The sequence below is a fragment of the Erwinia pyrifoliae DSM 12163 genome, from assembly GCF_000026985.1.
GTDB classification, from domain to species: Bacteria; Pseudomonadota; Gammaproteobacteria; order Enterobacterales; family Enterobacteriaceae; genus Erwinia; species Erwinia pyrifoliae.
Genome location: NC_017390.1, coordinates 3,747,594 through 3,805,264, shown reverse-complemented (window position 1 = coordinate 3,805,264; position 57,671 = coordinate 3,747,594). Strand labels below are relative to the sequence as shown.

49 protein-coding genes and 9 pseudogenes (2 of these 58 cut by a window edge) are annotated in these 57,671 nt (G+C 53.5%); 43 read left to right on the top strand and 15 right to left on the bottom strand.

Annotated elements, in window-relative coordinates; translation table 11 throughout:
- Nucleotides 1–301, top strand: partial view of a sugar phosphate isomerase/epimerase family protein gene (locus EPYR_RS17415; RefSeq protein WP_015899139.1) — the end only. 584 nt of this gene lie to the left of the window's left edge; the window shows 301 of its 885 coding nt (coding positions 585–885); its start codon lies beyond the left edge, outside the window; it ends in the stop codon at nt 299–301.
- Nucleotides 302–345: 44 nt separating this feature from the next.
- A complete protein-coding gene (gene iolE, locus EPYR_RS17410; protein WP_015899138.1) occupies nt 346–1,242 on the top strand; it encodes a myo-inosose-2 dehydratase in 897 nt (298 codons plus the stop codon).
- Between the two features lie 57 nt (nt 1,243–1,299).
- On the opposite strand, the gene EPYR_RS17405 is transcribed toward iolE, so the two are convergent.
- Together EPYR_RS17405 and EPYR_RS17400 are read right to left on the bottom strand one after the other, a co-directional pair.
- Nucleotides 1,300–1,854 carry a DcrB family lipoprotein gene (locus EPYR_RS17405; protein WP_015899137.1) on the bottom strand — a complete coding sequence of 185 codons (555 nt, stop codon included), beginning with the start codon at nt 1,852–1,854 and terminating at the stop codon, nt 1,300–1,302.
- Between the two features lie 140 nt (nt 1,855–1,994).
- The gene (locus tag EPYR_RS17400; RefSeq protein WP_014539768.1) at nt 1,995–2,660 is read right to left on the bottom strand and encodes a 7-cyano-7-deazaguanine/7-aminomethyl-7-deazaguanine transporter; all 666 of its coding nucleotides are present in this window, start codon (nt 2,658–2,660) and stop codon (nt 1,995–1,997) included.
- Nucleotides 2,661–2,906: 246 nt separating this feature from the next.
- On the opposite strand from EPYR_RS17400, the gene tusA reads away from it, so the two are divergent.
- On the top strand, nt 2,907–3,152 hold the full coding sequence (gene tusA, locus EPYR_RS17395; protein WP_014539767.1) for a sulfurtransferase TusA: 246 nt from the start codon (nt 2,907–2,909) through the stop codon (nt 3,150–3,152).
- A 21-nt stretch (nt 3,153–3,173) separates the two neighbouring features.
- Here the strand turns inward: tusA and EPYR_RS17390 are convergent, their stop codons facing one another.
- Together EPYR_RS17390 and EPYR_RS17385 are read right to left on the bottom strand one after the other, a co-directional pair.
- The gene (locus EPYR_RS17390) at nt 3,174–5,429 is read right to left on the bottom strand and encodes a zinc/cadmium/mercury/lead-transporting ATPase (protein ID WP_014539766.1); all 2,256 of its coding nucleotides are present in this window, start codon (nt 5,427–5,429) and stop codon (nt 3,174–3,176) included.
- Nucleotides 5,430–5,521: 92 nt separating this feature from the next.
- Nucleotides 5,522–6,148: a lysoplasmalogenase gene (locus tag EPYR_RS17385; protein ID WP_014539765.1), complete on the bottom strand. Its 627-nt coding sequence runs from the start codon at nt 6,146–6,148 to the stop codon at nt 5,522–5,524.
- A gap of 146 nt (nt 6,149–6,294) precedes the next feature.
- On the opposite strand from EPYR_RS17385, the gene EPYR_RS17380 reads away from it, so the two are divergent.
- Nucleotides 6,295–6,663 carry a DUF2500 domain-containing protein gene (locus EPYR_RS17380; RefSeq protein ID WP_041474066.1) on the top strand — a complete coding sequence of 123 codons (369 nt, stop codon included), beginning with the start codon at nt 6,295–6,297 and terminating at the stop codon, nt 6,661–6,663.
- Here the strand turns inward: EPYR_RS17380 and EPYR_RS17375 are convergent, their stop codons facing one another.
- Both EPYR_RS17375 and rsmD read right to left on the bottom strand, forming a co-directional pair.
- The gene (locus tag EPYR_RS17375) at nt 6,664–6,933 is read right to left on the bottom strand and encodes a DUF1145 family protein (protein ID WP_014539762.1); all 270 of its coding nucleotides are present in this window, start codon (nt 6,931–6,933) and stop codon (nt 6,664–6,666) included.
- The gene (gene rsmD / locus EPYR_RS17370; protein ID WP_014539761.1) at nt 6,923–7,528 is read right to left on the bottom strand and encodes a 16S rRNA (guanine(966)-N(2))-methyltransferase; all 606 of its coding nucleotides are present in this window, start codon (nt 7,526–7,528) and stop codon (nt 6,923–6,925) included. Before rsmD ends, EPYR_RS17375 begins: the two co-directional genes overlap by 11 nt.
- A gap of 162 nt (nt 7,529–7,690) precedes the next feature.
- Here rsmD and ftsY point away from each other — a divergent pair, with 162 nt between their 5' ends.
- The 4 genes from ftsY (at nt 7,691) to rpoH (ending at nt 11,955) form a co-directional block, all read left to right on the top strand.
- Entirely contained in the window at nt 7,691–9,157 is a 1,467-nt protein-coding gene (ftsY, locus tag EPYR_RS17365; RefSeq protein ID WP_014539760.1) for a signal recognition particle-docking protein FtsY, read from the top strand.
- A 5-nt stretch (nt 9,158–9,162) separates the two neighbouring features.
- Nucleotides 9,163–9,831 (top strand): cell division ATP-binding protein FtsE, encoded by a 669-nt coding sequence (gene ftsE, locus EPYR_RS17360; RefSeq protein WP_014539759.1) that lies wholly within the window; start codon nt 9,163–9,165, stop codon nt 9,829–9,831.
- Complete coding sequence (gene ftsX, locus EPYR_RS17355; RefSeq protein WP_014539758.1) at nt 9,821–10,813, top strand: permease-like cell division protein FtsX; 993 nt, start codon at nt 9,821–9,823, stop codon at nt 10,811–10,813. The genes ftsE and ftsX overlap by 11 nt, the downstream gene beginning before the upstream one ends.
- A gap of 287 nt (nt 10,814–11,100) precedes the next feature.
- A complete protein-coding gene (rpoH, locus tag EPYR_RS17350) occupies nt 11,101–11,955 on the top strand; it encodes an RNA polymerase sigma factor RpoH (protein WP_014539757.1) in 855 nt (284 codons plus the stop codon).
- A gap of 262 nt (nt 11,956–12,217) precedes the next feature.
- On the opposite strand, the gene panM is transcribed toward rpoH, so the two are convergent.
- Complete coding sequence (gene panM / locus EPYR_RS17345) at nt 12,218–12,622, bottom strand: aspartate 1-decarboxylase autocleavage activator PanM (RefSeq protein ID WP_014539755.1); 405 nt, start codon at nt 12,620–12,622, stop codon at nt 12,218–12,220.
- 493 nt (nt 12,623–13,115) lie between these two features.
- On the opposite strand from panM, the gene EPYR_RS17340 reads away from it, so the two are divergent.
- The 9 genes and pseudogenes from EPYR_RS17340 (at nt 13,116) to ugpQ (ending at nt 20,331) form a co-directional block, all read left to right on the top strand.
- Entirely contained in the window at nt 13,116–14,231 is a 1,116-nt protein-coding gene (locus EPYR_RS17340; protein WP_015899134.1) for a branched-chain amino acid ABC transporter substrate-binding protein, read from the top strand.
- A gap of 87 nt (nt 14,232–14,318) precedes the next feature.
- Entirely contained in the window at nt 14,319–15,245 is a 927-nt protein-coding gene (livH, locus tag EPYR_RS17335) for a high-affinity branched-chain amino acid ABC transporter permease LivH (RefSeq protein WP_014539753.1), read from the top strand.
- A complete protein-coding gene (locus tag EPYR_RS17330; protein WP_014539752.1) occupies nt 15,242–16,516 on the top strand; it encodes a high-affinity branched-chain amino acid ABC transporter permease LivM in 1,275 nt (424 codons plus the stop codon). The genes livH and EPYR_RS17330 overlap by 4 nt, the downstream gene beginning before the upstream one ends.
- Nucleotides 16,513–17,280 (top strand): high-affinity branched-chain amino acid ABC transporter ATP-binding protein LivG, encoded by a 768-nt coding sequence (gene livG, locus EPYR_RS17325; protein ID WP_014539751.1) that lies wholly within the window; start codon nt 16,513–16,515, stop codon nt 17,278–17,280. The genes EPYR_RS17330 and livG overlap by 4 nt, the downstream gene beginning before the upstream one ends.
- A 1-nt stretch (nt 17,281) precedes the next feature.
- Entirely contained in the window at nt 17,282–17,995 is a 714-nt protein-coding gene (livF, locus tag EPYR_RS17320) for a high-affinity branched-chain amino acid ABC transporter ATP-binding protein LivF (RefSeq protein WP_014539750.1), read from the top strand.
- Nucleotides 17,996–18,378: 383 nt separating this feature from the next.
- Nucleotides 18,379–18,567 carry a hypothetical protein gene (locus tag EPYR_RS17315; RefSeq protein WP_041474065.1) on the top strand — a complete coding sequence of 63 codons (189 nt, stop codon included), beginning with the start codon at nt 18,379–18,381 and terminating at the stop codon, nt 18,565–18,567.
- A gap of 589 nt (nt 18,568–19,156) precedes the next feature.
- Nucleotides 19,157–19,333: pseudogene (locus EPYR_RS21245) on the top strand (sn-glycerol-3-phosphate ABC transporter substrate-binding protein UgpB); the annotation flags it as partial.
- A 12-nt stretch (nt 19,334–19,345) separates the two neighbouring features.
- Nucleotides 19,346–19,591, top strand: a pseudogene (locus tag EPYR_RS17305) (TOBE domain-containing protein); the annotation flags it as partial.
- A complete protein-coding gene (gene ugpQ / locus EPYR_RS17300; protein WP_014539747.1) occupies nt 19,591–20,331 on the top strand; it encodes a glycerophosphodiester phosphodiesterase in 741 nt (246 codons plus the stop codon). The pseudogene EPYR_RS17305 and the gene ugpQ, both read left to right, overlap by 1 nt.
- A 39-nt stretch (nt 20,332–20,370) precedes the next feature.
- On the opposite strand, the gene EPYR_RS17295 is transcribed toward ugpQ, so the two are convergent.
- Nucleotides 20,371–20,658 (bottom strand): DUF2756 domain-containing protein, encoded by a 288-nt coding sequence (locus EPYR_RS17295; RefSeq protein WP_014539746.1) that lies wholly within the window; start codon nt 20,656–20,658, stop codon nt 20,371–20,373.
- A gap of 218 nt (nt 20,659–20,876) precedes the next feature.
- Here EPYR_RS17295 and ggt point away from each other — a divergent pair.
- A pseudogene (gene ggt, locus EPYR_RS17290) lies at nt 20,877–22,144 on the top strand (gamma-glutamyltransferase); the annotation flags it as partial.
- A gap of 113 nt (nt 22,145–22,257) precedes the next feature.
- Nucleotides 22,258–22,488 carry a ParD-like family protein gene (locus tag EPYR_RS17280; RefSeq protein WP_014539743.1) on the top strand — a complete coding sequence of 77 codons (231 nt, stop codon included), beginning with the start codon at nt 22,258–22,260 and terminating at the stop codon, nt 22,486–22,488.
- Between the two features lie 324 nt (nt 22,489–22,812).
- Here EPYR_RS17280 and EPYR_RS19740 read toward each other — a convergent pair whose 3' ends face one another.
- The 3 genes from EPYR_RS19740 to EPYR_RS17265 all read right to left on the bottom strand — a co-directional run bounded on the left by EPYR_RS19740 (nt 22,813) and on the right by EPYR_RS17265 (nt 23,863).
- Nucleotides 22,813–22,995 (bottom strand): hypothetical protein, encoded by a 183-nt coding sequence (locus tag EPYR_RS19740; protein ID WP_071819202.1) that lies wholly within the window; start codon nt 22,993–22,995, stop codon nt 22,813–22,815.
- 84 nt (nt 22,996–23,079) lie between these two features.
- Nucleotides 23,080–23,685, bottom strand: coding sequence for a hypothetical protein (locus EPYR_RS17270; protein WP_015899131.1), 606 nt, complete (start codon nt 23,683–23,685; stop codon nt 23,080–23,082).
- 4 nt (nt 23,686–23,689) lie between these two features.
- Nucleotides 23,690–23,863, bottom strand: coding sequence for a type II toxin-antitoxin system RelB/DinJ family antitoxin (locus EPYR_RS17265; RefSeq protein WP_015899130.1), 174 nt, complete (start codon nt 23,861–23,863; stop codon nt 23,690–23,692).
- Nucleotides 23,864–24,010: 147 nt separating this feature from the next.
- Between EPYR_RS17265 and EPYR_RS17260 the strand changes: the two are divergent.
- Nucleotides 24,011–24,391 (top strand): annotated as a pseudogene (locus EPYR_RS17260) (gamma-glutamyltransferase); the annotation flags it as partial.
- A gap of 62 nt (nt 24,392–24,453) precedes the next feature.
- Here the strand turns inward: EPYR_RS17260 and EPYR_RS17255 are convergent.
- Nucleotides 24,454–24,939 (bottom strand): annotated as a pseudogene (locus tag EPYR_RS17255) (GNAT family N-acetyltransferase).
- Nucleotides 24,940–25,305: 366 nt separating this feature from the next.
- Between EPYR_RS17255 and EPYR_RS17245 the strand changes: the two are divergent.
- The 18 genes and pseudogenes from EPYR_RS17245 to EPYR_RS17140 all read left to right on the top strand — a co-directional run bounded on the left by EPYR_RS17245 (nt 25,306) and on the right by EPYR_RS17140 (nt 47,566).
- Nucleotides 25,306–26,001 carry a pirin family protein gene (locus EPYR_RS17245; protein ID WP_014539738.1) on the top strand — a complete coding sequence of 232 codons (696 nt, stop codon included), beginning with the start codon at nt 25,306–25,308 and terminating at the stop codon, nt 25,999–26,001.
- A gap of 200 nt (nt 26,002–26,201) precedes the next feature.
- On the top strand, nt 26,202–27,197 hold the full coding sequence (gene gntR / locus EPYR_RS17240; protein WP_015899128.1) for a gluconate operon transcriptional repressor GntR: 996 nt from the start codon (nt 26,202–26,204) through the stop codon (nt 27,195–27,197).
- A gap of 236 nt (nt 27,198–27,433) precedes the next feature.
- Nucleotides 27,434–27,982, top strand: coding sequence for a gluconokinase (gntK, locus tag EPYR_RS17235; RefSeq protein WP_015899127.1), 549 nt, complete (start codon nt 27,434–27,436; stop codon nt 27,980–27,982).
- Nucleotides 27,979–29,319, top strand: a complete 1,341-nt coding sequence (gntU, locus tag EPYR_RS17230; RefSeq protein ID WP_014539735.1) for a gluconate transporter — start codon at nt 27,979–27,981, stop codon at nt 29,317–29,319. The genes gntK and gntU overlap by 4 nt, the downstream gene beginning before the upstream one ends.
- Nucleotides 29,320–29,504: 185 nt before the next feature.
- Nucleotides 29,505–30,614, top strand: coding sequence for an aspartate-semialdehyde dehydrogenase (gene asd, locus EPYR_RS17225; protein WP_014539734.1), 1,110 nt, complete (start codon nt 29,505–29,507; stop codon nt 30,612–30,614).
- Between the two features lie 412 nt (nt 30,615–31,026).
- Nucleotides 31,027–33,213 carry a 1,4-alpha-glucan branching enzyme gene (gene glgB, locus EPYR_RS17220; RefSeq protein ID WP_015899125.1) on the top strand — a complete coding sequence of 729 codons (2,187 nt, stop codon included), beginning with the start codon at nt 31,027–31,029 and terminating at the stop codon, nt 33,211–33,213.
- Entirely contained in the window at nt 33,210–35,186 is a 1,977-nt protein-coding gene (glgX, locus tag EPYR_RS20475) for a glycogen debranching protein GlgX (RefSeq protein ID WP_041474063.1), read from the top strand. Before glgB ends, glgX begins: the two co-directional genes overlap by 4 nt.
- Before the next feature lie 12 nt (nt 35,187–35,198).
- Nucleotides 35,199–36,485: a glucose-1-phosphate adenylyltransferase gene (gene glgC / locus EPYR_RS20470; RefSeq protein ID WP_014539731.1), complete on the top strand. Its 1,287-nt coding sequence runs from the start codon at nt 35,199–35,201 to the stop codon at nt 36,483–36,485.
- A gap of 56 nt (nt 36,486–36,541) precedes the next feature.
- Nucleotides 36,542–37,975 carry a glycogen synthase GlgA gene (gene glgA, locus EPYR_RS17205; protein WP_014539730.1) on the top strand — a complete coding sequence of 478 codons (1,434 nt, stop codon included), beginning with the start codon at nt 36,542–36,544 and terminating at the stop codon, nt 37,973–37,975.
- A gap of 19 nt (nt 37,976–37,994) precedes the next feature.
- A pseudogene (gene glgP / locus EPYR_RS17200) lies at nt 37,995–40,419 on the top strand (glycogen phosphorylase); the annotation flags it as partial.
- Between the two features lie 205 nt (nt 40,420–40,624).
- Nucleotides 40,625–41,395 carry a hypothetical protein gene (locus EPYR_RS17195; RefSeq protein ID WP_015899122.1) on the top strand — a complete coding sequence of 257 codons (771 nt, stop codon included), beginning with the start codon at nt 40,625–40,627 and terminating at the stop codon, nt 41,393–41,395.
- Between the two features lie 296 nt (nt 41,396–41,691).
- Nucleotides 41,692–42,106: pseudogene (locus EPYR_RS17190) on the top strand (glycogen/starch/alpha-glucan phosphorylase); the annotation flags it as partial.
- 180 nt (nt 42,107–42,286) lie between these two features.
- Nucleotides 42,287–42,487 (top strand): hypothetical protein, encoded by a 201-nt coding sequence (locus tag EPYR_RS17185; RefSeq protein ID WP_041474196.1) that lies wholly within the window; start codon nt 42,287–42,289, stop codon nt 42,485–42,487.
- A 1,452-nt stretch (nt 42,488–43,939) separates the two neighbouring features.
- Nucleotides 43,940–44,122, top strand: a pseudogene (locus tag EPYR_RS17170) (glycogen/starch/alpha-glucan phosphorylase); the annotation flags it as partial.
- Between the two features lie 229 nt (nt 44,123–44,351).
- Entirely contained in the window at nt 44,352–45,095 is a 744-nt protein-coding gene (locus EPYR_RS17165; RefSeq protein WP_014539725.1) for a hypothetical protein, read from the top strand.
- Nucleotides 45,096–45,593: 498 nt separating this feature from the next.
- Nucleotides 45,594–45,776 (top strand): annotated as a pseudogene (locus EPYR_RS17155) (glycogen/starch/alpha-glucan phosphorylase); the annotation flags it as partial.
- Nucleotides 45,777–46,005: 229 nt separating this feature from the next.
- Complete coding sequence (locus EPYR_RS17150; RefSeq protein ID WP_041474061.1) at nt 46,006–46,314, top strand: hypothetical protein; 309 nt, start codon at nt 46,006–46,008, stop codon at nt 46,312–46,314.
- 367 nt (nt 46,315–46,681) lie between these two features.
- Nucleotides 46,682–47,566: a hypothetical protein gene (locus tag EPYR_RS17140; RefSeq protein WP_014539723.1), complete on the top strand. Its 885-nt coding sequence runs from the start codon at nt 46,682–46,684 to the stop codon at nt 47,564–47,566.
- 657 nt (nt 47,567–48,223) lie between these two features.
- On the opposite strand, the gene glpD is transcribed toward EPYR_RS17140, so the two are convergent.
- On the bottom strand, nt 48,224–49,729 hold the full coding sequence (glpD, locus tag EPYR_RS17130; RefSeq protein WP_014539721.1) for a glycerol-3-phosphate dehydrogenase: 1,506 nt from the start codon (nt 49,727–49,729) through the stop codon (nt 48,224–48,226).
- Nucleotides 49,730–49,967: 238 nt separating this feature from the next.
- Here glpD and glpE point away from each other — a divergent pair, with 238 nt between their 5' ends.
- The 5 genes from glpE (at nt 49,968) to malQ (ending at nt 56,748) form a co-directional block, all read left to right on the top strand.
- Nucleotides 49,968–50,291 (top strand): thiosulfate sulfurtransferase GlpE, encoded by a 324-nt coding sequence (gene glpE, locus EPYR_RS17125; protein ID WP_014539720.1) that lies wholly within the window; start codon nt 49,968–49,970, stop codon nt 50,289–50,291.
- Between the two features lie 114 nt (nt 50,292–50,405).
- On the top strand, nt 50,406–51,218 hold the full coding sequence (gene glpG / locus EPYR_RS17120) for a rhomboid family intramembrane serine protease GlpG (protein ID WP_014539719.1): 813 nt from the start codon (nt 50,406–50,408) through the stop codon (nt 51,216–51,218).
- Nucleotides 51,219–51,279: 61 nt separating this feature from the next.
- Nucleotides 51,280–52,038: a DeoR/GlpR family transcriptional regulator gene (locus EPYR_RS17115; RefSeq protein WP_014539718.1), complete on the top strand. Its 759-nt coding sequence runs from the start codon at nt 51,280–51,282 to the stop codon at nt 52,036–52,038.
- Between the two features lie 225 nt (nt 52,039–52,263).
- Nucleotides 52,264–54,666, top strand: a complete 2,403-nt coding sequence (malP, locus tag EPYR_RS17110) for a maltodextrin phosphorylase (protein ID WP_014539716.1) — start codon at nt 52,264–52,266, stop codon at nt 54,664–54,666.
- A gap of 12 nt (nt 54,667–54,678) precedes the next feature.
- Nucleotides 54,679–56,748 (top strand): 4-alpha-glucanotransferase, encoded by a 2,070-nt coding sequence (gene malQ / locus EPYR_RS17105; RefSeq protein WP_014539715.1) that lies wholly within the window; start codon nt 54,679–54,681, stop codon nt 56,746–56,748.
- 174 nt (nt 56,749–56,922) lie between these two features.
- On the opposite strand, the gene nfuA is transcribed toward malQ, so the two are convergent.
- Both nfuA and gntX read right to left on the bottom strand, forming a co-directional pair.
- Nucleotides 56,923–57,498: a Fe-S biogenesis protein NfuA gene (gene nfuA / locus EPYR_RS17100; protein WP_012442903.1), complete on the bottom strand. Its 576-nt coding sequence runs from the start codon at nt 57,496–57,498 to the stop codon at nt 56,923–56,925.
- Between the two features lie 58 nt (nt 57,499–57,556).
- A protein-coding gene (gene gntX, locus EPYR_RS17095; RefSeq protein ID WP_014539714.1) for a DNA utilization protein GntX crosses the window boundary here: on the bottom strand, nt 57,557–57,671 show its end. It continues 569 nt past the right edge of the window; 115 of the gene's 684 nt are visible here — the last part of the coding sequence; its start codon lies beyond the right edge, outside the window; its stop codon occupies nt 57,557–57,559.

The window sequence follows — 57,671 nt, the reverse complement described above, 5'->3', positions numbered from 1 at the left end:
CGGTGCAGATCTGTCGCATGTGCTGATCGCTGACACCATGAACCACACCAAACACTGCCGCTATATTGTTAATCCGCCGGGCGTTGACGCCGTGGTTCACCAGCATGTCGGGGTGGGCGAAGGGGAAGTCGACTTCCCGACGCTGTTCCAGACGCTGCGTGAGATGGATTTTGCCAACCGCACTTATCCGGTCGGTGGCGAATCGATTATCGCCTCTTCGCTGTTCGGTTATCCGGAAAAAATGAAATATCAGGCGGTGGAAACGCGCGAATTGATCGAACGCGAGCTGCTGTGCAAATAACTGCGCGGCAGCCTGTGCCGCACGCTCAATCCTGGGGAACACGTATGGACAAAAATAAGGTCAAACTGGCTATTGCGCCGATCGGCTGGACTAACGATGACATGCCGGAGCTAGGCAAAGAGAACAGCTTCCAGCAGATTATCAGTGAGATGGCGCTGGCGGGCTTTACCGGCAGTGAGGTGGGCAGCAAATATCCGCGTGACCCGGTGGTTCTGAAGCCGATGCTGGATATCCGTGGGCTTGAGATCGTCAATGCCTGGTTCAGTACCTTTTTTGCTAAAGGCGACAGGGAAAAAACGCTTGATGAGTTTATCAATCATCGGGATTTTCTGCATGCGATGGGGGCGAAAGTCATCGGCTGTTCTGAGCAGAGTTTCAGTATTCAGGGAACGTCAAAAGCGGTACTGGAAGAGAAGCCGCACTTTAGCGATGAACAGTGGCGGCTGACGGTGGAAGGCTACAACGAGCTGGCAAAACTGGCGGCCGAGAAGGGTATGACCGTTGGTCTGCATCATCATATGGGCACTGCGATCCAAACCCGTGATGAGGTGGATCGCTTTATGGCGCAGACCAATGATGACGTGTACCTGCTATTTGATACCGGCCATGCTTACTACTCGGAAGGCTCGCAGCAAGCCATGCTGGCCATGCTGGAACAACACCTGGCGCGTATTAATCATGTGCATCTGAAGGACGTGCGTGACGAGATAGTGGCAGAGGTGAAGGCGCAACGGCTGTCATTCCTGGATGGTGTAAAGAGAGGAACCTTCACCGTGCCGGGCGACGGCGTGATTAATTTCGACCCGGTATTCAAAATCCTCGACGATGCCGGCTACCGGGGCTGGATGGTGGTGGAAGCGGAACAGGACCCGGCGCTGGCGAACCCGTTTGCATATGCGCTAAAAGCACGCCAGTACATTCGTCAACACGCCGGTTTATAATCACCTGCAGAAAGCCGCCTTTACCCCTTTGTGAAGGCGGCTTTTATACGCTGGCAATTATTTCAGCGTGATGGAGTTAATAATGCTTTCTGCTTCAGTCTGTGCCTGCTGCTGATTATCAGCGGGCAGGGTAATTTGCAGGGTCAGCAGCTTGCCGTCGATTTTGCCCAATACCACGGAAGACCATGAGGACTGATTGTTGGCAGAGATCACGCTGTCCAGCTGCTGTAGCTCATGGTCCTTCACGCTGATAGTTTTATTGGTCACCACCTGAAGCTGCGGATCGCGGCTGCGCTGCTGCGCTTCCAGGCGCTCCGTCAGGGTATCCAGCCCTTCATTGCTGCTGTCGCCTTCGATAACAATGATCGCCTTCTGGCCAGACTCATCGGCATAAACGTGCATGTTGTTGGCCTGGGTTCCGAGCTTGCCGCTCTTATCACTCATCCCCGGCGGTAATGCAAAGCTCAGTTTGCCATCCATCAGCGTGACGTTCTGCGCTGACTGGCTGCTGCTGACGCCCTGATTATCAGCGGCTTTATCATTGTTGCCATCACAGGCTGCGAGGCCCGTGACCAGCACTGCAATTCCGGCATACTTCAGTAAGTTACGCATCAGAGTCCCTTTTAAAATTGGTCGCGTGTCGCTAAGCATGGATACAAGCGTATTCACTGCATAAAAGCAACCCGCTGGTAGTGACAATATCACTACCTGAAGCCATCTGTGTGGGTGTTTCAGGTAGGCAGAGTATCAGACTAGCCGAAATTCACCCGGGGGGGATTAGATTTCTCTGTTAATTGCTTCAGCATCGCATTCAGCAGCAGGCCGTAAGCCGGCAGGAAGAACAGCATACAGATGAGGACCTTAAAGCTGTAATCCACCAGCGCAATCTCAACCCAGTGCGTAGCCATAAACGGATCGCTGCTTTTATAGAAGGCGATAAAGAAGAAGGCCAGCGTATCGCTGATATTGCCGAGGAACATCGCCGCAGCGGGTGCTATCCACCATGCCGCTTTCTGGCGCAGGCGGTTAAAGACCTGGATATCCAGCACCTGGCCGAGCGCATAGGCCATAAAGCTGGCGCAGGCGATACGCGCCACAAACAGGTTCATCTGCCCGAGTGCCGCAAAGCCCTGCCATTCACCCTGATAAAACAGCGCTGAAATGACATATGAGACAAACAGCGCAGGCACCATCACCGCCAGAATAATGCGCCGCGCCAGCGGTGCGCCGAAAATACGCACCGTCAGGTCGGTCGCCAGAAAAATAAACGGGAAGCTGAAAGCACCCCAGGTGGTATGCAGACCGAAAATAGTGACTGGCAGCTGCACCAGGTAGTTACTGGAAAGGATGATCAGCAGATGAAACAAAGAGAGCCAGACCAGCGCGTGCAGGCGCTGACGAGAACTGAATGCGAGCATATTGAGCCTTTTTATCTGTTATGGGGTGAGGGAACCCAGTCCTGTCCTTCATCTTTCACGCTGAGCCATGCCTTACCGCAACGCGAAATCGAGTGGATATGTACGATTTTGCGGCATATTACCGATTTAGCCTGCCAATGCAACGGTTGATTTGAGCGCAAACGTTATCGTGGGGCTGAATGGTTGCACCTGCTTTGACCCAGGGTAAAATAGTGCAAAGTTTGCTTTTCCCTTATTGAGAGAACTATGAGCGACCCATTTGCCAATCCTGACCAAACCCTTGATACCCAGGGGCTGCGTTGCCCGGAACCGGTTATGATGGTGCGTAAAACCGTGCGCCATATGCAGGAGGGCGAAACCCTGCTGATTATCGCCGATGACCCGGCCACCACCCGTGACATTCCCGGTTTTTGCCGTTTTATGGAACATACGCTGGTGGCACAGGCCGTCGACGCGCTGCCCTATCAATATCTGCTGAAAAAAGGGCTATAGCCTGACGCTGCGCTTAGCCCGTTATCTCTTACCGAGCAAGCGCAGTGCGTTAGCAGTCACTAACGCCGTAGCGCCAGAATCGGCCAGTACGGCCAGCCACAACCCGGTAATACCCAGCAGCGTGGTGATCAGGAACAGGACTTTCAGGCCCAGCGCCAGTGCAATGTTCTGACGAATATTGGCGTGGGCGGCACGCGACAGGCGGATCATCGTTGCCAGTCCGGCAAGGCGGTTATGCGGCAGGGCCGCATCGGCGGTTTCCAGCGCAACATCGCTGCCGCTGCCCATCGCAATACCGATGGTGGCGGCTTTCATCGCTGGCGCATCGTTGATGCCGTCACCTACCATCGCTACCGCCTGCTGCTGCTGCAGCCTGGTGATGGCGTTGACCTTATCTTCCGGCAACAGGCTGGCGCGGTAGTCAATGCCCAGCTCGGCGGCAATGGCTGCCGCAGCGCGCGGGTTGTCTCCGGTCAGCATCACGGCCTGAATATTCAGCGCCTGCAGTTCTGCCAGCGCACCACGGGCATCGGCGCGCAGCGTGTCGCGCAGGACGACGATTGCCAGTAGCTGTCGTTCGTCGTGCAGTATCACCACGGTATTGCCGCCATTTTCCAGTGCTTCTATCTCTTTATGCCGCTGGGCCAATAAATTTTCGGGTAATCTGTGCGGTGAACTTACAGATAGTAAGCGATTACTTACAACTGCCTGTATGCCACTGCCTGCCAGCACACGCCGATCGCTGGCCGCAGGAACCGCCAGTTGACGAGCATCGGCCGCTGCGACGATTGCCCGTGCTAAAGGATGTGATGAACCTTGTTCAACAGCGGCTGCAATAGCCAAAAGCCGGTTTTCATCGCTGCCGTCCAGCGCGATGATGGCGGTAAGCTGGGGTTTCCCCTCAGTCAGGGTGCCGGTTTTGTCGAAAGCAATAGTACGCACGTTGCCGAGGTTTTCCAGCGCCGCACCGCCCTTGATCAGCGCGCCACGACGAGCTGCGGCGGCCAGTGCCGAGGTTACCGCCGCCGGAGTGGAGATAACCAGCGCACACGGACAGCCGATCAGCAGCAGCGTTAATCCCTTGTAGATCCACGGCTGCCATGCCGTCGCCATCAGCAGCGGAGGCAGCAGCGCCACGGCCAGCGCCAGCACCATGACGATCGGGGTATAAATGCGGCTAAACCGGGTGAGGAAACGCTCGATTGGCGCACGCCGCTCCCCGGCTTCCTCAATCAGATGCAGGATGCGGTCAATGGCGCTGCGGCCCGGTTCCGAAATAACCTCCAGCTGTACCGGGCGGTCAACGCTCATGCTGCCTGCGGCGATAGCTTCATCCTGCTGGCGATCGACCGGCACCGATTCCCCTGTCAGAGCGCTTTCATCAAAGCTGGCAAACGGGCTCAGCAACTTTGCATCGGCAGGCAGACGCCCGCCGGCGGCGACTTCAATCACGTCACCCGGACGCAGGTCGCTTACCGCAACGCTTTCACGCTGTCCGCAGCGAATTCGTAGCGCCTGGTCAGGTTTCAGGGCCATCAGCGCCGTCACCCCTTTGCGCGCCCGACCGGCGGCAAATGACTCCAGCCGTTCACCAAGCGTAAACAGCAGCAGCACCATCGCCGCTTCGGCCGTCGCACCGATAAACAGTGCGCCAATGGCGGCAACGCTCATCAGGGTTTCGATGCTGAACGGTGAGCCGCTGCGTATCAGCCGCAGAGCGCGATGCGCAACCGGGCAGACGCCAACCAGCGTGGTTAGGGTAAAGGCGAAAGTCCCCGCGCCAGGATGGATAATACCGAGCAGCCAGCTGGCCGCCATCAGCAATGCCAGCACCAGCGCGCTGCGGTTTTCCTGCCAGAAACGGGCTTCAACGGCAGGTGCTGCCGCATCGCTGCGCTGAAGCCGGAAGCCAACGCGTGCGACAGCCTGTTCAACCTGGCTACGCACATCGTCGCTGGCATCGACCAGCAGTTTTTCGCTGGCAAAAACCACGCGGGCCGCACTAACGTTGGCAAGTTGTTTGACGGCGGTTTCGACTTTTTGCGCGCAGCTCGGACAGTCCATGCCCTGCACCCGCCAGCTAAAACGGGCGGTTTGCGCCAGCCTGTCGGCCTCTTCATCTGGTGAATCCGCCAAACCGCAGTCGGCATCGCCACAGCAGGGCGTTTCTGCACTAACGGCGGTGACTTTTTTGATAACGGGGCGCGAGCGGGTCGCGCACCCGGGCTGTTTGTTGGCGTGGTGGTGACCACAACCACAAGAAGAGTGCTGCTGCATAACGCCTCCCGATCGGTAACGGCGGGCATCAGTACCCGTCGATAACCATCTTACACTCTGGAGTTCACTCCAGAGTCAAGCGCGTTTAGCGATTACAGCCACAGGGAGCGCACGATCATAAAGTGACCGGCGAAGTAGCAGGCGGCGATAATCGCGCTGTCTGCGTTGAAACGGCAGCGGAAATGGCTGATTATCCAGACAATATTTCCCAGCAGCAGCAGGTCGGCCCCAGCCATTAAGGTGAAACTGTAATCGCTCGGGCGGAAAAAATAGTGCTCGGTACTCAGCCAGACCATCAGCAGCGCCATACCGATCAAGGTACTAATCGGCCAGCGCAACTCTTCAAGCCGGGTCCAGACGGTAGCCAGTACCAGCGCGCCGATAATCAGTAGCGTTAGCGGTATTGGCCAGAACAGGGTAAGCGTCATCTGGCTGGCAAAACACAGCGTGTACAGCAGGTGCGACAGGAAAAATGCTCCGATGGCATACAGCATACGTTTGTTCGGCAGCAATATCAGCGCATCACCCGCCAGCGTGGCTATCAGTCCGGCGAGGATAAGATAATCGGTAGTTTTCAGCACCGGCGCTTGCCAGGCCCAGGCCAGCATTAACAGCAGGGTGACCGGTTTAAATACCCAGCGTTGCCATTGCGGTCCACGATAGGATGCATCCACATACAGCCAGCCGGAAAAGAGAACGGCGAGGAAAGACCAGATCATATGTTGTCCTTGTAGATGAAGAACTCGACAAATTCCGTCCCAGTGTAGGTTAATGACCAACAATGTGACAATGGGATGGATCCGCTTGTATGCTGATAAGCGCGCTCTGCAACCCGACAACTTTGATATTCAGCAGGATGAACGCCATGAAGCCGCCGATTTTCTTTTTAATCATACTGGTCATTATCGCCATCTTAGCGACCCGTCAGTTTATCAAACAGCGGCGTGAGGTGGCGGTCAACGATGTCACGCCGCTGCGTAGCCTGATAGTAGAAGTAAAGAGCAAACGAGAATATCCGGCCTCAAATCGTCTCTCACGCCAGCGTGAGCATATTCCGGTGGAGGACATGCGTTATGAGGCCTGGTTTCATCCGTTGAACGAGGCAGGTGATTTTAAACTGGAACTGAATGCCGGGGATTATCATCAAATGGATAAGGGCACCCGGGGCGAGCTGCAGTTTAAAGGAACACGCTTTGTGAGTTTTAAGCCGGGTGCTGAAGCCCGGCGAAACTGATTAGCGTTTGGGTAAGTTCTTTTTTTGCCACGCGAGTAGCTCAAATACGCCAAAGAAAAAGATTTTGGCCTGCATCACGCCGCTGAGTTTAGCCGCCCCCTGTGGCTGAGTGGTGCGCATCAGCACCAGCTGCAGGCCGTGCATAATCACCATAAAGAACAGTGCAACGTTAACAAAATACGTCAGCGGTTTCGGGAAGGGTTGTACCACGTTAAGCAACAAAAAAGCCCAGACGAACACCATCAACAGACGGCCTGCGTTAATTAACATCTGCGTTATCCTCGTTTTCTGTATGACGAATATACAGGCGATAAGCCACCTGACCGGCGATCTTTTCACGGTGCAGCTGCCAGTTTACCGGCACCAGCGGAAGGCCGTTTTCGACTTCACTTTCGATATAGATCAGGGATTCATCGGCTAACCAGCCGTTGCTCTCCAACAACGTGAGGGTCTGTTCAAGCAGCCCTTTACGAAACGGTGGGTCAACAAATACCAGATGGTGCGGCTCGCCCTTCTGGGCAAGGAACTGCAACGTATTGCTATTAACGACGCGTCCATTTTTCGCCCCGAGGGTAGCAAGGTTTTTTTCCAGCTGTTGCGCCACCGGTCGTTCCAGCTCCAGCAGGGTGGCGCTGGCGGCATGGCGCGACAGCGCTTCCAGGCCCAGAGCGCCGCTCCCGGCAAAACAGTCAAGGCAGTTTGCCTGCTGGATATCCGCAGCCAGCCAGTTAAAAAGCGTTTCACGTACCCGATCGGTAGTGGGGCGCAGGCCGGCGCTATCGGGAACCGGTAACTTACGGCCACGCCACTGCCCACCAATAATTCTTATTTGCCCGGCTGCGCCGCTGCGGGGTTTCTTATTCATCTTGCTGAACTCTTAATAATTTGTTGCACAGTTTAACGGGCTAACCGCGTTGAGGAAACGTAAAAGGGTGCTGTAATGCGCTTTGCAGAAAGTGGTAGACTATAAAACTTAGCTTATTTTTCCTACCAGAACGGTTTTTCCCGCGAGGAGTGTGGTTGCACCATGGCAAAGAATAAAAAACGTGGCTTTTTTTCCTGGCTTGGCCTGGGGCGTGACGAAAAGGCGCAGCAGGAAGAGGTAAAAGAAACGTTAGAACAGCAGCCCTCTGCCGATACGCCAATTGCTGATAACGCCACTGACAGTATTTCCGAACGCGAAGCGGCAGACGCGGTCGCGGTGACCACAAGCGTGGCAGCACAGCAGGCGGAAAACAGCCGTGCGGGCGAATTGCCGGAGGCTGTAGCGCCAGCTGAGCCTGTTGTGCTGCCAGTGACCCCGGACGAAAAGCATCCCGTTGCGCATCAAAGCGCGGCGGAGGCGATTGATGAAGCGGAGTTGGAAGCGTTAGCGCTGGCCGCCGAGCCGGTGGATAAGGCGCTGGCGGCAGAGGTGGTGCAGGAGCCGATCGTTGTACAACCCGAAGCAGTAAACGGCATTATTGTGCCAGAACCAGAACCAGAACCAGAACCAGAACCAGAACCAGAACCAGAACCAGAACCAGAACCAGAACCAGAACCAGAACAGGCTAAGGAGCAAGAGCGCCCGAGCAAAGAAGGCTTCTTTGCGCGTTTGAAGCGCAGCCTGGTCAAAACCCGCACCAATCTGGGTTCCGGGTTTATCAGTCTGTTCCGTGGCAAGAAAATCGACGACGAACTGTTCGAAGAGCTGGAAGAGCAGTTACTGATTGCTGATGTCGGGGTGGAAACCACCCGCCGTATCATCGGCAATCTGACCAATCAGGCCAGCCGCAAACAGCTACGTGATGCTGAAGCGCTGTATGGCCTGCTGAAAACCGATATGGCGGAGATCCTCGCTAAGGTTGAAGCACCACTGGATATCAGCGGTAAAACGCCGTTTGTTATTTTGATGGTTGGCGTCAATGGCGTAGGGAAAACCACCACCATCGGCAAGCTGGCGCGCCAGTTCCAGGCCGAAGGCAAATCGGTGATGCTGGCTGCCGGCGACACCTTCCGTGCCGCCGCCGTTGAGCAGCTGCAGGTTTGGGGGCAGCGCAACAATATTCCGGTGGTGGCGCAGCATACCGGTGCTGATTCCGCTTCGGTGATTTTTGATGCCATCCAGGCGGCAAAAGCCCGTCATGTTGACGTGCTGATCGCCGATACGGCCGGGCGTTTACAGAATAAAGCGCATCTGATGGAAGAGCTGAAAAAAATTACCCGCGTGATGAAGAAGCTCGACGACAGCGCGCCGCATGAGGTGATGCTGACTATCGATGCCAGCACCGGACAGAATGCGATCAGCCAGACTAAACTGTTCCATGAGGCCGTTGGGCTGACCGGGATCACCCTGACCAAGCTGGACGGTACGGCGAAAGGTGGCGTGATCTTCTCGGTGGCGGATCTGTTCACTATTCCTATTCGCTACATCGGCGTTGGCGAAGGCATTGACGATTTACGACCGTTTAAGGCTGACGATTTTATAGAGGCACTTTTTGCCCGAGAGGACTAATTAGGATGATTCGCTTTGAAGAAGTCAGTAAGGCTTATCTCGGTGGTCGGCAAGCGTTGCAGGGGGTGGATTTTCATCTGCGCCCAGGCGAAATGGCGTTTCTGACCGGACACTCCGGGGCAGGGAAAAGTACCTTGCTGAAGCTGATCTGCGGCATTGAGCGCCCGAGTGCCGGGCATATCTGGTTTAGCGGTCACGATATTAGCCGTCTGAAAAGCCGTGAAGTCCCGTTTTTACGCCGTCAGATCGGCATGATTTTTCAAGATCACCATCTGCTGATGGATCGCTCGGTGTATGACAATGTGGCCATCCCGCTGATTATCGCCGGAGCCAGTGGTGAAGATATCCGCCGCCGCGTTTCTGCGGCGCTGGACAAAGTCGGCCTGCTCGACAAAGCGAAAAGTTTCCCCATCCAGCTTTCCGGCGGTGAGCAGCAGCGCGTGGGGATTGCCCGTGCGGTGGTGAACAAGCCGGCGGTGCTGCTGGCGGATGAACCGACGGGTAACCTCGACGAGGCGCTGTCTGAAGATATTTTGCGCCTGTTTGAGGAGTTTAACCGCGTCGGCGTTACGGTACTGATGGCCAGCCATGATATGGGGCTGATCGCCAGCCGTAACTATCGGCAGATGACGCTTAATCAGGGACGTTTGTACGGAGGTCATCGTGGTGAATAAACGCAATCCTCGCCCCTCAGCGCCAAAAGCGGTGAAGCACAGGCAGCCCTCTAAAAGCAAAGCGCTCAAGGGCGGCTGGCATGAACAGTGGCGCTACGCGATGCACGGTTCGCTGTCGGATATGTGGCGGCAGCCGCTGGCAACGCTGCTGACGGTAATGGTGATTGCCATCTCTCTGACGCTGCCCAGCGTCTGCTATATGGTGTGGAAAAACGTCAGTCAGGCGGCGGAACAGTGGTATCCGGCCCCGCAGCTCACCGTTTACCTGAGTAAAACGCTGGATGACGATGCGGCCGAAAACGTGGTGGCGCAGCTTAAAAAAGAAGACGGCGTCGACAAGGTCAACTATCTGTCGCGTGAAGAAGCGCTGGGCGAGTTTCGCAACTGGTCCGGCTTCGGCGGCGCGATGGATATGCTGGAGCAGAACCCGCTGCCGGCGGTAGCGATTATTACGCCGAAGCTGAATTTCCAGAATTCAGGCACTATGGATAATCTGCGTGACCGCGTGTCTAAGGTGCAGGGCATTGATGAAGTGAAGATGGATGACAGCTGGTTTGCCCGGCTGGCGGCGCTGACCGGGCTGGTTGGCCAGGTGGCGGCAATGATCGGCATTCTGATGATTGTGGCGGTATTCCTGGTGATTGGTAACAGCGTGCGCCTGAGCATTTTTGCCCGCCGCGACACCATTAACGTGCAGAAGTTGATCGGGGCAACAGACGGTTTTATCCTGCGGCCGTTCTTGTATGGCGGAGCGCTACTCGGTTTTAGCGGGGCATTGCTGTCACTGGTGCTGTCGGCGGCGCTGTTGTTCAGGCTGGAGTCGGTGGTGACACAGGTGGCATCGGTGTTTGGCACCTCCTTTGTGCTGCATGGTCTGGCGTGGGATGAAAGCCTGCTTTTACTGCTGATTTCCGCCATGATTGGTTGGGTGGCCGCATGGCTGGCGACGGTGCAACATTTACGCCGATTTACGCCGCAGTAATTCTTTCACATCATTTTTTGCTATAATCTTCCTCTGCTGCGTGAAGACGTGCCGCAGAGGAAGGTCGCCAGCCTGTTACTTCTCCCGGTTATTCCCGCACGCCTCCATGCAGTTTATAAAATATCCACCGGTAAGATTGAACTTGTGGATAACTTCGACGTCTTAATGGAAAGTAAATGGTTAAGCCGTTAGCACAGATTGTGTTTAATTTTGCTGTCTGTTCACGTAATCTTATGGGCGGTTCAGGGATCGACACCGCAATCATGCATAACAAAGAGAGGGTTTGAATGACCAAAGAAATGCAAACTTTAGCTATTGCTCCTTTAGGCAACCTGGATTCCTACATCCGGGCGGCTAATGCCTGGCCTATGCTGACGGCAGAAGAGGAAAAAGCGTTGGCTGAACGGCTGCATTACCAGGGCTGTCTGGAAGCAGCTAAAACGCTGATCCTGTCTCACCTGCGCTTTGTTGTTCATGTCGCTCGTAATTACTCCGGATACGGGTTGCCACAGGCAGACCTGATTCAGGAAGGCAACATCGGCCTGATGAAAGCCGTGCGCCGTTTTAACCCGGAAGTGGGCGTGCGCCTGGTTTCCTTTGCCGTGCACTGGATCAAAGCCGAAATCCACGAGTACGTACTGCGCAACTGGCGCATCGTGAAGGTCGCCACTACCAAAGCACAGCGCAAGCTGTTCTTCAATCTGCGTAAAGCCAAGCAGCGTTTAGGCTGGTTTAACCAGGATGAGGTGGAAATGGTGGCACGCGAGCTGGGTGTCAGCAGTAAAGACGTGCGTGAAATGGAATCGCGCATGGCCGCCCAGGATATGACTTTTGACCCAACGCCTGATGACGAGGGCGAAGGCCGTTCAATGGCACCGATGCTCTATCTGCAGGATAAGTCCTCTGACTTTGCCAACGGCATTGAGGAAGATAACTGGGAAGATCACGCCGCCGATAAGCTGAACGATGCGATGCAGGGGCTGGACGAACGCAGCCAGCATATTATCCGCGCCCGCTGGCTGGACGATGACAACAAAACCACGCTGCAGGAGCTGGCCGACCAGTACGGTGTTTCTGCCGAGCGTGTGCGCCAGCTGGAAAAGAACGCAATGAAAAAACTGCGCGTGGCTATCGAAGCGTAACGACGCCGCTGCTGTCTGAGCATGAAAAATCGCCTGCAAGGGCGGTTAATGAGATGCTACCCACCACCCTGAGAGCGGTAAGCTGGCAGGGTGGTTCTTTTTCTAAGGCTCAGCAAGGCGCGGGCGCTCCTCCATAGTGACGTCGGACAGATGCAGGAAAGCCAGCATTAATCAAAAATCAGCGTGGTAAAAATGACGGAGCCATAGATTTCTCTGGTCGTGCGGAAAAGCCTTGCGTCAGCCTTCTTCCCTCTCAAATTAGCTATCCTCTCTTCTGCCAGCCATAAACCCATTCATCTGCCTGGCGAACGAACCCGGCGCTCTTCATAAAGCTGGCGATAACAACAAGATCTGATGTGCCGTCTGCGCAAATCGACCAGTGCTGAATGCGCGGATTCTGCGTCAGCGTTTCCTCTAGCAGATATAAGCCGACGCCACGTCTGCGCGTCACCTCACGGACTTCCAGCCGCGACATGCTTGCCTGTGTACCTGATATCAGCACCTTAACAGCCGCCAGCAGGCGGTCATTAAAACGTGCCGCGTACAGCTGATGCTGTTCATCCAGCCGTGCGGCCAGCGTATCCATATCGGCCTGCGGCCAGATTTTCTTTAAGTCGCTGCGATCCTGCTCGGACAACTGTTGCAGGCGGATGATAGTCAGTTTCATCGAATAATCCGGTGCTGAGGAAAGGCATATTGTAACGAAGTTGATCGAACTTTAGCGCTTTTGTTTTCCGTACCAAAACAAGGCGATCTGCGGGAGGTAAGAAGATTTACCGAGTAAACCCATATTGGTTGCTATTTCGCCAGCATAATTAGCTGTAGAGATGGCTAAAATACCACCGTTTATATCAGTAGATTATCCTGTTATCCCCACTGCATACTCAAATGGAAGGTTGATTTACAGCAGAAAATTCCTGTTTAATAACCTGAAATCAAAGGTATATTGACAAAAAATCCGGTAATTCACGTTAACCCTCTAAAACACAAAGCGTTATCGCGGATTTAACGGCAAATAATAAATGACCCTACAGCTTCGCTCCGCAGCAAGGCGGCATCTCCGGCAGCATTGAACGTCAATTTCCGGGGTGATACATGCTGTCATTGCTGCTGCGGTTTCAGGCTCCAAGGGCGCAAACACAACAGGTGGGGTAGTAAGGATGAAAATCTCTAAAGGTCATGCGTTACTGGCAGGCTGTATGGCACTGATCATCAGCCAGGCGGCGTTGGCTAAGGACGTTAAGGTGGCGATTGTTGGCGCGATGTCCGGCCCGGTGGCGCAGTATGGTGATATGGAGTTCACCGGTGCCAAACAGGCGATTGCGGATATTAACGCCAAAGGCGGCGTAAACGGCAATAAGCTGGTTGGCGTGGAATACGACGATGCCTGCGATCCAAAACAGGCGGTCGCGATAGCTAACAAGGTGATCAATGACGGCATCCGTTATGTGATTGGCCATTTGTGTTCCTCTTCCACGCAGCCCGCATCAGACATCTATGAAGATGAAGGCGTGCTGATGATCACGCCGGCCGCCACCGCGCCGGATCTCACTACCCGTAGTTATAAACTGATTATGCGCACCACCGGTCTCGATTCTGACCAGGGGCCAACCGCTGCCAGATACATTCTTAGCGCAGTGAAGCCACAGCGCATTGCCGTGGTTCACGACAAGCAGCAGTACGGCGAAGGCCTGGCGCGTTCGGTGCAGGACAGCCTGAAGAAAGCGGGCGGCAACGTGGTGATGTTTGAGGGTATCACCGCCGGTGATAAAGACTTCTCAACGCTGGTGGCACGCCTGAAGAAAGAGAACGTCGATTTTGTCTATTTTGGCGGTTACTACCCGGAAATGGGGCAGATCCTGCGCCAGGCGCGCGCCGCTGGCCTGAAAACCCAGTTTATGGGCCCGGAAGGTGTGGGTAACTCTTCCCTGTCCAACATTGCCGGAGCGGCTTCGGAAGGCATGCTGGTGACGCTGCCAAAACGCTATGACCAGGTTCCGGCGAACCAGGCCATCGTCGATGCGCTGAAAGCGAAAAAGCAAAACCCAACCGGGCCGTTTGTCTGGACCACCTATGCCGCATTGCAGTCCCTGACGGCTGGCATGGAGCGTAGCAAAAGCGAAGAGCCAGCAGACATTGTGAAGAACCTTAAAGAAGGCGCAACGGTGCCGACCGTCATGGGCGACCTGAGCTGGAACGAGAAGGGCGATCTGAAAGGCTTCGAGTTTGGCGTCTTCAAATGGCACGCGGACGGCTCTTCAGACGCCGTTAAGTAAAGCCGGGTTATTTCTGGCAATAACGCCCGGTGAACTGCGCCGGGCGTTTTTGTTACCCCCAAAGGGGACAGGTAAAGGGTTTAAAGTATGTCCGAGCAGTTTCTCTACTTCCTGCAGCAAATGTTCAACGGCGTCACGTTGGGCAGCACCTATGCGCTGATCGCCATTGGTTACACGATGGTGTACGGCATCATCGGCATGATCAATTTCGCCCACGGCGAAGTGTATATGATCGGCAGTTACGTCTCGTTTATCGTCATTGCAGCGCTGATGATGATGGGCATTGATACCAGCTGGCTGCTGATTGGCTGCGGCTTCGTGGTCGCGGTGGTCATTGCTTCCTGCTACGGCTGGAGCATTGAGCGCGTGGCGTATAAGCCGGTACGATCCTCTAAGCGCCTGATCGCCCTGATCTCGGCGATCGGCATGTCGATCTTCCTGCAAAATTACGTCAGCCTGACGCAGGGATCGCGCGATTTGGCGCTGCCAAGCCTGGTGGCCGGACAGTGGACGCTGGGCGTCAGTAACGGCTTCGCCGCCACTATCTCCACCATGCAGCTGGTGATTTGGGGAGTCACTTTCCTTGCCATGCTGGCGCTGACGGTGTTTATCCGCTATTCGCGTATGGGTCGCGCCTGTCGCGCCTGTGCGGAAGACCTGAAAATGGCCAGCCTGCTGGGGATTAACACCGACCGCGTGATCTCGCTCACTTTTGTTATCGGCGCGGCAATGGCGGCGGTGGCCGGGGTGCTGCTGGGTCAGTTCTACGGGGTGATCAACCCCTATATCGGCTTTTTGGCCGGGATGAAAGCCTTTACCGCCGCGGTGCTTGGCGGCATTGGCAGTATTCCCGGCGCTATGCTGGGCGGGCTGATCCTCGGCATTGCCGAAGCGCTCACCTCCGCCTATCTCAGTACTGAATACAAAGACGTGGTGTCATTTGCGCTGCTGATTGTGGTGTTGCTGGTGATGCCAACCGGCATCCTCGGGCGTCCGGAGGTTGAGAAAGTATGAAAAAGCTCCATCTGCTTAATGCCGTAGCATCGGCACTGATGCTGCTGGTGCTGGCGGCGTTCTTTATGGGGCTGCGCCTGAACCTTGACGGCACGCATCTGGTGGTGAATAACGCCGGAGAGGTGCGCTGGAACTGGATCGCCCTCGGCTGCGGCGTGGTGTTCCTGTTCCAGCTGCTGCGCCCATTATTGCAAAGCGGCCTGAAAAAAGTGTCCGCCCCGGCGCTGATGCTGCCGGGTATTGATGGTTCAACCGTGAAGCAAAAACTGCTGCTGCTGGCGCTGGTCGTTGCCGCTGTACTGTGGCCGTTTCTGGTCTCACGCGGCACGGTGGATATTGCCACCCTGACGCTGATTTACGTCATGCTGGGGCTGGGGCTGAATGTGGTGGTAGGCCTCTCCGGGCTGCTGGTGCTTGGCTACGGCGGCTTCTATGCTATCGGCGCTTATACCTTTGCGCTGTTAAATCATTATTACGGTCTGGGTTTCTGGCAGTGCCTGCCGCTGGCGGGGCTGGTCGCGGCGGCTTTTGGCCTGCTGCTCGGTTTCCCGGTGCTGCGTCTGCGCGGTGACTACCTGGCGATTGTGACGCTTGGCTTTGGTGAAATCGTGCGCATTTTGCTGCTCAACAATACCGAAATAACCGGTGGGCCAAACGGCATCAGCCAGATCCCTAAACCGACCTTCTTTGGGCTGGAATTCAACCGCAGCGTGCGCGACGGCGGCTGGGACACCTTCCACCACTTCTTTGGTCTGGAGTACGATCCGGGCGACAGAATTATCTTCCTGTATCTGGTGGCGCTGCTGCTGGTGGTGCTAACCCTGTTTGTGATCAACCGCCTGCTGCGTATGCCGCTGGGCCGCGCCTGGGAAGCGCTGCGCGAAGATGAGATCGCCTGTCGCTCGCTGGGCCTCAGCCCGACGCGGATTAAACTGACCGCCTTTACCATCAGCGCCGCCTTTGCTGGTTTCGCCGGTAGCCTGTTTGCCGCGCGCCAGGGCTTTGTCAGCCCGGAGTCCTTCACCTTTGCCGAGTCCGCTTTTGTGCTGGCGATCGTGGTGCTGGGCGGGATGGGGTCGCAGTTTGCGGTGATCCTTGCTGCCGTGCTGCTGGTGGTATCGCGCGAGCTGATGCGTGACCTTAACGAATACAGCATGCTGGTACTCGGTGGCCTGATGGTGTTGATGATGATCTGGCGTCCGCAGGGGCTGCTGCCGATGAAACGTCCACACCTGAAGTTGAAGCAGGCGCAGCAGGGAGAACAGCCATGAGCCAGCCTTTGTTAGCCGTTGAGGGTCTGAAGATGCGCTTTGGTGGTCTGCTGGCGGTGAATAACGTCGAACTGGCGCTGCACCCGCAGGAGATCGTCTCGCTGATTGGCCCGAACGGTGCCGGAAAAACCACGGTGTTTAACTGCCTTACCGGGTTCTATCGCCCGACGGGCGGCTCGATCCGGCTGGGTGACCAGCAGCTGGCGGGCCTGCCGGGGCAGAAGATTGCGCGGATGGGTATTGTGCGTACCTTCCAGCATGTGCGCCTGTTCCGTGAAATGACGGTGATTGAAAACCTGCTGGTAGCCCAGCATCAGCACCTGAAAAGCGGCGTGTTTTCCGGCCTGCTGAAAACCCCGGCCTTCCGCCATGCGGAAAACGATGCGCTGGAGCGCGCGGCAAGCTGGCTGGATCGCGTCGGGCTGCTGGCGCTGGCCAACCGCCAGGCCGGTAATCTTGCCTACGGGCAGCAGCGCCGTCTGGAGATTGCCCGCTGCATGGTGACCCGCCCACAAATCCTGATGCTGGATGAACCGGCGGCGGGGCTTAACCCGAAAGAGACCCACGAGCTGGACGAGCTGATCGCCGAGCTGCGCGAGCAACACAAGGTCTCGATACTGTTAATTGAACACGATATGAAACTGGTAATGGGTATTTCAGACCGCATCTACGTGGTGAATCAGGGCACGCCGCTGGCCAACGGTACGCCGGAAGAGATCCGCGAAAACCCGGATGTGATCCGCGCTTATCTGGGGGAGGCATAACATGAGTGATGCAATGTTATCGCTGAAGGACGTCAGCGCGCACTACGGTAAAATCCAGGCGCTACATAACGTTAACCTGCATATCCGTCAGGGCGAAATTGTCACGCTGATAGGCGCTAACGGGGCGGGTAAAACCACCATCCTCGGCACCCTGTGTGGTGAACCGCGCGCCTCGCAGGGGGCGATTACCTTTGATGGTAAGGATATCACCGACTGGCAGACGGCGCGCATTATGCGCGAGGCGATTGCTATTGTCCCGGAGGGCCGCCGCGTCTTTGCCCGCATGACGGTGGAAGAGAACCTGGCGATGGGCGGTTTCTTTGCCGAACGCCAGCAGTATCAGCAGCGTATCCGGCGCGTCTATGAGCTGTTTCCCCGGCTGTATGAGCGCCGTGTCCAGCGTGCCGGAACCATGTCCGGCGGCGAGCAGCAGATGCTGGCGATTGGCCGGGCGCTGATGAGCCAGCCGCGCCTGCTGCTGCTGGATGAGCCATCGCTGGGGCTGGCACCGATCATCATTCAGCAGATTTTTGACACCATCGAACAGTTACGTCAGGAGGGCATGACCATTTTCCTTGTCGAGCAGAATGCTAACCAGGCGCTGAAGCTGGCCGACCGGGGCTACGTGCTGGAAAACGGTCGTGTGGTGCTGGAAGACAGCGGCGCGGCGCTGTTAGCCAATGAAGCGGTAAGAAGCGCCTATTTGGGGGGATGATCGGGCGGGCAGTTTGCGCTGGTGATGTCTGTCAGGGAAGGGGGAAGGGTTTATCTGACCCCCTGACCTGCAGTGTCGCTTTCGTGATTCGGATGATTCAATGAATTTTTTTAAAAGATGGCTGGCTTGGCAGCTACGATACCTTGCCAGCATTGTCATTTGTGCCCTGCTTATTATTGCTTTCGCTGCGTCAGGCGGTATGTTCTGGCCCGACTATGCATGGGGCACTACGGCACTCTTTACGCTGGTAATCATATGGGTTGTTTCTCGCTGGAAATAGCTGGTTTACTGGAAGTACGCCTTATTGCAAAGGAATAACACCTGATGCGTAAGGTAAATCGGTTTAATAAAAAGATTTATGTACTAAATATGGAAGGATCTAAATGAAAAATCAGCTAATTGACCTTTACCAGGACGCTTTGGTTCTTGGTTATAACATGGAATTGGAGAGCTTCGCTAAAGGCATGCTCCCAGCTTTGTATCCTGGAAAGGAGATTAACGAAATAGCCGAGGAAGAACTTGTTGTTTTGATTAAGGCTGTTATCACTGGCCTGACTTCGCAGAATTGTTAGATTTTCTATTCAAAAAAAGCAGCTGTTTAACACGTTATTCGGCTAAAATACCCGAGTCAAGTTACCAGTCTATATGGTACGCGGCTGAAGTTTCCAGGCCTTATCGCCGCACAAAAGAACCGCCTTCCAGGGCGGTTTTTTTGTGTCTGCAACGCGCCGCTTTCAGCGTATCTCCTGTCGTCTCTTTTAGCAGGGAACAAAAGGGCTACGAGCTTTGTAAAGAGAGGCGCTCGTTGCTCTACGAAGTTCTAACCATCGGGCGAAAATACTGAGCCAGGTCAGGACTCACCGTCACCCCCCGTTCATACAAACGTTATGTTTCTTTCATTTCCCCGTGTCATGTTACCTGCAAATGACAGCAATGTGCGTCTTCGCGCCTTAGAACAGCGGGTACAGGAAACCGACAATCCATCTTTATCATTCCGTCACCATGCACTTAGCCTGATACCTGGACTGGCCTTTCAGTACCAGTGCGCTGGCCGCCACCGACATTCCTTTCTGGCACTCAATGGAGGGTGAACTGGGGGTAGAGGTAAATGCGCTGGCGACCCGCTTTAATGAAACGCACCCTGACTACCGCATCGTCCCCACCTGTAAAGGCGTCGCCGAGTTTATGCAGTTCCTCGCCCAGCCGGATAGGGCAGCCGAATGGCACCAGAAAACCGGCTATCTGCCGATCATCACCGCCGCTTACGATCTGGCCAAACGGCAGGGGTTCTGTCAGCAGCATCCGGGCGCGGATATTGCCACCCGCCAGATGTTAAACTAAGATCCGCTCCCTTATACTGAAGGGATCCGCCCGGAGCATATTGAACTACCCTCAAAGCAGGACGGCGGCAGGCTGGTGGTAGAGACGCTGGAAATGCTGGGGGCGGATAACCTCGTCCACGGCCGGCTGGGCGGCATCCCGCTGGTGGTACGCCTGCCGCACTCGCTGCGCCCGCCGATGGGCAGCAACCTGTGGCTGTATCTGCCGCCGCGATCGCTGCACTTTTTTGATGAAAACCAACAACGGATAGAATAATGACTGTGAGCTGGCCATACCCACCGATTGTCGCTCATCGCGGCGGCGGCAAACTGGCACCGGAAAATACGCTGGCCGCCATTGACGTTGGTGCACAGATGGGGCACAGGATGATTGAGTTTGATGCCAGGCTGTCGCAGGACGGTGAAATCTTCCTGCTGCACGATGATACCCTCGATCGTACCAGCAATGGCTGGGGCATAGCGGGGCAACTGCCGTGGAACAAGCTGATACAGCTGGATGCCGGGAGCTGGTTTGGCGAGGCGTTCAGCGAAGAGCGTTTGCCGCTGCTGGCCGGGGTTGCCGCCCGCTGTCGTCAGCACCGGCTGATGGCCAATATCGAAATTAAACCGACCAGCGGCCTGGACAGCGAAACCGGGCGTGCGGTGGCGCTGGCAGCGCGGGTGATGTGGCAGGGGCAGGTGGCTCCGCTGCTGTCATCATTCTCTTTTCAGGCGCTGGAAGCCGCACGCCAGGCAGCACCCGAACTGCCGCGCGGACTGCTGCTGGATCAATGGGAAGAGCACTGGCAGGAGATGACCTCGGCGTTGGACTGTACTTCTATCCATCTTAATCACCGGCTGCTGAATGCAGAACGCGTTTCCCTGTTGAAACGGGCAGGTTTGCGCATTCTGGCGTATACGGTGAACAAGCCCGAGCGCGCGCGTGAGCTGCTGCACTGGGGCGTTGATGCGATCTGCACCGATCGTATTGATGTGATTGGGCCGGACTTTCACTAAGTGGGCGGATCGGAACTGCCGACCCGCCGCTGTCGTTGATTAATTTGCAGGCGTGTTCGGCTGCTGACCAGGCTGCGGGTTCAGCGTACGCTGTGTGGCGCTGTCACGCTGTTCCTGAAGTTTACGCTGCAGATCCTGCTGCTGGCGCTGCTGATCCTGTTGCAGTTTCAGCTTCTCCTGCGATTGCTGGTTCTGCATCTGTTGCTGTAGCCGCTGCGTGCTGGGATTGTAGCCCGGCTGCTGCGAATTATTAGCGTTATTCAACATGTTGGCCATTCCGCTCAGTGGCAGCATGGCGGCAAAAACGATGAGCCATTGCGTTTTCATTTTCACTCCTCCGCGTTACCTGTTGAGTTTAATGCCCCCGTTACTTTCTGGCTCCAGGAGCGCTCTCAATTCGCATTACTGTTCGCTTTTTGTCCTATTTTATGCTTATTTATCAATGGCAAACACATTGTAAATAAATATAAAGGATACAAAATGACGATACAAAGTTCATTAAAGCGCCTTTCAGGGGGGCTGTAAATCAGTCTGCTGGTAAGCCAGGGGCGCTGGCAGCGCCTGCCGCCGCGCCGGTTTCCTATGGCACAGGTACGGACACCTTCCATCCGGTCAGGGCGCAGCACGGCATGGTGGCCTCGGTGGATGCCACCGCCACTGCCGTTGGCGTAAAAATTCTTCAGCAGGGCGGGAACGCGGTTGATGCCGCCGTGGCCGTTGGCTATGCGCTGGCCGTGACCCATCCCCAAGCCGGTAACCTGGGCGGCGGCTTTATGCTGCTGCGCACCGCGTCCGGTCATACCACTTCAATAGATTTTCGTGAGATGGCTCCGGTACGCGCCAGCCGTAATATGTTCCTGGATGCGGCGGGTAACGCCGACAGCAAAAAATCACTGACGTCACCGCTGGCCTCCGGCGTGCCCGGCACCGTGGCCGGGTTTGCCCTGGCGAATAAAGAGTACGGTACGCTGCCGCTCAGCCAGCTGATCAAACCGGCGCTGGATCTGGCGCGTAACGGTATAGTGGTTAATGATTCACTGGCCGACGATCTCAAGGTCTATGGCAAAGAGGTGCTGTTGAATCACGCCAACAGTAAAGCCATCTTCTTCAAGGCCGACGGCACGCCGTATCGTCAGGGCGAAAAGCTGGTGCAGCGCAATCTGGCCCGCAGCCTGGAACTGATTTCCCGCCAGGGGCCGGACGCTTTCTACAAAGGCAAAATTGCCGATGAGATCGCCGGTGAAATGGAACAGCTCGGCGGGCCGATCGCCAAATCCGATCTGGCGAACTATCGGGCGATAGAGCGTAAGCCGGTCGGCGGAACCTATCGCGGTTATCAGGTGTTCTCCATGCCGCCGCCGTCCTCTGGCGGCGTGCATATTGTGCAGATCCTCAATATCCTGGAAAACTTTGACCTGGCCAAAATGGGCTTTGGTAGCGCCGATGCGATGCAGGTAATGGCCGAGGCGGAAAAATACGCCTACGCCGACCGTTCGCAGTACCTCGGTGGACCGGATTTCGTCAAGGTTCCCATGCAGGCGCTGACCAGCAAAGCTTATGCTAAATCGCTGGCACAGCAAATCGACGTGGCCAAAGCGCGCCCTTCCGCCGGGATCAAACCGGGTACGCTGGCTCCGTATGAAAGCGATCAGACCACGCATTTCTCGGTGGTGGATAAAGACAGCAACGCGGTGTGGTGACCTATACGCTGAACACCAATTCCGGCAGCGGCATTGTTGCTGGTAACAGCGGTATTCTGCTGAACAACGAAATGGATGATTTCTCTGCCAAGCCGGGAACGCCGAACGTCTACTGGCATAGGGGCAGTCCAGTATTGCGCGACATAATGTCGCACAATACACTGGCGCTGTTCGCAGTTTATGCGCTGCAATCGCATATATTAAAGCCACCCCTGGAGATAACATCATGGCCATTAGCATTCGCTTAGACGATGATTTCGTTGAGAATGTAAGGATTCATGCTGATGCTGAAAGTCGCAGTGTTCCCAGGCAGATTGAGCACTGGGCAAAAATTGGCAGGATTGCGGAAGATAATCCCGATCTGCCATACAGTTTTATCAGCGAAACCTTGCTGGCTCAAAGTGAAGTCGGCAAAAATAAGGTAACGCGTTATGTTCGAAGGACCACTGGCAAGTGATATCGATGTTTACCAGAGCCGCCGTTTCGAAAAGGCGCTCGATAAACTCCCTTATTCATCGGTTCTTTCCAGTATAAAAGACCGGCTCCTGGACATATGGAACGCGAACTGAAGCTGACACCCGGTAATCCTGAATCGTAGCACGCAACTTAGGTTCGGCTCATTTATGTGGGAATCTCCGTCCTTCAGGCGGGCAGCAGTCAAACATCTCAGCGTCAAAACCGTCGATTTCATGATTATCACTCAACCGGTCGTTTGAGTGACAGCCCTTACAATACTGGTCGCGGAGAAATTCAGGGTTACGGCAAATAACCCCAAAGCCGTTTAAATGACCCAGAAGGTAATGGCTATAACTACGGCCGCGAAGACAGCTGTCGAACTCCATGCAAAAGATGGCCAGAACGTTACCGCGAGCATCCCGAATCCGATAATGAGCAGTACTGGGATCAGGGTGCTGGCAAAGTATCGCAGCTGGCTGCGCAACCATTTTTTAAAGAAATCACTCATTTGATAATTCTCACAATGGCGTCAGCAATGTCGTTGTCTGATGTGGGGAGGGAAAACAGGTGATCGTTTCTTCTGATGACTGGCTCAATAATGAAATAGAGCATTTCCAGTTTTTTCAGAGTACAGCGCGTAGTAATAGGTTTGATTCCGCTGTTTAAGTCTGTTTGCAGCCTCAGCGGCTTCCTGGACGTACCCGTAGTAGCTGACGATGGTTACTGCTGCAGCGCTTACTTTTGCCAGCTTTGTATTTATTCCTACCTTTGTCCCGAAGCTGTAGCTGGCAGCCAGTACGACCGAATACGCCTGCGCCTGGTTTGTCATCGAGCCTGACGCAATTCTGGCACCTTTACCAATCAGCAGCGTTTTAATGCGGCTTATGCGGTCTGCCGTAAGTCCGTGCAATAGCAGATCCACGTATATCCTTAACATTCTGGTGACTACGTATCCCTGTTTTATCAGCTGCACGAGTGCTTCCAGAAAACGTACGTCTTCGTTTTTCTGCCCGGTGCATACATCCTGATAATTGTCGGTAAAACAGGATGTGTAGTAAGCCAGGCGCGTGGCACCAAGCTGTATGCGTTTGGCCTGGTCTACCATTGCGTCTTTCACGCCGCCCATAGCCTTCTCAAGACGCACTGCTAACAGACTGTCAGCTTGCATTCCGGTAATAAGGTCTGAATTACTGATCATGTGGTTATAAGTTTCCTTTGAAAATATCGACACCGTTTTCTAAGTTTCGGATAGCTTCTAAGGTTTGCTGGTTAGGCTGAAGCAAATCCTTTGGCAGCTCCGCATTTACAGCTAAACGGTTCACGACCATACGAATAACGGTCGATAAATCCAGGCCAGGCGCTTTCGCATTGACCATCGCGGCAGCTTTTAAAGCTGGCGATACCCTCGCGCTTACCACAGTATCAATCATAAACACCGCTCTCATTTTTTTTCTTATTTTCGCTAATTTATAGCTATAAATACAGTCCGTAAGGTGTTTTATGCGCCTGGCGCATGGAGGCGACAGCCGTATAAACGCCCGCTCTCCTCGATGTCGCCGACCATTGTGGTCAAAGACGGCAAGACCTGGCTGGTGACCGGCAGCCCTGGCGGGAGCCGTATTATCACCACCGTGTTGCAGCTGGTGGTTAACAGCATCGACTTTGGTATGAACGTAGCTGAAGCCACCAACGCGCCGCGTTTCCACCACCAGTGGCTGCCGGACCAGCTGCGGGTAGAAAAGGGCTTTAGCCCGGATACGCTGAAACTGCTGACGGAAAAGGGTCAGAATGTGAAGGTGATGTCGACGATGGGCAGCAGCCAGAGCATTATGCTGGCACCGGACGGTATGCGTTATGGTGCGTCCGATCCGCGCAGCATTGATGATTTAACCGCAGGATATTAAATCGACAGGTCTTTTATCGATTAGCGGTGGCGGGGAGGATAAATTCCTCCCCGCTATGACCATCATTGGCGGAAACGCGCCATATACAGCGCATCGACCTGCTGGCCGTTGCGCAACGCAAAACGCCGGGCGCGGCCTTCGGTTTCAAAACCGAAATGCTCGTACAGCCCGATTGCCGCCTGATTATCGGCAAATACCGTCAGCTCAACGCGCTCAACCCCCAGCCAGTTATCACACAGGTCGAGAATGGCGCACATCATGGCTTTTGCCACGCCTTTACCGCGATGATTGCTATCAACGCCGAGGCCGAAACTGGCCGTATGGCGGCGGCGCGCCCGGCTGTTTACTATCAGCGTGATCTGACCCACGTCAATACAGGCGACAAGCATCTGCACGCCTTCTGCGACAGAACTGATACGTTCCTGCCACATTTTGAGCGAAGAGTGAGGGAGCTGTAGCGTATCGGCCATGGTGTCCGGCTGGCTGTATAGCTAAAGCAGCGCACCGGCATCTTCGGCAACCACATGTCGAATCACGATCTCACTCATCTCGCTACTCCTCGTTTATTGAAATCCTCTTTAAAATCAGGGTTTTTCCACATCTAAGCAAGAAAAAAATTAATCATAAAACGACTTTACAAATACGAATGATAATGATTATTATTGCTATGCTTTTTCAGCACGGCTCACGGTGCCAGCTGAAAAAGCACGACATTGCTCACATTGCTTCCAATAATTTTAGCCAGCACGGGTGCTGGCTTTTTTTTGCCATTTGGCCGCTCCCCGCCGTATCAAACCTGCTGATGTCCTGCCGCCAGCTACGTCGAATAATTTGAACAGAGAAGACAATTTTCTCCGCTATCATCACAGGTTCTCCAGGTTCAGACTGGGTGAAAACCTTGAGGAGAACGGAATATGATTTACCTACGCAAAGCACAAGATCGCGGGCATGCTAATCATGGCTGGCTGGACAGCTATCACACCTTCTCCTTCGCGGATTACCACGATGCCAGGTTTATGGGCTTTTCGGCGCTGCGGGTGATTAACGAAGATGTGATCGACGCCGGGCAGGGATTTGGTACGCATCCGCATAAGGACATGGAAATCCTCACCTATGTGCTGTCCGGTACCGTTGAGCATCAGGACAGTATGGGGAATAAAGAGCAGATCCCGGCAGGCGAGTTTCAGATTATGAGCGCTGGTAGCGGCGTGCGTCACTCGGAGTACAACGCCAGCAAAACCGTGGCGCTGCATCTGTATCAGATTTGGATTATCCCGGAACGTAGCGGGATTGAGCCGCGTTATGAGCAGCGCCGTTTTGATGATGCTCAGGGTCGCCAGCTGGTGCTCTCGCCGGATGCGCGTGAGGGATCGCTAAAGGTGTACCAGGATATGACGCTGTCGCGCTGGGCGTTGCAGGCGGGCGAGCAGGGCAGTATTGATGTTGCTGACGGTCGCCGCATCTGGATCCAGGTGGTGAAAGGTGAAGTGACCGTCAACGGAGAGCAGGCAAGTACCAGCGATGCCCTGGCAATCTGGGATGAGCAATCGCTGGCGATAACCGCCGGCAGCGCTGCCGAGATCCTGGTGTTTGATCTGCCAGCAGTGTAAATACCGTCATTTCTTATCGGGTGCGCTAAGCCGCACCCCTTTTTTGCTGTTTGCGCCGCCTGGCCGACGGGTGGCCGTACTGCCAGCCCGGCGTCAGAAAAGCAGATCTGTGAGATTGATTCACGGGTTTGCTTCAGGTTAACGTCAACTCCCCGCTTTTTGTTACACTCCGCTTAACACATTCCTGCCAGCTGAAGAAAATGAAGAAAAAAAGACCAGGATTACAGGATGTTGCCGATCGCGTCGGCATCACAAAAATGACCGTTAGCCGTTATCTGCGTAATCCTGAACGGGTCTCTGCCGCGTTGCAGAGCAAGATCGCCGCCGCGCTGGATGCACTGGGTTATATTCCCAATCGCGCCCCGGATATGCTCTCCAACGCCACCAGCCGGGCTATTGGCGTGCTGCTGCCCTCTCTGACCAACCAGGTGTTTGCCGACGTGCTGCGCGGTATTGAAGCCGTAACCGACGCCGCAGGCTACCAGACGCTGCTGGGTCATTTTGGCTACAGCGCTGAAAAAGAAGAGTTACAGCTGCGATCGTTACTGGCATGGAATATTGACGGGCTGATCCTCACCGAACGTAACCACACCGCAGCCAGTCTGCGCATGATCGAAACCGCCGGCATTCCGGTGGTAGAGACGATGGACTGTATCTCACCCTGTCTTGATATGGCGGTGGGGATCGATAACGTAGAGGCGGCGCGGCAGATGACCCAGGCCATCCTGCAAAAAGGCCATCGGCACACGGTGTACCTGGGAGCGCGCCTTGATGAACGTACCTTGCAAAAAGAGCAGGGCTATCGCCTCGCTATGCTGGATGCCGGGCTGGAGCCAAAGAGCGTGATGATGGAAGCGGCGTCGTCGTTTTCCGCAGGGGCGATGCTGTTATGTGAAGCGCAGAAGCGCTATCCGCAAACCGACAGCCTTTTTTGCACCAATGACGATCTGGCGGTAGGCGCGATGTTTGAATGCCAGCGCCAGGGGCTGCGCGTGCCGCAGCAGATGGCCATCGCCGGATTTCACGGCCATGATATTGCTCAGGTGGTGACGCCACGGCTGGCCACGGTGCAAACGCCGCGTGAACGTATTGGCTGTCAGGCGGCCCGGCTGTTGTTGGCACGCATCCGTGGGGAGCACGTCACTCATCAACCGGTGGATGTCGGATTTACCATTTCGCCCGGCGAAAGTATCTGATCAAGGCGCAGCCCGGCCGTGGGGCTGCGGGGCGGAGCGCGTGGTGAAATAACCGTGCTGCGCGTGCGCCTTACCTCTTTGTGCCTCTCTTAGTCTGATTCTGCGTTTTTTTTGACAACCCTCACATTTACCAGTTTTTTCCAATAAGGCTGTTGCCATCACCCCTTCACGCCCTAACAATGTTACCGATAACAATGCGGCTGACATGGCTGCTCATTTCTGCCGGAGCAACAATAATGACGACATTTTCTCCGTCCAATCATGTGTTTGTGCTGATGGGCGTTTCCGGTAGCGGCAAATCCGCCGTTGCCAACGCGGTGGCTTACCGGCTGAAGGCCGCCTTTCTCGACGGTGACTTCCTGCATCCACGCGTCAACATCGAAAAAATGTCCGCTGGCCACCCGCTCGATGACGACGACCGTCGCCCGTGGTTGCAGGCGATCAACGATGCGGCATTTGCCATGCAGCGCACAAACGCAATCTCACTGATAGTCTGTTCGGCACTGAAAAAGAGCTATCGCGATATTCTGCGCAAGGGTAATCCGAACCTCTCCTTCGTTTATCTGAAAGGAGACGCCGATACGATCGAATCGCGACTGCGTGCGCGCAAAGGGCATTTCTTCAAACCCCAGATGCTGGTCACGCAGTTTGCCACGCTGGAGCAGCCGGGTGACGATGAAAACGATGTGCGGGTGGTCGATATTCATCAGCCGCTGGATGCGGTTGTTGCCACAACCCTGAAAACCATTGACGCAGCCATCACACAAATAAGCACAGCGCCATGAGTACGGCAACGCTGGTATTAACCGCAGCGGGTTCGGTGCTGCTGCTGCTGTTTTTGGTGATGAAGGCGCGTATGCACGCTTTCGTGGCGCTGATGTTAGTGTCCATCGGTGCCGGGCTGTTTTCCGGTATGCCGCTGGATAAAATCGCCGAAACCATGCAAAAAGGCATGGGTGGCACCCTCGGTTTTCTGGCTATCGTCGTCGCGCTTGGGGCGATGTTCGGCAAAATCCTGCATGAAACCGGCGCGGTCGATCAAATCGCTATCCGCATGCTGAAAACCTTTGGTGAAAGTCGCGCTCATTATGCGATGGGGATTGCCGGGTTGATTTGCGCCCTGCCGCTGTTTTTTGAGGTGGCTGTGGTGCTGTTGATCAGTATTGCTTTCGCCGTGGCGCGCCGCACCGGCGATAACCTGGTGAAGCTGGTTATCCCGCTGTTTGCCGGGGTTGCCGCCGCCGCTGCGTTCCTGCTGCCCGGCCCGGCACCGATGCTGCTGGCGTCGCAGATGCATGCCGACTTTGGCTGGATGATCCTGCTGGGGCTGTGTGCCGCTATTCCGGGGATGCTGATTGCCGGGCCGCTGTTTGGCCGCTTTATTAGCCAGCACGTCCAGTTTGGCCTGCCTGCAGAAGGAAGCCACCCGGAGTTTGATGAAAGCAAGCTGCCGTCGTTTGGCTTCAGCCTGTCGCTGATCCTGTTTCCGCTGATTCTGGTGGGACTAAAAACCATCGGCGCGCGTTTCACCACGCCGGGCAGCAGCCTGTACCAGTGGCTGGAGTTTATTGGCCATCCGTTTACCGCCATTCTGCTGGCCTGTCTGGTGGCCATTTATGGCCTTGCTTACCGTCAGGGCATGGGCAAAGAGCGCGTGATGCAGATTTGCGGCGCGGCGCTGCAGCCGGCGGGCATTATTCTGCTGGTTATCGGTGCTGGCGGCGTATTTAAGCAGGTGCTGGTGGATTCGGGCGTTGGCCCGGCGCTGGGCAATGCGCTGACCGGGGCCGGTTTACCGGTGGCGCTGGCGTGCTTTGTGCTGGCGGGAGCGGTGCGTATCATCCAGGGTTCGGCCACCGTGGCCTGTCTGACCGCAGTGGGTCTGATTATGCCGGTGATTGAGCCGCTGCACTATTCTGGTGCGCAGATGGCCGCCCTGTCAATCTGCATTGCCGGGGGTTCTGTTATCTTCAGCCACGTCAATGACGCAGGTTTCTGGCTGTTTGGCCGCTTCACCGGCGCTAGCGAAGGGCAGACGCTGAAAACCTGGACGCTGATGGAAACCCTTCTCGGCACCGTGGGGGCAATCATTGGCATGATCGCTTTCGAACTGCTGTCATAAAGTCTGGCGAGCGCTGCTTTATCAGGCAGCGTATCGCCGATTATAAGCAGCGCTGCTAAAAAAAACGGGCTTATCGATTTAATTCACTTGCCACTTTTTCTGCAACTTGTAAGGTTTAAGCCTGATTTTTAACTCTAACAGGTCAGGCGTGACTGGCAGTTCAGGCCGCCTGAAGCAGGTTTAACATGAAAACAGTAGGATTGATTGGCTGGCGCGGCATGGTGGGTTCCGTACTGATGCAGCGCATGAGCGAAGAACGTGATTTTGATGTGATTCGCCCGGTGTTTTTCTCCACCTCCCAGCATGGCCAGGCGGCACCCGCGTTTGGCGGGCAGTCAGCAGGTATTTTGCAGGATGCCAGCGATATTGAAGCGCTGAAAGCGCTGGATATCATTATCACCTGTCAGGGCGGCGATTACACCAGCGACATCTATCCTGAGCTGCGGGCTGCGGGCTGGCAGGGTTACTGGATTGATGCCGCGTCCACTCTGCGCATGGCAGACGACGCGATTATTATCCTCGACCCGGTTAACCACCAGGTGATCCGCGATGGCCTGGAACGCGGGATCAAAACCTTTGTTGGCGGTAACTGCACCGTCAGCCTGATGCTGATGTCTCTGGGCGGCCTGTTTGCCAATAACCTGGTGGAGTGGGTCTCTGTTGCCACCTATCAGGCGGCGTCCGGGGGCGGGGCGCGTCATATGCGCGAACTGCTGACCCAGATGGGGATGCTGCATGACAATGTGGCAAAAGAGCTGCAAAATCCGGCTTCTGCCATCCTCGATATCGAGCGCAAAGTGACCGAGATGGGCCGCAGCGGCGTATTGCCAACCGACAATTTTGGCGTGCCGCTGGCGGGCAGCCTGATCCCGTGGATTGACAAACAGCTGGACAACGGCCAGACGCGCGAAGAGTGGAAGGGCCAGGCCGAAACCAACAAAATTTTGCGCACCAGCCACGCTATCCCGGTTGATGGTTTATGCGTACGCGTGGGTGCGTTACGCTGCCACAGCCAGGCATTTACCCTGAAGCTGAAAAAAGATCTGCCGCTGGCGGAAATCGAACGGCTGCTGGGCGATCATAACCCGTGGGTAAAAGTGGTGCCAAACGATCGTGACATCACCCTGCGTGAGCTGACGCCAGCGGCGGTAACCGGCACGCTGAATACGCCGGTTGGCCGTTTGCGTAAACTGAATATGGGGCCGGAATATCTCTCGGCCTTCACCGTGGGTGACCAGCTGCTATGGGGTGCCGCCGAGCCGCTGCGCCGCATGCTGCGCCTGCTGGTGGATTAATCCTGCTATCTGTTCCCCTGCATCGTGCGGGGGAATTTTCCTGGTATAGATACGTTATTCCTGCTTTCACTTCCTGCCATCACGCCATGTCAACGCGCCATTTTCGTTTCAGCCACAGGGAAAACCGGCTATTTCATCTGCCGTAGCCTCTGCTTCGATCGCCTTAATCTGAAAGAGAGATATTTGTCTCATTTTAGCCTGAATATTGCTATCCGTAGGGCTATGCTTAAAAAGCCATCGTCCCGAATGTTATTTTTTTGTAACGCTAGTTTGTCGCGCGCTGCGGCGGTTTTTCTCACGGAGGTTTACCCGCCCTGTCAGCGTGTTTAAGGCTTAATAAATAACAGCGCATTGGCGATTCCCCGCTATCGGGCATCGCCCGTTGCCTGCCGACCGTCACGGGAAGAATGTCATGTCAGAGCTAGTGGATAGTCGTGTGATTAATGCCGTTGTCTCCGGTCACTTTGCTGACCCCTTTTCCGTTTTGGGGATGCACCAAACCCGCCTCGGTCTGGAAGTGCGCGCCCTGTTGCCTGATGCCAGCGAAGTCTGGGTGATCGATACCCGTACCGGTAATCAATGCGTGCAGCTTGAGTGCCTGGACGCGCGTGGTTTTTTTCAGGCGGTGATACCCAGGCGTAAAAAGCCGTTTCGTTATCAGCTGGCCGTCACCTGGCACGGCCAGCAAAACCTGATCGATGATGCCTGGCGCTTTGGCCCGCTGCTGCCAGAGATGGACAGCTGGCTGCTGGCGGAGGGGACGCATCTGCGTCCCTATGAAACCCTGGGCGCTCATGGGACGATGATTGATGGTGTGGCCGGTACGCGCTTTGCGGTATGGGCACCTAATGCTCAGCGTGTTTCCGTGGTCGGTGAGTTCAACTACTGGGATGGACGCCGCCACCCGATGCGCCTGCGGCGCGAAATGGGGGTCTGGGAGCTGTTTATTCCCGCAGCGCGTGATGGCCAGTTATATAAATTCGAAATTATCGATAATCACGGCCAGCTGCGGCTAAAGGCCGATCCCTATGCGTTTGAAGCGCAGATGCGCCCGCAAAGCGCTTCCATGATCTGCGGTATTCCTGAAAAAACCAGGCTGTCACCGCAGCGCCAACGCGCTAACGGTTTCGATGCACCTATCTCCATCTATGAAGTGCATCTCGGCTCCTGGCGGCGGCATACCGACAATCATTTCTGGCTCAGTTATCAGGAGCTGGCGCAGCAGCTGGTGCCGTACGCCAAAGAGATGGGCTTTACCCATCTGGAACTGATGCCGGTCAATGAGCATCCTTTTGACGGCAGTTGGGGCTATCAGCCTCTGGGCATGTACGCACCTACCCGCCGTTTTGGTACGCGCGATGATTTCCGCGCATTTATTACTGCAGCTCATCAGGCCGGGTTAAACGTCCTGCTTGACTGGGTGCCGGGCCATTTTCCTGCGGATGATTTCGGACTGGCGAAATTTGACGGCAGCGAGCTGTACGAACACGGCGACCCGCGTGAGGGATTCCACCAGGACTGGAATACGCTGATTTACAATTTTGGCCGCCGCGAGGTCAGTAACTATCTGGCGGGCAATGCGCTGTACTGGATCGAACGCTTTGGCATTGATGGCCTGCGCGTGGATGCGGTGGCTTCGATGATCTACCGCGACTACAGCCGTGCCAACGGGGAATGGGTCCCGAATCATTTCGGCGGTCGGGAAAACCTCGAAGCCATCGCCTTTCTGCGTTATACCAACCGCACGCTCGGCCATGCCGCGCCGGGGGCGATTACCATCGCCGAAGAGTCGACGGACTTTAACGGCGTATCGCGCCCGCCGGAAACGGGCGGGCTGGGATTCTGGTTTAAATGGGATCTCGGCTGGATGCACGACACGCTGGACTATATGAAGCTCGACCCGCTCTATCGCCGCCATCATCATAATCTGATGACCTTTGGCATGTTGTACAACAACACCGAAAACTTTGTGCTGCCGCTGTCGCACGATGAAGTGGTTCATGGCAAGGGTTCAATCCTCGACCGCATGCCGGGGGATGACTGGCAGAAATTTGCCAATCTGCGCGCCTACTACGGCTGGATGTTCGGTTTTCCCGGTAAAAAGCTGCTGTTTATGGGCAATGAATTCGCCCAGGGCAAAGAGTGGAACCATGACACCAGCCTGGACTGGCATTTACTGGAAGGGAAAGACGGCTGGCATCACGGTGTACAACGCCTGGTGCGCGACCTCAATCACACCTACCGTGCACATCCACCGTTGTATCAGCAGGATTTTGACCCGGCGGGATTTGAATGGCTGGTGGTGGATGATGTCGATAATTCGGTATTTGTCTTTGTGCGCCGCGATTGCGACGGTAATGAACTGATTGTTGCCAGTAACTTCACGCCGGTACCGCGCCACGGCTATCGCTTTGGCGTGTCACAGGCAGGGCGCTGGCGCGAAGTGCTGAATACCGACTCCGGCCATTATCACGGCAGCAACATGGGCAATCTCGGTGCGGTCAGTACCGATGACTGGGGCAGCCATAACCGCAGCCACTCCCTGAGCCTGACGCTGCCGCCGCTGGCAACGCTATGGCTGGTGCGGGAGGCACAATGATGCCGATACGGGATGGAGAACCCACGCCGCGTGGTGCCAGCTATGATGGCAAAGGGGTTAACTTCAGCCTGTTTTCGCAGCATGCCGGGCGGGTCGAGCTGTGCCTGTTTGATGACGATGACGTTGAGACGCGCCTCGATCTGCCAGCGCGTAGCGGCGATACCTGGCACGGGTATCTGCCTGCCGTTCGTCCCGGTCAGCGTTATGGCTATCGGGTGCACGGCCCGTGGCAGCCACAGCAAGGGCTGCGTTTCAACCCGGCGAAGCTGCTGCTGGACCCCTGCGCACGCGGGATCGAAGGCGATGTCAGCGATAACCCCTGTTTTCAATGCGGAGAGGAACAGCCGGACACGCTGGACAGCGGCCCGATGGCACCGAAAAGCGTGGTGCTGGCAGATGATTTCGACTGGGAAGGCGATAGCTGCCCGCGTACGCCCTGGGGCAGTACGGTGATTTATGAAGCCCATGTGCGCGGTCTGACCCAGCTGCATTCCGCCATTCCGGCCGAGATGCGCGGCACCTATGCCGCGCTCGGCCACCCGGTGATGATTGACTATTTCCAACGTCTGGGCATCACCAGCCTGCAGCTGCTGCCGGTAGCCAGTTTTGCCAGCGAACCCCGGCTGCTGCGGCTGGGGCTGAGTAATTACTGGGGCTATAACCCGCTGGCCTGTTATGCGCTGGAATCTCGCTATGCCTGTGGCCAGAACCCACGCGAAGAGTTTCAGCAGGCGGTCAAAACGCTGCACCAGGCGGGGATCGAAGTGATCCTCGATGTGGTGTTTAACCACAGCGCCGAGCTGGATGAGAGCGGCCCCACGCTGTCGATGCGCGGTATCGATAACCCGAGCTACTACTGGCTGGACGAGCAGGGCAACTATGCCAACTGGACCGGCTGCGGCAATACGCAAAATCTTAGTCACCCTGAATTGGTGGCATCAACCATCGACTGCCTGCACTACTGGGTGGAAGAGTGCCATATAGATGGGTTTCGTTTCGACCTGGCGACCACCCTGGGGCGCACGCCGGAATACCGGCGCGATGCGCCGCTGTTCCGGGCGATAGCCGCCGATCCGCTATTGTCACAATGCAAGATCATCGCCGAGCCGTGGGATATCGGGCCGTGCGGTTATCAGGTGGGAAACTTCCCGCTGCCGTTTGCCGAATGGAACGACCACTTCCGCGACACGGCCCGGCGCTACTGGCTGCATGGCGATCTCTCAAACGGCGATTTCGCCCGGCGCTTTGCGGCTTCCAGCGATCTGTTCCAACGCGAGGGGCGTTTGCCTTCCCGCAGCCTCAACTACATTACCGGCCATGACGGCTTCACCCTGCGCGATGTGGTCAGCTTTGAACATAAACACAACGAGGCTAACGGCGAGGATAACCGTGACGGCAGCAATAACAATTTCAGCTACAACCACGGCGTGGAAGGGCTGCATGCGCCGTTACTGGTGACGGAACACCGCCGGCGTAGCGTGCATGCGCTGTTAACCACTCTGCTGCTGGCCCAGGGTACGCCGATGTTGCTGGCCGGCGATGAACATGGTCACAGCCAGCACGGCAACAACAACGCTTATTGTCAGGACAATCTGCTGACGTGGCTTGACTGGAAGCACGGCGATCGCGGGTTGTTCTCTTTCACCGCTGCGTTAATTCATCTGCGCCGCCGTATTCCCGCGCTGCAGCAGGACTGCTGGTGGCAGGAAGGAGATGGCAACGTGGAATGGCTGAACGGTCAGGGGCGGCCGTTGAACAGGCTTGAGTGGGAACAGGGCGTGCACCGTATGCAAATCAGGATTTCAAAACAATGGCTTATCACGCTTAACGCCACCGAAGAAGTGTGCGATCTGGTGTTACCTCCTGGGCAATGGCATGCCATTCCGCCCTTTGCCGGGGAAGATAACCCAATCCTGTTAACCGTCTGGCATGGAGCCGCTCAGGGAGTGTGCGTGTTCCAGGAAAAAATATAACTGGAGTCAGACATGGTGAAATTAGAGAAGCACGACCCTGTGATGCTGGCAAGACAATTGCCAACACACACTGTAGCCCTGATCCTCGCGGGTGGACGCGGTACGCGTCTGAAGGACCTGACCGCCAAACGCGCAAAACCGGCGGTCCATTTCGGCGGAAAATACCGCATCATCGATTTTGCGCTCTCTAACTGCCTTAACTCGGGTATCCGGCGTATTGCGGTCTGTACCCAGTACCAGTCGCATACGCTGGTGCAGCATATCCAGCGCGGCTGGTCGTTTCTTAACGAAGAGATGAACGAGTTTGTCGACCTGCTCCCCGCGCAGCAGCGTCTGGCGACCGACCACTGGTATCGCGGTACGGCCGATGCGGTGACGCAGAATCTGGACATCATCCGCCGCTATCGTGCGAAGTACATCGTTATTCTTGCCGGTGACCACATCTACAAGATGGACTACGCGCGCATGCTGATCGACCACGTTGAACACGGCGCACGCTGCACCATTGCCTGCCTGCCGGTGCCGCTGGAGGAAGCCAGCGCCTTTGGCGTAATGAAGGTCGATGACGATAACAGGGTGGTGGAATTTCTGGAGAAACCAGACAACCCGCCATCGATGCCCGGTGATGCCAGTCGTGCGTTAGCCAGTATGGGCGTCTATGTGTTTGATGCTGAATATCTCTTCGATCTGCTGGAGCATGACCAGCAGCTGCCGCAGTCGACGCACGATTTTGGTCAGGATCTGCTGCCAAAAATCGTCGCCAGCGGTGAGGCACTGGCGCATTCATTCAGCCTTTCCTGTGTACATCAGGATGAGACTGCCGAACCTTACTGGCGCGACGTCGGCACGCTGGAGGCTTACTGGAAAGCCAATCTTGACCTGGCCTCGGTGACGCCGGAACTGGATATGTATGACGCTGACTGGCCGATCCACACGCATATGGAACCGCTGCCGCCCGCTAAGTTTGTCCAGGATCGCTCCGGCAGCCACGGGATGACGATGAATTCACTGGTGTCAGGCGGCTGCATCATTTCGGGTTCAGTGGTGGTGAACTCGGTGCTGTTCTCGCGGGTGCGGATTAACTCCTTCTGCAATATTGAGTCGTCGGTACTGCTGCCGGATGTGGTAGTGGGGCGTTCCTGCCGTCTGCGTCGCTGTGTGATTGACCGCGCCTGCGTGCTGCCTGAGGGAACGGTGATTGGTGAAAATCCGGACGATGATGCCCGGCGTTTCCATCGATCGGAAGAGGGGATTGTGCTGGTCACAACCACCATGCTGGCAAAGCTGGGCTGGCGTTAACCGGAAGGGCATGACCTGGGTACAAGGTCAGGTTCGGCACATTACAGGAGCCAATAATGCAGGTGTTACATGTCTGTTCAGAACTTTTCCCGCTGCTGAAAACCGGCGGGCTTGCTGATGTTGTTGGGGCATTACCTGCGGCGCAAATAGCGGCGGGAGACGATACGCGGGTGTTACTGCCGGCATTCCCGGATTTGAAAAAAGGCATCACGCAAACTCAGGTGGTGGCGAAGCTGCAAACGTTTGCAGGCTATGTCGAGCTACATTTTGGTCACTTTAACGGCGTGGGTATTTATTTGATTGACGCACCGGGGCTGTTCGATCGACCCGGCAGCCCCTATCACGATGAATCACAATATGCTTATAGCGACAACTATCTGCGCTTTGCGCTGCTGGGATGGATGAGCTGTGAGCTGGCCTGTGGGCTGGATCACTGGTGGCGACCGGACGTGGTGCACGCGCATGACTGGCATGCGGGGCTGGCCTGTGCCTATCTTGCGGCACGCGGCCGGCCGGCCAAATCGGTGTTCACCGTACACAACCTGGCCTATCAGGGCCTGTTTAACGCCCGCCATATGGAGCAAATCCAGCTGCCAAACGCCTTTTTCAGTGTGTTTGGCCTGGAATTCCACGGCCAGATTTCCTATCTCAAGGCCGGGCTATTTTATGCCGATCATGTGACTGCGGTCAGCCCGACCTATGCCCGGGAAATCACCCAGCCAGAGTTTGGCTACGGCATGGAAGGGCTGCTGAAACAGCGCATGCTGGAGGGCCGGCTCAGCGGCATTCTCAACGGCGTCGACCCGGCAATCTGGAACCCGGCGCACGACCTGCTGCTATCGGCGCGCTATAACCGCGATGTGCTGGATGCCAAGCTGGAAAACAAGCGGCAGTTACAAATTGCGATGGGGTTGAAGATTGACGAAAAAGCGCCGATCTTCGCGGTAGTCAGCCGCTTAACCAAACAGAAAGGACTTGACCTGGTGCTGGAGGCGCTGCCCGGCCTGCTGGAACAGGGCGGCCAGCTGGTGGTACTGGGCGCGGGTGACGCGGAGCTACAGCAGGGATTTCTGGCCACAGCGGCGGAAAATCCGGGTCAGGTCGGGGTGCAGATTGGCTATCACGAAGCGTTCTCGCACCGCATTATGGGCGGTGCCGACGTCATTCTGGTGCCCAGCCGCTTCGAACCTTGCGGACTGACGCAGCTGTATGCCCTGAAGTACGGCACGCTGCCGCTGGTGCGGCGCACCGGGGGGCTGGCCGACACGGTTAACGACTGTTCACTGGAAAACCTGGCCGATGGGATCGCCAGTGGTTTTTCCTTCGAGGACAGCAATGCCTGGTCGTTACTGCGTGCTATCCGGCGTTCTTTCGTTCTCTGGTCCCGTCCCTCGCTATGGCGCTATGTTCAGCGCCAGGCAATGGGGATGGATTTTAGCTGGCAGGTGGCAGCGGTAGCCTACCGCGATCTCTATCAACGCTTGTTTTAAACAAAAGTGGGATATTGCTATGAACGCTCCTTTCTCCTATGCCGCACCCACGCTCAGCGTCGACGCACTCAAGCATTCCATCGCCTATAAACTGATGTTTACCTTGGGTAAAGATCCTGCCCTTGCCAATAAACATGAGTGGCTGAACGCCACGCTGCTGGCGGTGCGCGATCGCATGGTCGAACGCTGGCTACGTTCGAACCGCGCCCAGCTTTCACAGGACGTGCGTCAGGTCTACTACCTGTCGATGGAGTTTCTGGTCGGGCGCACGCTATCTAATGCGCTGTTGGCGATGGGTATTTATGACGATACCCGAGCGGCGCTGGAGGATATGGGCTTCGACCTGGAAGAGCTGATCGAGGAAGAGAGCGATCCGGGCCTGGGTAACGGTGGACTGGGGCGGCTGGCGGCCTGTTTTCTTGACTCACTGGCCACCCTGGGCCTGCCCGGACGTGGCTACGGCATCCGCTATGAATACGGCATGTTTAAACAGAATATAGTCGAAGGCCGCCAGGCGGAGTCGCCGGACTACTGGCTGGAATATGGTAATCCGTGGGAGTTTCAGCGCTTCAATACCCGCTACAAGGTGCGCTTTGGCGGGCGTATTCAGCATGAGGGAAGCCGTGCGCGCTGGGTAGAAACGGAAGAAGTGCTGGCCACGGCGTATGACCAGATAATCCCCGGCTATGATACGGATACCACCAATACTTTGCGGCTGTGGGGCGCGCAGGCGAGTAATGAGATCAATCTGGGAAAATTTAACCAGGGAGATTACTTTGCCGCCGTAGAGGATAAAAACCATTCTGAAAACGTATCACGCGTGCTCTATCCGGATGACTCCACCTATTCAGGGCGCGAGCTGCGGCTGCGGCAAGAATATTTTCTTGTCTCGGCCACGGTGCAGGATATTCTTCATCGCCACTGGGTCATGCACCAGACCTTTGATAACCTCGCCGATAAGATAGCGCTGCATCTGAATGATACGCACCCGGTGTTGGCCATCCCCGAGCTGATGTGTGTGCTGATCGATGAACATAAATTTAGCTGGGATGATGCATTTGAAGTGGTCTGCCAGGTGTTCTCCTACACCAATCATACCCTGATGCAGGAAGCGCTGGAAACCTGGCCGGTGGATATGATTGGCAAGATCCTGCCGCGCCATCTGCAAATCATCTTTGACATTAATGATTATTTTCTGAAGACCATTCAGGAGCAATACCCGGATGACTGGGAACTGCTGGCACGTATTTCGATTATCGATGAAAACAACGGCCGCCGCATTCGTATGGCGTGGCTGGCCGTGGTGGCCAGCCATATGGTCAACGGCGTCTCCGAGCTGCACTCCAACCTGATGGTACAATCGCTGTTTGCTGACTTTGCCAAACTGTTTCCAGGCCGCTTCTGCAACAAAACTAACGGCATCACCCCGCGCCGCTGGCTGGCGCTGGCGAATCCCCCGCTTTCCGCCGTACTGGATAAGACGATTGGCCGCACCTGGCGAACTGAACTCAGCCAGCTGGACGAGCTGAAGCAGCATATCGACTTTCCCAACTTTATTGAGCAGATTGCCCATGCCAAGCTGCAAAATAAAAAGCGCCTGGCGGAATTTGTCAGTCAAAAGCTGGATATTGTTATCGACCCACAGGCGATGTTTGATGTGCAGATCAAACGTATTCACGAATACAAACGCCAGTTGCTGAACGTGCTGCATATTATCACCCGCTACAACCGCATTAAGGCGGACCCGGATGCAGACTGGGTGCCGAGGGTGAGCATCTTCGCCGGTAAGGCGGCATCGGCTTACCAGATGGCGAAACACATTATCCATCTGATTAATGATGTNGCGCAGGTGATTAATAACGATCCTCAGGTGAAGAGCAAACTGAAGGTGGTATTTATTCCCAATTATAGCGTCAGCCTGGCGCAGATGATTATTCCGGCGGCAGATCTGTCCGAACAGATCTCGCTGGCGGGGACTGAAGCATCGGGGACCAGTAATATGAAGTTTGCGCTCAACGGTGCGCTGACCGTGGGTACGCTGGATGGTGCTAACGTTGAGATGCTTGACCATGTCGGCGCGGAGAATATCTTTATCTTCGGCAATACCACACCGCAGGTTGAGGNGCTGCGTAGCAACGGCTACAACTCCCGCCTCTGTTATGAACAGGATGCCGAACTGCATCAGGTGCTGACGCAGATCGCCACCGGTTTGTTTAGCCCACAGGAGCCGGGGCGTTANCGCAATATTTTTGATTCTCTGGTGAATCTGGGCGACCACTACCAGCTGCTGGCCGACTATCGCAGCTATGTGGATACGCAAGATAAAGTGGACAAACTGTACCGCAACCAGGANGCGTGGACGCGCTGTGCGCTCCATAACATCGCCAATATGGGCTATTTTTCATCGGATCGCACTATCAAGGGAATATGCCGATGACATTTGGGGGGATTGTGCCGGTTCAGCTATAGGTTNATATCATCTTCATAAAGCATCGGGGGCATTTTTAACGGCGCTTGCTTGTATCTGTTTTTACTGTTTGCCGACTGTTCACCGAATGGAATAGGTGAATTATGTTNGTGAGTGGCGTTTTATGTAAGAAAAGAAATCAATTTTGAGTACCATAAGTGGTTTTATGGANTTAAGTATATATGATTACAGGACTAGATCGCGCCGGGCTCTATGTTGTAGGCTTATTTAAGTGTAGGATATCAGAGCTTGACGCCCGCAGAATAATACGTCAATTAGATAAAGTTAAAAATGACCCTAACGAAATGAAGAAAAATAAGATTGCCCTTAAAGCATTAGATAAAAAAATGTCTGGAAGCACGAATTTTGGATTAAGTGAAAATATTTTAAAATTTCTTTGGGATATAGGTTATTATGGTGAAATAAGTATCAAGAAGCATGAAGACTCAAAATTTATTATGGGTAATACCCATTTGCCTGCTGCCTCGCAAGAAACTACCACTGACCCTAATATGTCTAAACGTATGGCAATTGCGAGTATGTCGGATGATTGCAGTTCGAATTCTGTCTCGCAAGAAACTACCTCTGGCAATAATATGTCTAAACGTATAGCAATTGCGAAAGAGATATATTCTATAAATAAAGAAAATTCTATAGGTAGATGCGTTGAATCCAAACTTGAAAGTGCACCCAATATATTAAAATGGCAATCACACCCTGACCTCGTTGCAATAAACAGTAACGAAAAACCAAAAGAAAATGATTTTCTTAAAAAGACAACTAAAGACAATTTCACACCGCAAGTCGACGAAATTAAAAGCAGCGAAATCATAATGAAAGTAATCGAACAACGTCAAAAAAATTCTCCTGAACTTCTTCCTGAAGAGACCAAAGATCTCATTAATAGATACATTCAGTTGAAGCTAGGTGAAACTAAAATTACCAAATTTTAGCGCAGCGAAAATAAAACCGACGAAATTTAATACGATGACATAATTGTTGCATGGTAAAAAGCTCAGATCGTTTGAAGAAGTTATCGTGAAAGTAATCCAAGTAGAATAGACAAAGACTCCGTCTTTTACCAAGGAGAGTAGGACATCAGGAACATCCTACTCTCCAGAGTAAAGGGAGTTAACTGGGATTGAAAATAATAATGAGCCATTTAAACCAGACACCAATAAAATAGGTTCATCCTCTTCAGATGCTGTTCAACAACACAGCACTTCTGGATCGGAAGATAAACAAAGAAGTTGAGATGCTTGACCATGTCGGCGCGGAGAACATCTTTATCTTCGACAATACCACACCGCAGGTTGAGGTGCTGCGTAGCAACGGCTACAACTCCCGCCTCTGTTATGAACAGAATGCCGAATTGCATCAGGTGCTGACGCAGATCGCCACCGGTTTGTTTAGCCCACAGGAGCCGGGGCGTTANCGCAATATTTTTGATTCTCTGGTGAATCTGGGCGACCACTATCAGCTGCTGGCCAGCTATCGCAGCTATGTTGATATGCAGGATAAAGTCGACAAACTGTACCGCAACCAGGAAGCGTGGACGCGCTGTGCGCTCCATAACATCGCCAATATGGGCTATTTTTCATTGGATCGCACTATCAAGGGAATATGCCGATGACATTTGGGGGATNGTGCCGGTTCAGCTATAGGTTCATATCATCTTCATAAAGCACCGGGGGCATTTTTAACGGTGCTTGCTTGTATCTGTTTTTACTGTTTGCCGACTGTTCACCGAATGGAATAGGTGAATTATGTTGGTGAGTGGCGTTTTATGTAANAAAAGAAATCAATTTTGAGTACCNTAAGTGGTTTTATGGAGTTAAGTATATATGACGATTACAATACTAGATCGTGCCGGACTATATGTTTATAACAAAGCAGGTTGGAATATATCAAGTCATGACGCCAGAGAAATACTCTATCAATTAAAGAAAGTTGAAGGAAACCCTAAAGAAATGGTGAGAAATAGGGCTGCCTTTGAAGCATTACATAATAAAATTCATGGAACCAAGATTAAAAAAATCATATAAAGAAATTGCAGATTTTCTTAAAAAGGTAAATTATACGTGTGAAAACATTGGACTTAAACGCTGCAAGAAGTATGAAGATTCAAAAGTTATTGTGGATAATACTAATTTGCATGCTGTCTCGAAAGAAAATACCTCTGACCATAATATGTCTGAACGTATGGCAATTGCAAATGAGATATATTGTATAAATAAAAAAATTTTATAGGTGAAAGTATTATTAGAGAACTAAGAAATAAAGCCAATTCATTGAAGTGGCAATCAGAACAAATTAAATTTACAATAAGTAGTCGCGAAAAACCAAAAAAAATTGATGTATTAAAAAATATAATTAACGGCCATTGCACAAAGCCAGTCACCGAAAAAGAAAGATGCGAAATCATAATGAAAGCAGCCGAATACTATCAAAAATTACATACTAAACTTGTTTCTAAAGAGACCACGGAACTTATTAATAGATACAATCAGTTGAAGTCAGATGAAAAAAATAAAGAAATTCCGATGATTCCTAATGAAAAAGGTAATGATTTATTGACAGAAAAAACCGTTACTGATAATGAGTTTCGATGCCAGGAAATTGCACAGAAGATATTTGCTATAAATGAAGGTTCGTTAATGAACCGCATGATCGAAACGGCATGCTATGATGAAGGAATCCCATTAAACTCAAGCCCAGACTTTATTGCAATGCGTAATAAGGAAGTATCTGGTATAAATCAGGTTGTTGATAGTATAAATGCTGATCAAAAACTCCGTGATAATAGCCATGAAGATACTGAATTAGCGCTGGCAGATCAAGTGATTGACTTACAAACAGCAACGAAGGGTATCCCTAAGTTGACATCTGATATAGATGAATTTCTCGCAGAGATACAAGCAAGAACCGAAATCATAATGGCGGAAGCTGAATATTACCTGACTAATATGCCTCACAATCTTGATGAAGTGAGCAAGAGTCTTATTTATGAATACAAATATTTGAAGGTAGTTGAGGCTAAAAAAACCGATTCACAGCGCAGCGAAAATAAAACCGACGAAGATTCTACATGCACTCCGCCTCTTACCCAGGCNAGTGGCACATCAGAGACGTCAGGCACACCAGAGATATCCTACTCTCCAGAGCAAAGGGAGCTAACGGGTATTAAAAAATCATAATAAGCCATTTCAACCAGACACCAGCCAAATAGTTTCATCCCCTCCAGATNCTGTCCAACAACCCAGCACTTCTGGAGCGGAAGATAAACGAGATCTTGAAAAGTTATTGGAGAAGACCAAAGAAAAGATGGCAGAATTGGCACGTTTAATAAATGAACACTTCAAGGATAAGAGTCAGCGTGCCAGGTTGATAACCCTCCAGAACGAGTACAATCAGAATTTGGTAATGGGACTTGAGTCAAAATGGGCAAAGCTTAACGAGAGTAATGAGAAATTGCCGAGGTCGGCAGAAAGGGATGCGTTTCCCAGTACATTATCCACCTGATTAATGATGTCGCGCAGGTGATTAATAACGATCCTCAGGTGAAGAGCAAACTGAAGGTGGTATTTATTCCCAATTATAGCGTCAGCCTGGCGCAGATGATTATTCCGGCGGCAGATCTGTCCGAACAGATCTCGCTGGCGGGGACTGAAGCATCGGGAAAAGGAATATGCCGATGACATTTGGGGGGATTGTGCCGGTTCAGCTATAGGTTCATATCATCTTCATAAAGCACCGGGGGCATTTTTAACGGTGCTTGCTGGTATCNGTTTTTACTGTTTGCCGACTGTTCACCGAATGGAATAGGTGAATTATGTTNGTGAGTGGCGTTTTATGTAAGAAAAGAAATCAATTTTGAGTAACCTAAGTGGTTTTATGGATTAAGTATATATGTCGATTACAGGACTAGATAGCGCCGTGCTCTATATTTATAACAAAGTTTATAAAATAACAGGTAAGACTATATCAGATTATGACGCCAGAAAAATACTCTATCAATTACGGAAAGTTGAAAATAATCCTGTAAAAATGGCGAAAAATAAGACTTCCTGTAAAGCATTACATTATAAAATGTGTGGAACAAAGAATGATAAATTGCATGGAAAAATTAAAGATTTTCTTATTAGGGGGGGGTATCTTCCTAAAGAAACTAACTTTATAAGTTACATAGAACATAAAGAATCAGAAGTTATTGTGGATAATACCCATCTGCCTGCTGTCTCAGAAAAAACTACCACTGACCATAATATGTCTGAACGTATGGCAATTGCGAAAAATATATATTATATAAATAAAAAAAATTTCATAGGTGAAAGGGTTAGAGTACAACTGGTAAGTGAAGGCAGAAGATTAAAGTGGCAATCAGGACCTGACCTCACTGCATTAAGTAGTCACGAAAAACCAAAAAAAACTAATTTTCTTAAAAAGAAAAATAAAGACAATTTCACACAGCTAGTCGACGAAAAAAAAAGAAGTGAAGTCATAATGGAAGTAGTCAAACACTATCAAGAACTTTTTCCTGAACTTATTTCTAAAGAGACCAGGGATCTCATTGATAAATACAATAAGCTGAAGCCAGATGAGGCTAAAAAAACCGATTCACAGCGCAGCGAAAATAAAACCGACGAAATTTAATACGNTGACATAATTGTTGCATGGTAAAAAGCTCAGATCGTTTGAAGAAGTTATCGTGAAAATTACCTACCAAGATCCTTTACACACTCCGCCTCTTACCCAGGCAAGTGGCACATCAGAGACGTCAGGCACACCAGAGATATCCTACTCTCCAGAGCAAAGGGAGCTAACGGGTATTGAAAATCCTGATGCGCCATATAAGCCATTTTAACCAGACACCAATCAAATAGTTTCATCCCCTCCAGATTCTGTCCAACAACCCAGCACTTCTGGAGTGGAAGATAAACGAGATCTTGAAAAATTATTGGAGAAGAGCAAAGAAAAGAGGGCAGGATTGGCACGTTTAATAAATGAACACTTTACGGATAAGAGTCCGCGTGCCAGGTTGATAACCCTCCAGAATGAGTACAATCAGAATTTGGTAAAGGAACTTAAGGAAGAATTGGCAAAGCTTAACGAGAGTAATGAGAANTTGCCGAAGTCGGCAGAAGGGGATGCGTTTCCCAGNACATTATCCACCTGATTAATGATGTCGCGCAGGTGATTAATAACGATCCTCAGGTGAAGAGCAAACTGAAGGTGGTATTTATTCCCAATTATAGCGTCAGCCTGGCGCAGATGATTATTCCGGCGGCAGATCTGTCCGAACAGATCTCGCTGGCGGGGACTGAAGCATCGGGAAAAGGAATATGCCGATGACATTTGGGGGGATTGTGCCGGTTCAGCTATAGGTTTGTATTCTCGTCTTAAAGCACCGGGGGCATTTTTAACGGTGCTTGCTGGTATCNGTTTTTACTGTTTGCCGACTGTTCACCGAATGGAATAGGTGAATTATGTTGGTGANTGGCGTTTTATGTAAGAAAANAAATCAATTTTGAGTACCATAAGTGGTTTTATGGATTAAGTATATATGAAGATTACAATACTAGATCGCGTGAGCCTCTATCTTTACAACAAAGCAGGTAGGACTATATCAAGTGATAAAGCCAATAAAATACTCGATCAAATACAGGAAGTTGTAAATAATCCTAAAAAGATGGAGAGAATGATGAACAATAAGACTATCCGTCAGGCATTATTGAATAAAAGGTCTAAAACGAATAGTGTTGAATTAAAGAATAAGATTTCAGAACTTATTACTATAAAAAATCATGAGCATAAAGTCATTAGCTTATTACAACGCATATATGCTGAAGAAACAATAAGTTATCGTGGGTAATACCAAGGTGAATGCTATCTCGAAAGAAATCACTTATGACGATAATAAGTCTGAATGTATCAAAATTGCAAATGAGATATATTCTATAAATAAAGAAAATGTTATAGGTAGAAAGATTAGAGGAAAACCAGAAAGTAAAAATGAATATGCCGATGACATTTGGGGGNATTGTGCCGGTTCAGCTATAGGTTTGTATTCTCGTCTTAAAGCACCGGGGGCATTTTTAACGGTGCTTGCTGGTATCCGTTTTCTCCGCGTGCCGAATGTTCACCTAATGGAATAGGTGAATTATGTTTGTGAGTGGCGTTTTATGTAAGAAAAGAAATCAATTTTGAGTACCATAAGTGGTTTTATGGATTAAGTATATATGTCGATTACATATTCAAGACTCCTCTTGTTCAAAGCTTATGACATACTGGGGGTTAGGCTATCTGGTGGTGACGCCAAAAGGATAATTCAAGAATTAAAAAGTGTTGAAAATACCCCTGCTGGCTTGAAATTGATGACTAATAAAAATTTAATCAGAGCGTTAGTTAATAAGGCAATAGATACAGGAAATAATGAATTAAGGAAAGATATTTGTAAATCTTTGGATGAAAACACTATTTTAGACAAGTGCTCTATAGATGCGATAAAAATAATAATATGCGCTGAAAATAAAAAAAATCCGATTATTTCTAATAAAAAAGAAAGTAAGCGCCGTATGGAAATGACAAGTAAAACGACATGCGCTGAAAATGAAGAAATTCCGATTATTTCTAATAATAAAAATAGTGACTTATTGAAAGAAACTATTAATGATAATAAGTTGATATGCCAGGAAATTGCACGGAATATATTCTCTTTACATGAAGGTTCGTTAATGAACCTCGGGATCGAAACGTTTTGCAATGAAAATAAAATTCCATTAAACTCAAAATCAAGCCCAGACCTTATGGCAATGCGTAATAAGGCAGTATCTGATATATATCAGGTTGTTGATAATATAAATGCTTATCAAAAACTCCGTGATAATGTCCCTAAAACTACTGAATTAGTGCCGGCAGATCAGGTGATTTACTTACAAAAAGTAACGAAGGGTAGCTGTAAGTTGATATTTGAGATAGATAAAATTCTCGCAGAGAGACAAGCAAACACCGAAATCATAATGGGGTCATTTGAATATTACTTGACTAAAATTCCTGATAAACTTCATAAAGAGAGCAAGAGTCTTATTTATAAATACGGAAATTTGAAGGCAGTTGAGACTTAAAAAAAACGATTCACAGCGCAGCGAAAATAAAACCGACGAAATTTAACACGGTGACATATTTTTGCATGGTAAAATGGTCAGATCATTTGAAGGAGTTATCGTGAAAATTGCCTACCAAGATCCTATACACACTCCGCCTCTTACCTCGGCGAGTGGCACATCAGATACGTCAGACACACCAGTGATATCCTTCTCTCAAGTGCAAAGGAGGCTAAATGATATTAATAATAATAATAATCCATTTCAACCAAACACCCGTCAAACAGTTTCATCCCCTTCAGATGCTGTCCAACAACCCAGCACTCCTGGAGCGGAAGCTAAACAAAGAATTGAAAAAGAGTTGGAGAAGACCGAAGAAAAGATAGCAGTATTGGCACGTCTAATAAAGGCAACGTACTCGGATGAGAGTGAGCGTGACAGGTTGACAAAATTCAATAATGAGTACAATNAGAATTTGGTAAAGGAACTTAAGGAAGAATTGGCAAAGCTTAACGAGAGTAATGAGAANTTGCCGAAGTCGGCAGAAGGGGATGCGTTTCCCAGCCGCTGAAGATAAAAGGCTTTTTCCTGTTTACTCCCGATCCTGGCGTGGCGCAGTTCGCCAACGGGTTTCGATGTCAAAGAGCGGCCCATGATTTATTGGTCCGCCCTTCTCCATCAGGATGCCAGTGATAACAAAGGTTTGGCATGTTGCGCCAGCCACTCACCTATGCGTGACTGCTGCGCTTCGTTCAGCCACATGCCTTCTTTGGTACGGCGCCAGATAGCATCATCGGTGGCGCGAACCCACTCATTCTCCACCAGGTAGCGCAGCTCGGCTTCATAGAAATGGTGTCCAAACAGTTCGCCCAGGTCTGCCAGGCTGGTCGCGCCTTTTAGCAGCTGCTCGCTATTACTGCCGTAGGTACGCGCATAGTGGCGCGCCAGCTCAACGCTGATAAACGGGAAACGGCGGCGCAGGCTGACGGCATACTCTTCACGCGTTCCGGCAAAGTTTCCGCCCGGCAGCACGCAGCTTTTGGTCCAGGCTGCTCCCGCATGCGGATAGTATTTGCTTAATTTTTCCATCGCATGTTCGGCCAGCTTGCGGTAGGTGGTGAGCTTACCGCCGAACACCGACAGCAAAGGTGCCTGACCGCCATCATCATGCACATCCAGCGTATAATCGCGGGTGATGGCCTGTGGGGAATCTGACTCGTCATCACACAGTGGGCGCACGCCGGAGTAGCTCCAGACGATATCGTCGCGGGACAGGTCTTGCTTAAAGTGCGCGTTAAATACCTTCAGCAGATAATCGATCTCGTTATCATCAATTTTGACATTATGCGCATCACCTTTGTACTCCACGTCGGTGGTGCCGATAATCGAGAACTCATCCATCCACGGAATAACGAACACGATGCGGTTATCTTCGTTCTGTAAAATATAGGCCTGCTTCTGCGAACCAATGCGCGGCACGACGATATGGCTGCCTTTGATCAGGCGAATACCGTACGGCGACTTGAGTTTCAGGCCGTCATCAAACAGCTGTTTGACCCACGGACCGGCGGCATTAACCAGACCTTTGGCACGCCAGGTGAAGATTTTGCCGCTGTCGATATCTTCAGCTTCAACGATCCACAGGCCATTTTCACGCCGGGCGCGGGTTACGCGGGTGCGGGTGCGGACTGTGCCACCACGTTTCTCGACCTCTTGCGCGTTAAGCACCACCAGACGGGCATCGTCTACCCAGCAGTCAGAATATTCGAAACCGCGCACGATTTCAGGCTTTAGTATTGAGTCCGAACCAAAAAGCACGCTTTTACTGCCCGGCAGGCTGGTACGCTTTCCCAGGTGATCGTACATAAACAGACCCATGCGGATCATCCACGCCGGGCGCAGATGCGGGCGATGCGGCAGCAAAAAGCGCATCGGGAAGGCAATATGTGGTGCCATTTTCAACAGCACTTCGCGCTCGGCCAGCGCTTCGCCGACCAGACGGAATTCGTAGTGTTCCAGGTAGCGCAGGCCGCCGTGGATCAGTTTTGAACTGGCAGAGGAGGTGGCGCAGGCGAGATCTTGCGCCTCCAGCATCAGCACCGACAGCCCGCGCCCGGCGGCATCAGCCGCGATGCCGGCACCATTTATGCCGCCGCCGATTACGATCAGGTCTTTGGTTTCCACGTCATCTCCTCCGATATTCGGCATCTTTCAATAATGTTCGTTTTCGAGCATTATATTAATCGTAAACCAACATTGACGCCAGTATTAACCGGATAAAAACAATGACGCGTGATGCAGATAACATCTTTGCAGCAAATAAAAAGGCTCAAACCATTTAGTTTCTCTGGTTATTGTGCGCCGGGTCCAGGCTACAATGGGCGCGATTTAGCCATTAATTTCGCTTTGGACGAGAACCACCATGGATCAATTTGAGTGCATTAACATCCGGCAGGCGCAGCAGAAACTGGCGGGCGGCAACGCGTTGCTGGTCGATATTCGCGATGCACAAAGCTTTGCCGCCGCACATGCCAGCGGTGCCTTTCACCTGAGCAATGAATCACTGCCCCTGTTTATCGCGCAAAGCGATCTCTCGCTCCCGGTACTGGTCATGTGCTATCACGGCAACAGCAGCAAAGGTGCCGCACAGTACCTGCTGGGTCAGGGCTTTAGCGCGGCCTACAGCATTGATGGCGGTTTCGAAGCCTGGCGCACGGCCTTCCCGCAGCAGGTTAGCGCGCAATAATGCCCGGGCGGCGGCGGCGCGGCGTTTTGCCTGCAACTTGTCGGGTGAAGCCGCTATACTGCCGCCACATTGTCGGATTATGTCCGTATTTGAATTAAAGGAAGTCGTTCAATTATGCGCATTACCCATTTCACTCATCTTCGCCCGGCGCAGGCGTTTGTCGATTATATGGCCACGCGTGGCATTACGTTGCGCATCGAGCAAGACGGCGGCTATACGCTGTGGCTGGATGATGAATCGCAGATCGGCGTGGTCGAAAACGAACTTAACCAGTTTATTGGCGACCCCAACCATGCGCGCTATCAGGCAGCAAGCTGGCACGCCGGTACGACTAAAAGCGGCATTTATTATCAGCACACTTCGCTGCTGGCTAATCTGCGCGAACGCGCCGGGCCGCTAACCCTGTTGGTGATTGCGGCCTGTGTGCTGGTGTTTATCCTGATGCAGGTGCTGGGTGACCAGACGGTGATGAGCCTGCTGTCATGGCCGGATGAAACGCAGCATTATCAACTGTGGCGCTGGTTCAGCCACGCGCTGCTGCACTTTTCACTGCTGCATATCCTGTTTAACCTGATGTGGTTCTGGTATCTCGGCGGGGCGCTGGAAAAGCGGCTCGGCGCGGGCAAACTGTTCGTCATCATGCTGATCTCGGCGCTGCTTAGCGGCTGGATGCAGGCGAAATTTAGCGGCGTGCTGTTTGGTGGGTTGTCCGGGGTGGTATATGCCCTGATGGGTTACAGCTGGCTGCGTGGCGAGCGCGATCCCGACAGCGGCATCTTTTTGCCGCGCGGGCTGATGGCCTTCGCGGTTATCTGGCTGCTGGTGGGCTGGTTCGGCTGGTTTGGTTTATCAATAGCCAATGCGGCCCATGTCACCGGCCTGCTGGTCGGGCTGGCGATGGCCTTTGTGGATACGCGCCGACGTTAATTAAGCGATAGCGCTCACCGATATCGGGCAGCCGGCAAGATAAAGGAAAAAGGGGAAGTTTGTGAAGCAGACACAACGTCATGACGCCATCATCGACCTGGTGCGCCGCCAGGGATATGTCAGTACCGAAGAGCTGGTAGAGCATTTTGCCGTCAGCCCGCAAACCATTCGACGCGACTTAAACGACCTGGCGGAACAGAACAGAATTCAGCGCCATCATGGTGGCGCGGCTTTACCCTCCACGTCGGAAAACAGCGCCTGGCAGGAGCGAAAAATGATGTGGTCGCTGGAAAAAGCGCGTATCGCCCGGCGCGTGGCCAGCCAGATCCCGGATGGTGCTTCGCTGTTTATTGATATTGGCACCACGCCGGAAGCAGTAGCCCATGCGCTGATGAATCACAATAATCTGCGTATCGTCACCAATAACCTCAACGTGGCGGTCTTGCTGATGGCGAAGCCCGATTTCCGGCTGATTCTGGCCGGGGGGGAAGTGCGCACCCGCGATGGCGGAATAATGGGCGAGGCGACGCTGGATTATATCTCCCAGTTTCGCCTTGATTACGGCATTCTGGGGATCAGCGGCATCGATATGGACGGATCGCTGCTGGACTTCGACTATCACGAAGTGCGCACCAAAAGGGCGATTATTGACAACTCACGCTGCGTGATGCTGGTTGCCGATCATTCGAAATTTGGCCGCAACGCAATGGTAAATTTGGGCAATATGGGGATGATTGACTACCTGTTTACTGATCAAATGCCGCCAGCCAGCGTGCTGAAAAACATTGAGCAGCACAACGTTCATCTGGAAATTTGTTAAGCGCCAGCCCATCATCTGATAATCCCTTCCTGGCGCGGCGTGCCGCCTGCTCTGTACGCGCCTGGGCGAATGCCGTCCGGACTGTCTGCGCGAAAAAAAGAGACGATTCTTCTCTTTTTTTTGCTCATTGCCTTTCGCAATGAGCTTTTTTCCGTTTTGCCGTCTTAACTGTAAGGTGTTTGTGCTCACCTTTTCAGCTGTACCCAACTATTTGCGAGGGACGGTATGCCGCAGCAGAAATTCAATAAGACCCGTTTTGAAGCAGCCCTGACGCGTCAGTGGCAGCAGCTGGGCTACGCCAGCGCCAGTGAGATGACCTCACATCAGTGGTGGCAGGCGATAAGCCGCGCGCTGGCAGAACTGCTGGCGGCTCAGCCAGCAGCGAAAACGGCGAAAAATCAGCGTCATGTCAATTATATCTCGATGGAATTTCTGGTCGGCCGCCTGACGGGGAATAACCTGCTTAACCTCGGCTGGTACGATGAGGTGAAAGCGGTGCTGGCCGGATATCAGCGCGATCTCAGCGAACTGCTGGAAGAAGAGACAGACCCGGCGCTGGGCAATGGCGGTTTGGGAAGACTGGCCGCCTGCTATCTCGACTCGATGGCAACGATGGGCCAGGCGGCCATCGGTTACGGCCTTAACTATCAATACGGCCTGTTCCGCCAGTCGTTTGCCGACGGTCAACAGCAGGAAGCGCCGGATGACTGGCAGCGTGAGCGCTACCCGTGGTTTCGCCATAACGCCGCGCTGGATGTCAATGTCGGCTTCGGTGGTAAAGTGGTGAAAAGCGACAGCGGCGGTTTCCGCTGGCAACCGGCATTTACCCTGCGCGGCGAAGCATGGGACTTGCCGGTAACCGGCTATGGTAACGGCGTGGTACAGCCGCTACGACTGTGGCAGGCCACGCACGCCAGCCCATTCGATCTCACCCTTTTTAATGACGGCAAATTCCTGCAGGCAGAGCAGCAGGGCGTTGATGCCGCGAAGCTGACAAAGGTGCTGTACCCGAACGACAACCATCAGCAGGGCAAGCGTCTGCGCCTGATGCAGCAGTATTTCCAGTGCGCCTGCTCGGTAGCCGATATTCTGCGCCGCCATCACCTTGCCGGGCGCAAAATCCAGCAGCTGCCCGATTTTGAAGTGATCCAGTTGAACGATACCCATCCCACCATTGCCATTCCTGAAATGCTGCGCCTGCTGCTGGATGAGCACCAGCTGGGCTGGGATGAAGCCTGGGGGATCGTCAGCAAGACCTTCGCCTACACCAATCACACCCTGATGCCGGAAGCGCTGGAGCGCTGGGACGAGCGGCTGGTGCGCAGCCTGCTGCCGCGTCATTTTACCTTGATCAAAGAGATCGACCGCCGCTTTAAGCAACAGGTTGAACGGCAGTGGCCGGGTGATAAAAAGGTGTGGGCCAGGCTGGCGCTGGTACAGGATAAGCAGGTGCGCATGGCGAATCTCTGCGTGGTCAGCGGCTTTGCCGTTAACGGCGTGGCGGCGCTGCACTCGGATCTGGTGGTAAAAGACCTGTTCCCGGAATATCACCAGCTGTGGCCAGAAAAATTCCATAACGTCACCAACGGCATAACCCCACGACGCTGGCTGAAGCAGTGCAACCCGGCGCTGGCGGGGCTTATCGACAGCACGCTACAGGTTGAGTGGGTGAACCAGCTTGAGGCGCTGCGGGGGCTGGAGAAATTTGCCGATAACACAGCATTTCGTCAGCAGTATCGTCAGATAAAACAGGATAACAAGCAGCGGCTGGCGGCATATATCGCCCAGAGCGCCGGCATTATTGTCAACCCGACGGCGCTGTTCGATGTACAAATTAAGCGCCTGCATGAGTACAAGCGCCAGCATCTCGGCCTGCTGCATATCCTCTCACTCTATAAGCGGCTGCGCGATAACCCGCAGCTGGACATGGTGCCGCGCGTCTTTCTGTTTGGGGCGAAAGCCGCACCGGGCTACTCCCTGGCGAAAAATATTATTTACGCCATTAATAAGGTGGCGGAGAGGATCAACCATGACCCGCTGGTGGGCGACAGGCTGAAGGTGGTGTTTATCCCTGATTACCGTATTACCGCTGCCGAGCTGATGATCCCGGCAGCGGATCTCTCCGAGCAAATCTCCACCGCCGGATATGAGGCCTCCGGTACCGGTAATATGAAGCTGGCGCTTAACGGTGCACTGACTATCGGTACGCTGGACGGTGCCAATGTCGAGATCGCCGAACAGGTGGGCGAGGAGAATATCTTTATTTTTGGCCACACGGTGGATCAGGTCAAAGCGCTGAAAGCGGGCGGCTATGATCCGAACAGGCTGCGCAAAAATGACAAGCATCTTGACGGCCTGCTGAAAGAGCTGGAAAAAGGCCTGTTCAGCGGCGGCGATCGGCACGCGTTCGATATGCTGTTACACAGCCTCGGCAAAGGGGGCGATCCCTGGCTGGTATTGGCAGATTTTGCCGGCTACTGCGCCGCACAGCAGCAGGTAGAGGCGCTGTACCGTGACCCGGAGGCCTGGACGCGCGCGGCGATCCTCAATACCGCCCGCAGCGGCATGTTCAGTTCCGACCGCTCAATTCGCGATTATCAGCAGCGCATCTGGCAGGCCAAAAGGTAGAGGAGCACGGCGATGAGCGTGAAAAAGTGTGAACAGGCCGCTGCAAAGGCCGGTATTGCTACCAGCTGGATCAATGCCGCCGGTCAGGAGCAGGCCGTCAGCCAGGCGACGGGTGAAAAGCTGCTGGCGGCAATGAATAAGCCGCAAAAAGCCAGCAACGCCCCGCTGCCCCCCTGTAAGGTGCTGCTGAAAAAACGGGTTCAGCAGCTAGAGATTGCCGGCAAAGGCAACTATCAATGGCAGCTGCGCGGCGAGCACGGCAAGACGTTTCAGGGTAGCGTATCCGCTGGTGAGCTGCTGATGCTGCCGGCGAATTTGCCCAACGGCTATCATCAGCTGCTGCTTAGCCAGGGGAAGAAGCAGTGGGCGTGCCGGGTGATTATTGCACCGAAACGCTGTTATGAACCGGTAGCGCTCAAACAGGGCGGCAAATTGTGGGGCGCGATGGTGCAGCTTTACACCCTTCGCTCGCAGCACAACTGGGGGGCAGGCGACTTCGGCGATCTGAAACGCATGGTCAGTGAGATTGCCGTACGTGGCGGCTCCTTTATCGGCCTTAACCCCATCCACGCTCTGTACCCCGGCATCCCGGAAAACGCCAGCCCTTACAGCCCTTCATCGCGCCGCTGGCTCAACGTGATGTATATCGACGTGGCGGCGGTTGCCGACTTCCAGCAAAGCCAGGCCGCGCAGCGCTGGTGGCGGCAAAAGAATACCCGGCAGCGGCTGGAGAAGGCGCGCCAGGCAGAATGGGTGGATTACGCCACGGTGGCTGAACTCAAAATTCGCGGGCTGCGCTACGCCTGGCAGCAGTTCTCGCAGCGTACGCTGCAGGATCCCAGCCACACTGACTTCGAGCGGTTTATTGTCGACGGCGGGCAAAGTCTGTCTGACCAGGCTGCCTATGACGCCCTTCACGCGCAGATGCTGCAACAAGACCCGGAGCGCTGGGGCTGGCCGGCCTGGCCGGAAGCTTATCAGCACGGGCGCAGCGACGCGGTGCAGCAGTTCCGTTGTGAACGGGCTGATGAAGTGCGTTTTTGGCAGTGGCTGCAGTGGCTGGCCGACCGTCAGTTCGCCGAATGCTGGCAGTGCTGCCGGCAGCATCATATGGCGATTGGCCTGTACCGCGACCTGGCAGTTGGCGTGGCGCAAGGCGGTGCAGAAACCTGGTGTGACCGCGAACTGTATCGCCTGCAGGCATCGGTAGGCGCGCCGCCGGATATCCTTGGCCCGCAGGGGCAGAACTGGGGGCTGCCGCCGATGGATCCGCATGTGCTGACCGCGCGGGGTTATCAGCCCTTTATCGATATGCTGCGCGCAAATATGGTCAACTGCGGCGCATTGCGTATCGATCATGTGATGTCGCTGCTGCGCCTGTGGTGGATCCCTTACGGTGAAACCGCCAACTTTGGTGCCTATGTTCACTACCCGGTGGACGATCTGATGGCGATCCTCGCCCTGGAAAGCGAGCGCCAACAGTGCATGGTGATAGGTGAAGATCTCGGCACGGTTCCGCCGGAGATCGTCAGCAAACTGCGTGCCAGCGGCATCTATTCCTGGAAAGTCCTCTATTTCGAGCAGGATGAGTCGGGGCGTTACCGTTCTCCTGATGCCTGGCCACGTCAGTCAATGGCCAGCGCCACCACCCACGATCTGCCGACGCTACGCGGTTTCTGGAACGAAGGGGACTTAATCCTTGGCGAAACGCTGGGGCTGTACCCGGATAAGCAGGTACTCAGCGAACTCTTTGCCGACCGGGCGCGCAAAAAACAGGCGCTGCTGGATGCCCTGCACCGCAGCGGCTGTGTAGCGAAACGCAGCGGTAAACGGGCGGCCAAAATGGCAATGTCGTCGGTACTGAATCGTGGTATGCAGCGTTTTATTGCCGATAGCAACAGTGCGCTGCTGGGCTTGCAGCCCGAGGACTGGCTGGATATGGAAAAGCCGGTCAACGTACCGGGCACCACTGACCAGTACCCAAACTGGCGACGCAAGCTAAGCGTGACGCAGGAGGAGATGTTTACTGACGCCAGAATAAACCGCCTGCTCAAAGACCTTAATAAACGCCGCAGCGGCTGATTTGCGGTTTGCGGCGGCCGGGAGAGGGGGGGCCGATGTGGACAGGCGCTCTGCCATGAGATACCGGCAGGCTGTCGGTAAGAAAGAAAGCGGTTTTTTGGGTTTTACAGGCGGCCAGCCGGACAAGAGGATGGCCCGGTACGCAAGGGGGCCAGTATCCCGGCCCCTTGACTATCAGTAGAACGAGTGTTCACCACGCTGGTGCTCGGTCAGGTCACGCACGCCTTTCAGCTCGGGGAACGCGGCCAGCATCTCTTTTTCGATGCCTTCTTTCAGGGTGACATCGACCATTGAACAGCCGTTACAGCCGCCGCCAAATTGCAGGATAGCGTAACCTTCATCGGTGATTTCCATCAAAGAAACTTTACCCCCGTGGCTGGCCAGCTGTGGATTGATCTGCGCCTGCAACAGGTATTCTACGCGCTCAATGAGTGGGGCATCGTCGCTGACTTTACGCATTTTGGCATTGGGGGCTTTCAGCGTTAACTGAGAACCCAGATTGTCGGTAACAAAGTCGATTTCAGCATCTTGCAGGTAAGGGGCGCTCAGCTCATCAACAAACGCCGACAGCTTGTCAAACTTCAGCTCAGTATCGGTTGCTTCTACCGCATCAGGTGGGCAGTAGGAGACGCCGCACTCGGCGGTTGGCGTACCCGGATTGATAACGAATACGCGAATTTGGGTGCCATCTTCCTGCTTTGACAGCAGTTTTGCGAAGTGCTCTTGTGCAGAGTCGGTGATTAGGATCATGGCGATTGCTCAATAGTTGACTAATTCAGTTGGTTATAATACGCCCATCACCGCTGCTCTACAAGGTGCGGCACAGGCACCATATCTCGACGCTGGCCGCGCCATTGGCCAGCAAAACGCGGCTGATTTCAGCGGCGGTACTGCCGGTAGTGACCACATCATCAAGCAGAGCG

Coding starts and splice junctions, on each gene's coding strand:
- ftsE (WP_014539759.1), top strand. CDS start 9,163: ATGATTCGCTTTGAAGAAGTCAGTAAGGCTTATCTCGGTGGTCGGCAA.
- EPYR_RS17165 (WP_014539725.1), top strand. CDS start 44,352: ATGTCGATTACAGGACTAGATAGCGCCGTGCTCTATATTTATAACAAA.
- glgC (WP_014539731.1), top strand. CDS start 35,199: ATGGTGAAATTAGAGAAGCACGACCCTGTGATGCTGGCAAGACAATTG.
- nfuA (WP_012442903.1), bottom strand. CDS start 57,498: ATGATCCTAATCACCGACTCTGCACAAGAGCACTTCGCAAAACTGCTG.
- EPYR_RS17150 (WP_041474061.1), top strand. CDS start 46,006: ATGAAGATTACAATACTAGATCGCGTGAGCCTCTATCTTTACAACAAA.
- EPYR_RS17375 (WP_014539762.1), bottom strand. CDS start 6,933: ATGTTAATTAACGCAGGCCGTCTGTTGATGGTGTTCGTCTGGGCTTTT.
- EPYR_RS17295 (WP_014539746.1), bottom strand. CDS start 20,658: ATGAAAACGCAATGGCTCATCGTTTTTGCCGCCATGCTGCCACTGAGC.
- EPYR_RS17390 (WP_014539766.1), bottom strand. CDS start 5,429: ATGCAGCAGCACTCTTCTTGTGGTTGTGGTCACCACCACGCCAACAAA.
- EPYR_RS17340 (WP_015899134.1), top strand. CDS start 13,116: ATGAAAATCTCTAAAGGTCATGCGTTACTGGCAGGCTGTATGGCACTG.
- ftsY (WP_014539760.1), top strand. CDS start 7,691: ATGGCAAAGAATAAAAAACGTGGCTTTTTTTCCTGGCTTGGCCTGGGG.
- malQ (WP_014539715.1), top strand. CDS start 54,679: ATGAGCGTGAAAAAGTGTGAACAGGCCGCTGCAAAGGCCGGTATTGCT.
- livG (WP_014539751.1), top strand. CDS start 16,513: ATGAGCCAGCCTTTGTTAGCCGTTGAGGGTCTGAAGATGCGCTTTGGT.
- EPYR_RS19740 (WP_071819202.1), bottom strand. CDS start 22,995: ATGAGTGATTTCTTTAAAAAATGGTTGCGCAGCCAGCTGCGATACTTT.
- panM (WP_014539755.1), bottom strand. CDS start 12,622: ATGAAACTGACTATCATCCGCCTGCAACAGTTGTCCGAGCAGGATCGC.
- glgX (WP_041474063.1), top strand. CDS start 33,210: ATGATGCCGATACGGGATGGAGAACCCACGCCGCGTGGTGCCAGCTAT.
- EPYR_RS17405 (WP_015899137.1), bottom strand. CDS start 1,854: ATGCGTAACTTACTGAAGTATGCCGGAATTGCAGTGCTGGTCACGGGC.
- glpG (WP_014539719.1), top strand. CDS start 50,406: ATGCGCATTACCCATTTCACTCATCTTCGCCCGGCGCAGGCGTTTGTC.
- glgB (WP_015899125.1), top strand. CDS start 31,027: ATGTCAGAGCTAGTGGATAGTCGTGTGATTAATGCCGTTGTCTCCGGT.
- EPYR_RS17140 (WP_014539723.1), top strand. CDS start 46,682: ATGTCGATTACATATTCAAGACTCCTCTTGTTCAAAGCTTATGACATA.
- malP (WP_014539716.1), top strand. CDS start 52,264: ATGCCGCAGCAGAAATTCAATAAGACCCGTTTTGAAGCAGCCCTGACG.
- glgA (WP_014539730.1), top strand. CDS start 36,542: ATGCAGGTGTTACATGTCTGTTCAGAACTTTTCCCGCTGCTGAAAACC.
- EPYR_RS17195 (WP_015899122.1), top strand. CDS start 40,625: ATGATTACAGGACTAGATCGCGCCGGGCTCTATGTTGTAGGCTTATTT.
- livF (WP_014539750.1), top strand. CDS start 17,282: ATGAGTGATGCAATGTTATCGCTGAAGGACGTCAGCGCGCACTACGGT.
- EPYR_RS17185 (WP_041474196.1), top strand. CDS start 42,287: ATGACGATTACAATACTAGATCGTGCCGGACTATATGTTTATAACAAA.
- asd (WP_014539734.1), top strand. CDS start 29,505: ATGAAAACAGTAGGATTGATTGGCTGGCGCGGCATGGTGGGTTCCGTA.
- EPYR_RS17330 (WP_014539752.1), top strand. CDS start 15,242: ATGAAAAAGCTCCATCTGCTTAATGCCGTAGCATCGGCACTGATGCTG.
- gntK (WP_015899127.1), top strand. CDS start 27,434: ATGACGACATTTTCTCCGTCCAATCATGTGTTTGTGCTGATGGGCGTT.
- EPYR_RS17380 (WP_041474066.1), top strand. CDS start 6,295: ATGAAGCCGCCGATTTTCTTTTTAATCATACTGGTCATTATCGCCATC.
- ugpQ (WP_014539747.1), top strand. CDS start 19,591: ATGACTGTGAGCTGGCCATACCCACCGATTGTCGCTCATCGCGGCGGC.
- EPYR_RS17245 (WP_014539738.1), top strand. CDS start 25,306: ATGATTTACCTACGCAAAGCACAAGATCGCGGGCATGCTAATCATGGC.
- EPYR_RS17385 (WP_014539765.1), bottom strand. CDS start 6,148: ATGATCTGGTCTTTCCTCGCCGTTCTCTTTTCCGGCTGGCTGTATGTG.
- gntU (WP_014539735.1), top strand. CDS start 27,979: ATGAGTACGGCAACGCTGGTATTAACCGCAGCGGGTTCGGTGCTGCTG.
- EPYR_RS17315 (WP_041474065.1), top strand. CDS start 18,379: ATGAAAAATCAGCTAATTGACCTTTACCAGGACGCTTTGGTTCTTGGT.
- tusA (WP_014539767.1), top strand. CDS start 2,907: ATGAGCGACCCATTTGCCAATCCTGACCAAACCCTTGATACCCAGGGG.
- EPYR_RS17265 (WP_015899130.1), bottom strand. CDS start 23,863: ATGGTCAATGCGAAAGCGCCTGGCCTGGATTTATCGACCGTTATTCGT.
- EPYR_RS17280 (WP_014539743.1), top strand. CDS start 22,258: ATGGCCATTAGCATTCGCTTAGACGATGATTTCGTTGAGAATGTAAGG.
- EPYR_RS17270 (WP_015899131.1), bottom strand. CDS start 23,685: ATGATCAGTAATTCAGACCTTATTACCGGAATGCAAGCTGACAGTCTG.
- glpE (WP_014539720.1), top strand. CDS start 49,968: ATGGATCAATTTGAGTGCATTAACATCCGGCAGGCGCAGCAGAAACTG.
- iolE (WP_015899138.1), top strand. CDS start 346: ATGGACAAAAATAAGGTCAAACTGGCTATTGCGCCGATCGGCTGGACT.
- rpoH (WP_014539757.1), top strand. CDS start 11,101: ATGACCAAAGAAATGCAAACTTTAGCTATTGCTCCTTTAGGCAACCTG.
- livH (WP_014539753.1), top strand. CDS start 14,319: ATGTCCGAGCAGTTTCTCTACTTCCTGCAGCAAATGTTCAACGGCGTC.
- gntR (WP_015899128.1), top strand. CDS start 26,202: ATGAAGAAAAAAAGACCAGGATTACAGGATGTTGCCGATCGCGTCGGC.
- rsmD (WP_014539761.1), bottom strand. CDS start 7,528: ATGAATAAGAAACCCCGCAGCGGCGCAGCCGGGCAAATAAGAATTATT.
- EPYR_RS17400 (WP_014539768.1), bottom strand. CDS start 2,660: ATGCTCGCATTCAGTTCTCGTCAGCGCCTGCACGCGCTGGTCTGGCTC.